Source organism: Halobacteriovorax vibrionivorans (assembly GCF_003346865.1).
In the GTDB taxonomy this organism is placed as follows: domain Bacteria; phylum Bdellovibrionota; class Bacteriovoracia; order Bacteriovoracales; family Bacteriovoracaceae; genus Halobacteriovorax_A; species Halobacteriovorax_A vibrionivorans.
Map to the genome: position 1 here is coordinate 980,413 of NZ_QDKL01000001.1, position 57,671 is coordinate 1,038,083.

The 57,671-nt window shown below is 34.8% G+C and carries 52 protein-coding genes, 3 tRNA genes, 1 other RNA gene and 1 pseudogene (2 of these 57 only partly in view); 45 read left to right on the forward strand and 12 right to left on the reverse strand.

Going from position 1 to position 57,671, the window contains the following annotated elements; genetic code table 11:
- On the reverse strand, window positions 1-67 hold the start of the coding sequence (locus DAY19_RS04795; RefSeq protein ID WP_114706032.1) for a hypothetical protein. It extends 1,121 nt beyond the left edge of the window; only the first 67 of its 1,188 coding nucleotides appear in the window; the start codon lies at window positions 65-67; its stop codon lies beyond the left edge, outside the window.
- A 350-nt stretch (window positions 68-417) separates the two neighbouring features.
- Here DAY19_RS04795 and ribD point away from each other — a divergent pair, with 350 nt between their 5' ends.
- The 4 genes and pseudogenes from ribD to ribH all read left to right on the forward strand — a co-directional run bounded on the left by ribD (window position 418) and on the right by ribH (window position 3,307).
- Entirely contained in the window at window positions 418-1,551 is a 1,134-nt protein-coding gene (ribD, locus tag DAY19_RS04800) for a bifunctional diaminohydroxyphosphoribosylaminopyrimidine deaminase/5-amino-6-(5-phosphoribosylamino)uracil reductase RibD (RefSeq protein ID WP_114706033.1), read from the forward strand.
- Complete coding sequence (locus tag DAY19_RS04805; RefSeq protein ID WP_158536790.1) at window positions 1,551-2,201, forward strand: riboflavin synthase; 651 nt, start codon at window positions 1,551-1,553, stop codon at window positions 2,199-2,201. Before ribD ends, DAY19_RS04805 begins: the two co-directional genes overlap by 1 nt.
- Window positions 2,194-2,802 (forward strand): annotated as a pseudogene (gene ribB, locus DAY19_RS04810) (3,4-dihydroxy-2-butanone-4-phosphate synthase); the annotation flags it as partial. The gene DAY19_RS04805 and the pseudogene ribB, both read left to right, overlap by 8 nt.
- Before the next feature lie 37 nt (window positions 2,803-2,839).
- Window positions 2,840-3,307, forward strand: a complete 468-nt coding sequence (ribH, locus tag DAY19_RS04815; RefSeq protein ID WP_114706036.1) for a 6,7-dimethyl-8-ribityllumazine synthase — start codon at window positions 2,840-2,842, stop codon at window positions 3,305-3,307.
- A gap of 156 nt (window positions 3,308-3,463) precedes the next feature.
- On the opposite strand, the gene DAY19_RS04820 is transcribed toward ribH, so the two are convergent.
- From DAY19_RS04820 to mfd, 6 genes are all read right to left on the reverse strand, one after another.
- Window positions 3,464-4,198 carry a TrmH family RNA methyltransferase gene (locus DAY19_RS04820; protein ID WP_114706037.1) on the reverse strand — a complete coding sequence of 245 codons (735 nt, stop codon included), beginning with the start codon at window positions 4,196-4,198 and terminating at the stop codon, window positions 3,464-3,466.
- Window positions 4,195-7,002 (reverse strand): excinuclease ABC subunit UvrA, encoded by a 2,808-nt coding sequence (gene uvrA, locus DAY19_RS04825; protein ID WP_114706038.1) that lies wholly within the window; start codon window positions 7,000-7,002, stop codon window positions 4,195-4,197. Before uvrA ends, DAY19_RS04820 begins: the two co-directional genes overlap by 4 nt.
- A 3-nt stretch (window positions 7,003-7,005) precedes the next feature.
- Window positions 7,006-7,848 (reverse strand): PdxA family dehydrogenase, encoded by an 843-nt coding sequence (locus tag DAY19_RS04830; protein WP_114706039.1) that lies wholly within the window; start codon window positions 7,846-7,848, stop codon window positions 7,006-7,008.
- On the reverse strand, window positions 7,848-8,756 hold the full coding sequence (locus DAY19_RS04835; RefSeq protein WP_114706040.1) for a peptidylprolyl isomerase: 909 nt from the start codon (window positions 8,754-8,756) through the stop codon (window positions 7,848-7,850). The genes DAY19_RS04830 and DAY19_RS04835 overlap by 1 nt, the downstream gene beginning before the upstream one ends.
- Window positions 8,757-8,846: 90 nt before the next feature.
- Window positions 8,847-9,653 carry a peptidylprolyl isomerase gene (locus DAY19_RS04840; RefSeq protein ID WP_114706041.1) on the reverse strand — a complete coding sequence of 269 codons (807 nt, stop codon included), beginning with the start codon at window positions 9,651-9,653 and terminating at the stop codon, window positions 8,847-8,849.
- 83 nt (window positions 9,654-9,736) lie between these two features.
- Window positions 9,737-13,231 carry a transcription-repair coupling factor gene (gene mfd / locus DAY19_RS04845; protein WP_114706042.1) on the reverse strand — a complete coding sequence of 1,165 codons (3,495 nt, stop codon included), beginning with the start codon at window positions 13,229-13,231 and terminating at the stop codon, window positions 9,737-9,739.
- Between the two features lie 152 nt (window positions 13,232-13,383).
- Between mfd and DAY19_RS04850 the strand changes: the two genes are divergently transcribed.
- From DAY19_RS04850 to DAY19_RS04905, 11 genes are all read left to right on the forward strand, one after another.
- Window positions 13,384-13,800 (forward strand): NADH-quinone oxidoreductase subunit A, encoded by a 417-nt coding sequence (locus DAY19_RS04850; RefSeq protein WP_114706043.1) that lies wholly within the window; start codon window positions 13,384-13,386, stop codon window positions 13,798-13,800.
- On the forward strand, window positions 13,800-15,008 hold the full coding sequence (nuoH, locus tag DAY19_RS04855; protein ID WP_114706044.1) for an NADH-quinone oxidoreductase subunit NuoH: 1,209 nt from the start codon (window positions 13,800-13,802) through the stop codon (window positions 15,006-15,008). The genes DAY19_RS04850 and nuoH overlap by 1 nt, the downstream gene beginning before the upstream one ends.
- Window positions 15,009-15,026: 18 nt before the next feature.
- Entirely contained in the window at window positions 15,027-15,560 is a 534-nt protein-coding gene (locus DAY19_RS04860) for an NADH-quinone oxidoreductase subunit J family protein (protein WP_114706045.1), read from the forward strand.
- The gene (nuoK, locus tag DAY19_RS04865; RefSeq protein WP_114706046.1) at window positions 15,557-15,862 is read left to right on the forward strand and encodes an NADH-quinone oxidoreductase subunit NuoK; all 306 of its coding nucleotides are present in this window, start codon (window positions 15,557-15,559) and stop codon (window positions 15,860-15,862) included. Before DAY19_RS04860 ends, nuoK begins: the two co-directional genes overlap by 4 nt.
- Before the next feature lie 22 nt (window positions 15,863-15,884).
- Window positions 15,885-18,068 (forward strand): NADH-quinone oxidoreductase subunit 5 family protein, encoded by a 2,184-nt coding sequence (locus tag DAY19_RS04870; protein WP_114706047.1) that lies wholly within the window; start codon window positions 15,885-15,887, stop codon window positions 18,066-18,068.
- Window positions 18,069-18,086: 18 nt separating this feature from the next.
- Window positions 18,087-19,619: a complex I subunit 4 family protein gene (locus tag DAY19_RS04875; protein WP_233500237.1), complete on the forward strand. Its 1,533-nt coding sequence runs from the start codon at window positions 18,087-18,089 to the stop codon at window positions 19,617-19,619.
- Between the two features lie 18 nt (window positions 19,620-19,637).
- Window positions 19,638-21,113, forward strand: coding sequence for an NADH-quinone oxidoreductase subunit N (locus DAY19_RS04880; RefSeq protein WP_114706049.1), 1,476 nt, complete (start codon window positions 19,638-19,640; stop codon window positions 21,111-21,113).
- A 1-nt stretch (window position 21,114) separates the two neighbouring features.
- A complete protein-coding gene (locus tag DAY19_RS04885; RefSeq protein ID WP_114706050.1) occupies window positions 21,115-21,414 on the forward strand; it encodes a hypothetical protein in 300 nt (99 codons plus the stop codon).
- 33 nt (window positions 21,415-21,447) lie between these two features.
- Window positions 21,448-22,263: a hypothetical protein gene (locus DAY19_RS04890; protein ID WP_114706051.1), complete on the forward strand. Its 816-nt coding sequence runs from the start codon at window positions 21,448-21,450 to the stop codon at window positions 22,261-22,263.
- Window positions 22,253-22,702 (forward strand): hypothetical protein, encoded by a 450-nt coding sequence (locus DAY19_RS04895; protein ID WP_114706052.1) that lies wholly within the window; start codon window positions 22,253-22,255, stop codon window positions 22,700-22,702. Before DAY19_RS04890 ends, DAY19_RS04895 begins: the two co-directional genes overlap by 11 nt.
- A gap of 249 nt (window positions 22,703-22,951) precedes the next feature.
- The gene (locus tag DAY19_RS04905; protein WP_114706054.1) at window positions 22,952-24,238 is read left to right on the forward strand and encodes a hypothetical protein; all 1,287 of its coding nucleotides are present in this window, start codon (window positions 22,952-22,954) and stop codon (window positions 24,236-24,238) included.
- A 70-nt stretch (window positions 24,239-24,308) separates the two neighbouring features.
- Here DAY19_RS04905 and DAY19_RS04910 read toward each other — a convergent pair whose 3' ends face one another.
- Window positions 24,309-25,034, reverse strand: coding sequence for a hypothetical protein (locus DAY19_RS04910; protein WP_114706055.1), 726 nt, complete (start codon window positions 25,032-25,034; stop codon window positions 24,309-24,311).
- An 8-nt stretch (window positions 25,035-25,042) separates the two neighbouring features.
- Between DAY19_RS04910 and DAY19_RS04915 the strand changes: the two genes are divergently transcribed.
- The 6 genes from DAY19_RS04915 (at window position 25,043) to DAY19_RS04940 (ending at window position 31,256) form a co-directional block, all read left to right on the forward strand.
- Entirely contained in the window at window positions 25,043-26,047 is a 1,005-nt protein-coding gene (locus tag DAY19_RS04915; protein WP_133296885.1) for a hypothetical protein, read from the forward strand.
- Window positions 26,048-26,078: 31 nt separating this feature from the next.
- Window positions 26,079-29,234 carry a tetratricopeptide repeat protein gene (locus tag DAY19_RS04920; RefSeq protein ID WP_114706057.1) on the forward strand — a complete coding sequence of 1,052 codons (3,156 nt, stop codon included), beginning with the start codon at window positions 26,079-26,081 and terminating at the stop codon, window positions 29,232-29,234.
- Window positions 29,235-29,291: 57 nt separating this feature from the next.
- Window positions 29,292-29,377, forward strand: a tRNA-Ser gene (locus DAY19_RS04925).
- Between the two features lie 14 nt (window positions 29,378-29,391).
- A tRNA-Ser gene (locus DAY19_RS04930) sits at window positions 29,392-29,481 on the forward strand.
- A 45-nt stretch (window positions 29,482-29,526) separates the two neighbouring features.
- A complete protein-coding gene (locus tag DAY19_RS04935) occupies window positions 29,527-30,189 on the forward strand; it encodes a M24 family metallopeptidase (RefSeq protein ID WP_114706058.1) in 663 nt (220 codons plus the stop codon).
- Between the two features lie 86 nt (window positions 30,190-30,275).
- Window positions 30,276-31,256 (forward strand): alpha/beta fold hydrolase, encoded by a 981-nt coding sequence (locus DAY19_RS04940; protein ID WP_114706059.1) that lies wholly within the window; start codon window positions 30,276-30,278, stop codon window positions 31,254-31,256.
- A 10-nt stretch (window positions 31,257-31,266) separates the two neighbouring features.
- Here the strand turns inward: DAY19_RS04940 and DAY19_RS04945 are convergent, their stop codons facing one another.
- The 3 genes from DAY19_RS04945 to DAY19_RS04955 all read right to left on the reverse strand — a co-directional run bounded on the left by DAY19_RS04945 (window position 31,267) and on the right by DAY19_RS04955 (window position 35,068).
- Window positions 31,267-32,760, reverse strand: a complete 1,494-nt coding sequence (locus DAY19_RS04945; protein WP_133296886.1) for a bacteriohemerythrin — start codon at window positions 32,758-32,760, stop codon at window positions 31,267-31,269.
- A 127-nt stretch (window positions 32,761-32,887) separates the two neighbouring features.
- Window positions 32,888-34,177, reverse strand: coding sequence for a MipA/OmpV family protein (locus DAY19_RS04950; RefSeq protein WP_114706061.1), 1,290 nt, complete (start codon window positions 34,175-34,177; stop codon window positions 32,888-32,890).
- 9 nt (window positions 34,178-34,186) lie between these two features.
- Window positions 34,187-35,068, reverse strand: a complete 882-nt coding sequence (locus DAY19_RS04955) for a phospholipase A (RefSeq protein WP_114706062.1) — start codon at window positions 35,066-35,068, stop codon at window positions 34,187-34,189.
- Window positions 35,069-35,202: 134 nt separating this feature from the next.
- On the opposite strand from DAY19_RS04955, the gene DAY19_RS04960 reads away from it, so the two are divergent.
- The 15 genes from DAY19_RS04960 to DAY19_RS05030 all read left to right on the forward strand — a co-directional run bounded on the left by DAY19_RS04960 (window position 35,203) and on the right by DAY19_RS05030 (window position 46,242).
- Window positions 35,203-35,279 (forward strand) — tRNA-Arg (locus tag DAY19_RS04960).
- A gap of 28 nt (window positions 35,280-35,307) precedes the next feature.
- Window positions 35,308-36,063: a tRNA threonylcarbamoyladenosine dehydratase gene (locus DAY19_RS04965; protein WP_114706063.1), complete on the forward strand. Its 756-nt coding sequence runs from the start codon at window positions 35,308-35,310 to the stop codon at window positions 36,061-36,063.
- A gap of 71 nt (window positions 36,064-36,134) precedes the next feature.
- The gene (locus DAY19_RS04970; RefSeq protein WP_114706064.1) at window positions 36,135-36,713 is read left to right on the forward strand and encodes a hypothetical protein; all 579 of its coding nucleotides are present in this window, start codon (window positions 36,135-36,137) and stop codon (window positions 36,711-36,713) included.
- A complete protein-coding gene (locus DAY19_RS04975) occupies window positions 36,703-37,551 on the forward strand; it encodes an LPP20 family lipoprotein (RefSeq protein ID WP_114706065.1) in 849 nt (282 codons plus the stop codon). Before DAY19_RS04970 ends, DAY19_RS04975 begins: the two co-directional genes overlap by 11 nt.
- Window positions 37,552-37,564: 13 nt before the next feature.
- On the forward strand, window positions 37,565-38,170 hold the full coding sequence (locus DAY19_RS04980) for a hypothetical protein (RefSeq protein WP_114706066.1): 606 nt from the start codon (window positions 37,565-37,567) through the stop codon (window positions 38,168-38,170).
- Window position 38,171: 1 nt separating this feature from the next.
- A complete protein-coding gene (locus DAY19_RS04985) occupies window positions 38,172-39,647 on the forward strand; it encodes a tetratricopeptide repeat protein (RefSeq protein ID WP_114706067.1) in 1,476 nt (491 codons plus the stop codon).
- 35 nt (window positions 39,648-39,682) lie between these two features.
- On the forward strand, window positions 39,683-40,411 hold the full coding sequence (locus DAY19_RS04990) for a PilZ domain-containing protein (protein WP_114706068.1): 729 nt from the start codon (window positions 39,683-39,685) through the stop codon (window positions 40,409-40,411).
- 2 nt (window positions 40,412-40,413) lie between these two features.
- The gene (locus tag DAY19_RS04995) at window positions 40,414-40,890 is read left to right on the forward strand and encodes a nucleoside deaminase (RefSeq protein WP_114706249.1); all 477 of its coding nucleotides are present in this window, start codon (window positions 40,414-40,416) and stop codon (window positions 40,888-40,890) included.
- Window positions 40,891-40,935: 45 nt separating this feature from the next.
- Complete coding sequence (locus tag DAY19_RS05000) at window positions 40,936-42,204, forward strand: hypothetical protein (RefSeq protein ID WP_133296887.1); 1,269 nt, start codon at window positions 40,936-40,938, stop codon at window positions 42,202-42,204.
- Between the two features lie 40 nt (window positions 42,205-42,244).
- An RNA gene (gene ffs / locus DAY19_RS05005) (signal recognition particle sRNA small type) lies at window positions 42,245-42,343 on the forward strand.
- 69 nt (window positions 42,344-42,412) lie between these two features.
- Window positions 42,413-44,209: a DNA polymerase III subunit gamma/tau gene (gene dnaX / locus DAY19_RS05010; RefSeq protein WP_114706070.1), complete on the forward strand. Its 1,797-nt coding sequence runs from the start codon at window positions 42,413-42,415 to the stop codon at window positions 44,207-44,209.
- Window positions 44,210-44,220: 11 nt separating this feature from the next.
- Window positions 44,221-44,535, forward strand: a complete 315-nt coding sequence (locus DAY19_RS05015) for a YbaB/EbfC family nucleoid-associated protein (protein ID WP_114706071.1) — start codon at window positions 44,221-44,223, stop codon at window positions 44,533-44,535.
- A gap of 9 nt (window positions 44,536-44,544) precedes the next feature.
- Window positions 44,545-45,138, forward strand: a complete 594-nt coding sequence (gene recR / locus DAY19_RS05020; protein ID WP_114706072.1) for a recombination mediator RecR — start codon at window positions 44,545-44,547, stop codon at window positions 45,136-45,138.
- A gap of 8 nt (window positions 45,139-45,146) precedes the next feature.
- Entirely contained in the window at window positions 45,147-45,638 is a 492-nt protein-coding gene (locus tag DAY19_RS05025; RefSeq protein ID WP_114706073.1) for a hypothetical protein, read from the forward strand.
- 10 nt (window positions 45,639-45,648) lie between these two features.
- Complete coding sequence (locus tag DAY19_RS05030) at window positions 45,649-46,242, forward strand: GTP-binding protein (protein ID WP_114706074.1); 594 nt, start codon at window positions 45,649-45,651, stop codon at window positions 46,240-46,242.
- On the opposite strand, the gene DAY19_RS05035 is transcribed toward DAY19_RS05030, so the two are convergent.
- Entirely contained in the window at window positions 46,231-47,457 is a 1,227-nt protein-coding gene (locus tag DAY19_RS05035; RefSeq protein ID WP_114706075.1) for an esterase/lipase family protein, read from the reverse strand. The genes DAY19_RS05030 and DAY19_RS05035 overlap by 12 nt on opposite strands.
- A gap of 148 nt (window positions 47,458-47,605) precedes the next feature.
- Here DAY19_RS05035 and rsmH point away from each other — a divergent pair, with 148 nt between their 5' ends.
- The 9 genes from rsmH to ftsW all read left to right on the forward strand — a co-directional run.
- Window positions 47,606-48,607, forward strand: a complete 1,002-nt coding sequence (gene rsmH, locus DAY19_RS05040) for a 16S rRNA (cytosine(1402)-N(4))-methyltransferase RsmH (protein ID WP_114706076.1) — start codon at window positions 47,606-47,608, stop codon at window positions 48,605-48,607.
- 20 nt (window positions 48,608-48,627) lie between these two features.
- On the forward strand, window positions 48,628-48,960 hold the full coding sequence (locus DAY19_RS05045) for a hypothetical protein (RefSeq protein WP_114706077.1): 333 nt from the start codon (window positions 48,628-48,630) through the stop codon (window positions 48,958-48,960).
- Between the two features lie 5 nt (window positions 48,961-48,965).
- Window positions 48,966-50,888 carry a penicillin-binding protein gene (locus DAY19_RS05050; RefSeq protein WP_114706078.1) on the forward strand — a complete coding sequence of 641 codons (1,923 nt, stop codon included), beginning with the start codon at window positions 48,966-48,968 and terminating at the stop codon, window positions 50,886-50,888.
- The gene (locus DAY19_RS05055; RefSeq protein WP_158536791.1) at window positions 50,881-52,194 is read left to right on the forward strand and encodes a Mur ligase family protein; all 1,314 of its coding nucleotides are present in this window, start codon (window positions 50,881-50,883) and stop codon (window positions 52,192-52,194) included. The genes DAY19_RS05050 and DAY19_RS05055 overlap by 8 nt, the downstream gene beginning before the upstream one ends.
- Window positions 52,191-53,501, forward strand: a complete 1,311-nt coding sequence (locus tag DAY19_RS05060; RefSeq protein ID WP_114706080.1) for a UDP-N-acetylmuramoyl-tripeptide--D-alanyl-D-alanine ligase — start codon at window positions 52,191-52,193, stop codon at window positions 53,499-53,501. The genes DAY19_RS05055 and DAY19_RS05060 overlap by 4 nt, the downstream gene beginning before the upstream one ends.
- A gap of 25 nt (window positions 53,502-53,526) precedes the next feature.
- Window positions 53,527-54,603: a phospho-N-acetylmuramoyl-pentapeptide-transferase gene (mraY, locus tag DAY19_RS05065; RefSeq protein ID WP_114706081.1), complete on the forward strand. Its 1,077-nt coding sequence runs from the start codon at window positions 53,527-53,529 to the stop codon at window positions 54,601-54,603.
- Between the two features lie 3 nt (window positions 54,604-54,606).
- Entirely contained in the window at window positions 54,607-55,989 is a 1,383-nt protein-coding gene (murD, locus tag DAY19_RS05070) for a UDP-N-acetylmuramoyl-L-alanine--D-glutamate ligase (RefSeq protein WP_114706082.1), read from the forward strand.
- A 78-nt stretch (window positions 55,990-56,067) separates the two neighbouring features.
- Window positions 56,068-56,532, forward strand: coding sequence for a hypothetical protein (locus tag DAY19_RS05075; RefSeq protein WP_114706083.1), 465 nt, complete (start codon window positions 56,068-56,070; stop codon window positions 56,530-56,532).
- Window positions 56,533-56,597: 65 nt separating this feature from the next.
- On the forward strand, window positions 56,598-57,671 hold the 5' portion of the coding sequence (gene ftsW, locus DAY19_RS05080) for a putative lipid II flippase FtsW (protein WP_114706084.1). The gene runs 57 nt beyond the window's last position; only the first 1,074 of its 1,131 coding nucleotides appear in the window; the start codon lies at window positions 56,598-56,600; its stop codon lies beyond the right edge, outside the window.

Genomic DNA, 57,671 nt, shown 5'->3' on the forward strand with positions numbered 1-57,671 from the left:
CGTCATCAGAACATGAAGTTACTGTAAAAGCTAAAATGAGAATGATTGGTGCAATTAACTTATTCATATTGGTAATTTATCGAAAAAATGAACGCTTATGGGCTTTAGTGAAATTTATTTATAGGGTGTACAATTTTGGTACGTCGATACTTTTCAAATTAATCGTAAGTTATGCTGGATCCTGAGTAATATATAGTCATTGTAGCCATGTTTTTTATGTAGAACTTTTCTACTCTTGGCTAGTAAATAGCTAATTATCTGGAATCACATAGAGGCAATCTTTAAGATCATAAACTAAAGGTGCTAAGTTGCTAAATGTTCGAAAAGTATCGACGTACCCCCTAGAAAAAGTTCTCGATATGCTACGTACGAAAAAGTCTGCTGGAACCCTATGGCCAAGTATGGTAAATCAGGAACATGGAAAAGCAGGATTCTCGAGATATTGCATATATGCGTATGGCACTTGATTTGGCCAAGAAGGGTGAGGGGCAAACGTCACCAAACCCAATGGTTGGAGCAATTATTGTAAAAGATGGAATTATCTTAGGTAAGGGTTGGCATAAAAAAGCAGGCCTACCTCATGCTGAGCCAGAAGCAATCTCAGATGTCCGCGACTATCATAAGGCAGAGCTAAAAGGAGCAACGATCTATGTTACCTTAGAGCCATGTTGTCATACAAAGAAAAGAACACCTCCTTGCACAAACGCAATTTTAAAACACGGCTTTTCAAGAGTCGTTGTGGCCTGCCTTGATCCTAATCCTGAAGTCGCAGGAAATGGAATTAAGATTCTCGAGTCAGCAGGTATTGAGTGTAAAGTTGGAGTACTTGAAAAAGAGGCCCGTGAACTTAATGAAGTTTTCTTTAAGTCTATGACTAAAAGGCTACCTTATATTCACCTTAAACTTGCTCAAACATTAGATGGAAAGTTATCAACAATTACAGGTGATTCGAAGTGGATAACAGATGAAAATGCACGCAAGATGGTTCACGCTTATCGTAAGAAATATGATGCAGTCATGGTTGGCCGAAAAACTCTAAATAATGATGACCCGAGTTTAAATATTCGTTTTGGCCTAGATGAAAGCGGTAAAATCCCTTTTCGAATTGTGATGGGCTCAATTTCTAAAATGGATCCATTATCCAAGATCTTCAATGACGAATATACACATAAGACAATAATTATAACTACGGGAGCCGATTACCAAGGCGCGGCGGATGATGTAGTTAAATTCTTTACTGATAAAAAGATTAGAATAGTCTTTGCTAAAAGTGATGAGAATGAAGTTGTCATTGAAGATGCCTTTGCCCAGTTAAAAGCAATTGGTGTTCATTCAATTTTAGTCGAAGGTGGAGGGATGCTTGCTTCCTCAATCTTAAAGAAAAAGCTTGCAGATAAGATGACAATCTTTGTTGCACCAAAAATTCTTGGAGATGGAATCGGTTATTATGATGAAAAATTAGATTCAATGGCCGACGCTTTAAACTTTAATAATGTAGCAGTTAAAAATATTGGTTCTCAAGCAATGTTTGAGATCGACCCGAGGTCATAGTGTTTACAGGACTAGTAAAAGAAATAGGAAAAGTCGTAAGTGTCCGCTCAAATGCGGAAGGCAAACTTATTGAAGTAAGTTCAAAAGAACTTCTTCCAGAGATTGCTATTGATGATTCAGTATCTATCAATGGAGCATGCCAAACAGCTGTGAAGCTAACGGATTCAACATTTGTCGTGCAAACAGTTCATACGAGTCTGGAAAAGACCACTCTAGGAAGTCTTCGTACTGGTGATGAAGTTAATCTTGAATTAGCACTTCGTGCTAGTGATCGCTTGGGTGGTCACATTGTACAAGGCCATGTTAACGACGTTGGGCAGATTATCCAAATTCAAAGTCGTGGGAATAATTATTTAGTGACTATTAAAGTAAGTCCAAAGCAAATGAAATATATTGTGAAAGAAGGATCTATTACGATTGATGGAATCTCTCTAACTGTTGCTGAAGTTTTTAAAGCCGATTGTTCATTCCAACTTTCAATTATTCCACATACTTGGCAGAACACTGTCTTACGAAATCGTAGAGTGCAAAGTCTTGTAAATATTGAAGTTGATATCCTTGGAAAATATATTGAAAACTTGCTTTTTAATGGTGCTAGACGTAGTAATGGTGCAAGCACACATAATTTGGAGTCCTTTTTAAATGATTGAATTTGATACTATTGAAGAAGCCATTGAAGATATTCGTCTCGGTAAGATGGTTATTGTTATCGATGATGAAAACCGTGAGAATGAAGGAGACTTCATCATGGCGGCAGACCGTATTACGCCGGAAGCAATTAACTTCATGGCAACAATTGGACGCGGTTTAATATGTACACCGATTACAAAATCTCGTGCACAGGAATTAGAGCTACCACTTATGGTTGCGCAAAACGATTCTGTTCATCATACAGCATTTACCGTTTCAATTGATGCAGCAAATGGTGGTACGGGTATTTCTTGTCAGGATCGTGCTTTAACAACAAATCTTTTAACAAATAAGAATACAAAAGCTTCAGACTTTATGAAGCCGGGACATATTTTTCCATTAATTGCAAAAGATGGTGGAGTGCTAGAAAGAGATGGCCACACAGAAGCAGCTGTAGATTTAGCACGACTTGCTGGTTGTTATCCTGCAGGAGTTATATGTGAAATCATGAGTGCAGATGGAACGATGGCCATGGCACCAGAGTTGGCCAAAATTGCTAAAGAGCACGATTTAAAATTTATAACTATTAAAGACTTAATAAAATATAGACGTGAACATGAGGCGCCTTCAAAAGGTGTCACAGATTTAGGAGAAACACATGCCTAGAAATTTAGAAGGTAACTTAAATGCATCAGGGAAAAAATTTGCTATTGTTGCTGGCCGTTTTAACGAGCTAATTACAAGTAAGTTATTAGGTGGTGCAATTGATTGTATTAAAAGACACGACGGAGATGTTGAAGATATGGATATTGCTTGGGTTCCAGGCGCATTCGAAATCCCACTTGTAGCACAAAAGTTAGCGGCTTCTAAAAAGTATGACGCTGTTATTACTCTTGGTGCTGTTATTCGTGGATCAACTCCACACTTTGATTTTGTTTCAAATGAAGTTGCAAAAGGTATCTCAAAAGTTTCACTTGATACTAATGTACCAGTAACTTTTGGTGTTCTTACTGTCGATACAATTGAGCAAGCAATTGAAAGAGCAGGAACGAAGGCCGGTAATAAGGGTTGGGAAGCAGCGATGTCTGCAATTGAGATGGCCACTTTACTTGGATCAATTGAATAAGAAAAATTACATTCAGATAAAAAATAAGGCCACTAATAATAGTGGCCTTTTTTATGGAAAAACGAAAAATGATTAAAAACTCTATCGGTGTGTGGTTAGAGCTTCGAGGTCTAAATTATAGTTAAACATGATTCTTGTCAGGTTAAAAATCCTGAATTAAAAGATAGAATGATAAAGAAAAATTGAAGCAGCACTTGCTGCATTTAAATGTGCAACATAGTTTGTGATAGGAATAAAAAGTTTTTTATCGCAAGCATCAATAACTTCACGATCCATTCCATTTCCCTCATTACCAATAATTAGACATGTTTTTTGCGGATATTTAAAATCTTGAATTGAAATTGCACCTTCTTCATTCGCCGTGGCAATAACTGTATACCCTAGTTCTTGAAGCAGTGAGATATCGTTAACAAGATTAAGTGATTTCGCAACACGCGCTTCAAAAGCATTACCCATTGATACTCTTATGCAACGTCTTAAATAAGGCGATGCGCTTTTAGCATCATAAATAATACTATCAAAGCCAAAGGCCATCGCTGCACGAGTCATTGTGCCGACATTTTCTGGTGATGTAACACCGTTAAATATAATGATACGATCACCAAGCTCTTTTATATTTTGAAGTCCAGTTGTTCTAACTTTTGCAAGAATTCCGTGATGTAATTTAATACCCGTTATATTTTGAAGTTCTTCTTTTGTTCTTATAAAGACTTGATCGCACTTATCATCAATAAGCTCTTTATTACGATCATAAAATTCTTTAGTTGCAATAATTTTTTCAACTTTGTGTTTTGATCTAAGTGCTTTGCAAACAACTTTTTCAGTTTCTGCAATACAGTAGTTATCTTTAATTAAATTCTTATCTTTAAGATTATAGAATTCATCAATCATTTTAAGATCCCCTTAAGAAAGCTTCCGGTATGTGACTCTTTACACTTTGCAACTTCCTCTGGAGTACCTGTGGCGACAATTGATCCACCTCTGTGGCCACCTTCTGGGCCAAGGTCTATAAGTTCATCTGCAACCTTAAGTACGTCAAGATTGTGTTCAATAATAATAACGGAGTTATTGCTATCAACAAGATTGTTAATGGCCTTTAAAAGAACATTAATATCTTCGAAATGTAGTCCTGTGGTTGGTTCATCTAATACATATAATGTATGACCTTTTGTTGACTTTGCTAATTCTCTTGCAAGCTTTAGTCTTTGGGCCTCACCACCGGAAAGGGTAGTTGCGGGCTGTCCAAGAGTCATATAACCTAGGCCTACATCATTCATTGTTTTTAGGATTCGTCCCAGTCGTCTATGGTTTTTAAAAAACTCATATCCTTCTTCAATTGTCATTTCTAAGATGTCAGCTACTGATTTACCTTTATATAAAACTGAAAGTGTTTCGTTATTATAACGTCGTCCATTACATTCATTACAAGTTACATAGACATCTGGTAGGAAGTGCATTTCAATTTTTTGCACACCATTACCTTCACATTCTTCACAGCGTCCACCTTTAACATTAAAGCTAAAGCGCCCTGGTTTATATCCTCTAATTTGTGACTCATTAGTTGCCGCAAATAACTTTCTTACATCATCAAATAGTCCAGAGTAAGTTGCTGGGTTAGAATGTGGAGTTCTTCCGATTGGCGACTGATCTAATTCAATAACAGTTTTAATTTCATCAAGGCCTGTGATTGATTTGTAATTTGCCTTTTCATAGATTGAACGATTTGCTCTTGATAGGTGGCTTTTTACTGCTGGTATTAAAACTTCGTGAATTAGAGTTGATTTACCTGAGCCTGAAACACCGCTAACACAAACTAGCCCTCCTAGTGGGAAGTTCACATCAATCTTTTTAAGATTATTATGTTGAGCACCTTTCAATTTGATATGTTTTGTTAATTTTCTTCTTTCTTGTGGGATCGGTATCGTTTGCTTGTGATTTAAATAATCAGCAGTAAGTGATTTCTTTTTTAGAAATGCTTTTGATGTGGCATGGGCAACAACTTCTCCACCATGTAAACCGGCACCTGGACCCATATCAATTATATAATCACTTGCCTTCATTGTGTCTTCATCGTGTTCTACAACAAGTACTGTATTTCCGAGATCTCTTAATTCTTTTAAGGTCTGTATTAAACGAACGTTATCTCTTTGATGGAGTCCGATACTTGGCTCGTCGAGAACATAGAGAACACCTGATAGTGCCGAACCAATTTGTGTGGCAAGACGAATACGTTGTGATTCCCCACCGCTTAGGGTTCTAGCTGAACGGTTAAGGGTTAGATAATCAAGTCCAACGTCATTTAAGAACTTTAGTCGAGAAGTGATTTCAGTTAATAACTTTGCCCCAATCTTTTCTTTGATACCTTCAAGCTTAAGTTTTTTAAAGAAGTCGTATGTTTCACTGAGGGGAATATCACATAATTCTATAATGTTTTTTTCAGCAATTTTCGTACTAAGGGCTATTGTATTAAGACGCTTTCCTTCACACTCTGAACATTTTTGAACTTTCATACTCTTTTCGAGCTCAACGCGTACTCTTTCAGATGTGGATTCTTTGTATTTCTTATTGAGCCAATTTATTAGTCCAGGAAATGGCTTTGAAAATTCAAAGTTTGAATTCTCAGACTTAAACTTGTAAGTATAAACCTTATCTGTTCCCTCTGATAATATCTTAAATATCTTCTTTGGCATTTTTGAAAGAGGCTGTTTAATATCGAAGCCTTCTTCTTTTAGCATGCACTCGACCATTTTATAGAGAAAGTTATTCTTCTTTGTCAGTAGGGGAATGGCCCCTTTTAGAACAGGTAGGGAGTCATCAAAGATTAACTCGCTTAAGACAAACTCTTTTGATTCTCCTAGTCCATTACACTTTGGACATGCTCCTACTGGGGAATTAAATGAAAAGAGTCTTGGTTCTAAATCAGGAAAGACTTCACCTGTAACATGAGACATATTGATTTCTGAGTATGTGTGAAATTCATCATCAATCATAACGTGGATGATCCCCATCCCTAATTTTAGGCCAAGTTCAACAGAGTCTGTTAGACGCTTTTCGATGTCGGGTTTAACAAGGATTCGATCAATTACAACAAGAATTTCATCGGTGGCCTTGAGTGACTTTATTTCGCTACTATCAAGTAGCATGATTTCATCATTTACTATAAATCGTGAAAATCCCATCGAAAGATATTTGGCCATTTGTTGCTCTAATTCTTTCTTTGTTTCATCAGTTATTTCTACCGTAATATGAAGTTTGGTTTTTTCAGGTAACTCCATTAAATCTCGAGTGATTTGACCTGGAGTATAGCTTATAACTTTTTCTCCATTATTTGGGTCGTAGAGATCTCCAACTCTTGCATAGAGAACTCTCATATAGTCATAGACTTCAGTTATTGTTCCAACAGTTGAGCGCGGATTCTTATTAGTTGTTTTTTGATCAATTGCAATTGCTGGAGATAGCCCTGTTATTGACTCTACATCTGGAGCTTGTTGCTGACCTAAGAATTGCCTTGCATAAGATGAGAGAGATTCGATATATCGACGTTGTCCTTCAGCATAGACAGTGTCAAAAGCAAGTGAGCTTTTACCAGATCCAGATGGCCCAGTGATAACTGTTAATTTGTTCTTTGGAATATCAATCGTTACGTCTTTCAAATTATGAACACGTGCTTTTACAATTTTAATTTCATCTTTCATTTTCTATACCTTTAGGGCAAGTTTTAATACGTAGTAACAGCCCATATAGTTAGCACAATCTTTTCCATAAAGATCGAAGGCCGTGCCATGGTCAACACTAAGTCTTAGAAATGGTAAGCCTAGTGTGATATTTGCACCTTTTGATTTGAACATTGTTTTAAATGGTGCAAGTCCTTGGTCGTGATACATATACACAAATAATTTATCATGAGCAAAGCAGTCATTAATAAAAAGTCCATCAGCAGGTAGTGGACCACTGACTTTCTGTTTAACTGTTAAGCCTTTGATGGCATTTGTGACTTCTTTTTCCTCATCACCGAGTATACCACCTTCACCGGCATGTGGGTTGATACCACTTATGATAATTTCATTTAAATTGCCGAAGTATTTTGTGTAGTTATCAACGCAGATATTGATTTTTTTGTGAATAAGATCAGAATTTATTTTGGTAGGAACTTCTTTAAGAGGTATATGATCTGTAATAAGTAAGACGTTTGCCTCATATGATTTAAAGAACATAACGATATTCTCGTTATTATATCTCTTTCTAAAGTACTCTGTATGGCCTGATACATTTTTACCATTAAAGAATAATTCATCCTTTGTGGTTGGCATTGTCACTAATATATCGTTTGGCCCACATTTATTACATGCAAGTTCTAAAGCATTGTGAGAATAGGGAGCCTTTACAGCTGTATAGCTAAGAGATGAAGGGAGCTCTTTTGTAAATTCTTCACCAACAAAGAGATGAAATTGTTCTTGTTGTGCCGATGATAGAAGAGAGTAGGCTTTTAAGAAAACCTCAAGGCCAATTCCCTTCTCATGTCCAGCTGTTACATAGATCATTAGTATGTTTTAACGTAGTGATTCGATTTTTCTCTTTCAAACCACATTTTTGTAACTTCCTTTGCTTTTCTCTCATAGATTTTGGCACGGATTTGTGGCTTTGATTGTTGATAAAGTGATGATTCAACAACATCACGTGTTTTTACGTAGAAGATATGTGTAGCACCCATCATTTCAATTGGCTGAGTGAATTCACCTTCTTGTGTTTTATTTAAAAGACGTTGCAGCTTCTCTGTTAGGCCATCAGCTGTAATGTCTCCAAGAGTTGATGTTTCGATCGAACCATACTCATTTGGAAGTGGTCCACCTTTTTGGAATGATTGCATCGACTTTCTAAAATGCGCATACTTACTCTTTGGTACAATTGAAGGGTCAATTGAGAAGTCCACAAGTGTATAACGATATGAAACAGTCTTATTATTTACATTTTGCTTAAAGAATTCATTCTTTATCTCTTGTTCACTTACAGAGATGAGAGGAATAATAACAACTGAATTAAAATGATTAAATTCAATCGCTTCTTTGTTAAGTTCAAAGAATTCGTCAAAATTTGTATTATTCTTTTTTAAGAATGCAATTAGATCTGCACGACTAAGGCCAAGGCGTTGTTCTTTTCTTTTAATTTCTTTCTCAACTGTAGCGTCTGAAATTACATATCCTTGCTCAGCAAGTGTAGAGCGGATGATGAATTTTCTTATAAATAACTCAGCAATTTCTTTATCTGTGAAATTTTCTTGTTTGTAGATAAAAGGAGAAATGTTTTGACGAATAGGGAGTGATTTTTTAACTCGATCGATCATTGATTTTGTAATGATATGATCATCAACAACGGCCGCTATTTTATCAAGAAGTTTTGCATTGATATTTAATGTTGAAAAAGTAAGGGCCAGTAATAAAAAAAGCCTCATGAACACCTCTATTTATCGTTCTTAGTATCATTATTTACTAGAACAATAATTTATCGTGCCCATGAGGCTTGTGCAAATTATTTGCGCTATTTACTTTAGTTTTTCGTCTAAAATTTTAATTTTTGCTTTTTTACGTAAGTTCTCGAAATAATTAGCAATGATTTTATCTCTCTTTCTATCGTAAACAAACTTTTTATAAACACCCATATTGATCTCATCAAATTTCTTAACTCCTAGAACCTTTACAACATGGTAACCAAGTTGAGTTCTAACAGGGCGTGTAATGTATCCATCTTTTTGGCCTTTAATTGCTGCAAAGTATTCAGGTGCCATAAAGAATGCTGGTTGGTACCCAAGGTCACCACCTGTATGAGCATTTGGCGCTTGAGAATACTTATTAGCTAATTCAGCAAATTTAGTTGGCTCTTTTGTAACCTCTGAATGAATTTCAAAAATTTTCTTTTGTGCTGCTTCAATCTCATTTTGAGATGGGGCAACGCGAACTCTTAGAAGAATATGAGCAGTACGATATTCAGGATATTCTTCATAGAATTTTTTAACATCCTTATCTGTCACTTTAATTTTCTTAAATTCATCTTCAAGATCTTTAGAAACTTGTGCGTTAAATAAAACTTCATTCATTTTTCTTTTAACGTCTGGATCATTTTGAAGCTTTGCTTTTTTTGCTTTTTCTAAACCTAGTTTCTTATTGATAAGATCAGTTAGTACACGCTTCATTGTTACTGGGTCTTCAGAGACAACATATTTATTAAGAAGATACGCTTGATCAAGCTCTTCTTTTGTTATCTTTTCGCCATTAACTTCTGCAACGATCTTTTTAGGGGCAGCTTGAGCTCCTAAAGTGATTAGTAAACCAAGAATGATTTTACCGAACATATTGATATCCTTTTCAAATTATTGAAATTTAGTTCCTTCTTTATCTTAATTGTACCAAATTTATTAAAAACTTATAAATTTCACTAAGATGGAACTATTTTTTCCGCAATTTCCTGACAGAACTCGACTAAAGAGCTCGGAGATATCGTCGTTTTATTGGTAAAAATCAACTTAAAGTCTGGTGTAAAACGATATTTACGTGGCATACCAAGAAAGTTGTTTAAAATATTATTTCTAAGCTCTTCATTGGCCTCAACCATGTCGCGATCAAATTGAAAAATGATTGAATTATCCATAAGTTGAGCAGATTTTATTCCACATGGCATCAGATATGAACGTGCTTCAAGAATTGCTATCAATTGATTAAATTCTTCAGGACCTGGCCCGTAGATATCAAAGATTGTTTCTTTTAGAGCTGTGATTTCATCAATTGATGTGGAGTTTGATAGTTGCTTGTAATATTTAAGTCTCTCACTCGACTCACTGATAAAGTGAGCTGGAATGAATGCCGCAAAAGGAGTATTGATTTCAATATCCTTTTTGATGATTTTCTTTTCTCCTCGCAATTCTTGAATGGCCTCAGTTAAAAGTTCCATATATAGTTCGAGACCAATTGCTTCGATATGCCCTGATTGATGAGCACCAAGTATATCTCCGGCCCCGCGAATCTCAAGATCACAATTTGCAATTTGAAAACCACTTCCCATGTCTGCATAAGTTTGCAGAGCTTTTAATCGTTTGGCCGCAACCTCTGTAATATTGCGATTATTTGGAACAACAAAGTAACAATAAGCTTTTTTATCAGAGCGTCCAATGCGTCCACGTAATTGGTGTAATTGAGCAAGGCCATATCGATCGGCACGATCCACAATCATAGTATTTGCATTTGGAATATCAATTCCAGATTCGATGATTGTTGTGGAAATTAGGATCTGGTAAGCACCGTTATAAAAAGCAGAGATGCGTGATTCAAGCTCTTTTTCCGGTAGCTGTCCATGAGCGTAAACGATTTTGGCATCCGGTACTAGCTCTCTAATATATGCAGTATAGTTTTCAATATCTTGAACTCGATTGTGAACAATAAAAACTTGTCCACCTCGTTTAAGTTCTCGATTAATTGCCGACTGTATAGTGTGATCGTCTTCTTTTATAAGATAAGTTTTAATCGACTGCCTTCTTGGTGGGGCGGTCTTAATTAAAGCAAGATCTTTTAAACCTAAGAATGAAAGTTGTAGTGTTCTAGGAATTGGTGTTGCAGTTAGAGTTAAGAAATCAACTGATGATTTTAAAAGTTTTAATTTATTCTTATGGCCAACCCCAAAGCGTTGCTCTTCATCAACAACAACAAGACCTAGGTCTTTAAATTTGATCGTTTTACCCAGGAGCTTATGTGTTCCAACGATAATATCAATTTCACCCTTTTCAAGTTTTTCTTTTGTTTCTTTTTCATCTTTACCAGTTTTAAAACGTGATAAGTAATCGATACGAACAGGGAACTTCTCAAATCTTTTAACAAATGAATTATAATGCTGAAGAGCTAGAACTGTTGTTGGAACTAGTATTGCAACTTGTTTTCCATCAAGTACTGCTTTAAAAGCTGCACGCATAGCAACTTCCGTCTTTCCAAATCCAACATCTCCACAAACAAGAAAGTCCATTGCGGACTTTGCCTGCATTTTATCAATTACTGAATCAATAGCATTTTTCTGATCAGGAGTTTCATTAAATGGAAATGATAACTCAAACTCTTTATAATCATGGTCAGGTGGTGAAAATGAAAAGGCTTGTGTTGACGCCCTTTCAGCTTGTAACTTTAAAAGATCAAAAGCTAGTTTTTTTACAGAGTCTTTAGCACGTGCTTTAAGCGCAGAGAATTTATTTGTCCTTAAACTATCGACATTGACCTTGACCTCACCACCAGCGTGCTTTTGGATAAGGTTCATTTTATAGATAGGAACAAAAACTTTATCGTTACCTTTATAAAGAATGACAAGGTAGTCGGATTTTGAACCGCCAATATCCATGGCCTCAAGGCCTAAGTATTTTCCAATACCATGTTTAGAGTGGATGACATAGTCGCCTTCTTTTAGTGATGCTAATTGTTCAGCAAAGAGATCAATATCTTTAATCTTAGAAACTTTTGCTTTATCTCGACGAATAGCAAAGAGATCACTGTCTGAGATAACTAGTAATTTATCGCTAGGGTAATAGAATCCCTCTGTCAGTTTGAAATTAATAAAATCAATTCTACTTTGTATTTCACCAGACAATTCAAACATTTCAATTAAATGTTTGATCTCATTTTTTGAATTATCATTTTGAATAGTAAAAATAATTTTACCTGAATATTTAAAGTCGTTTTTTAAATGATCAAATAATCCAGATAAGAACTCTTTTTTTGAGTGATAATTAATATCAAACTTAGAGATATAAGACTTAAAAGGTGCAAGACCTAGATCCACTACATTAGTATCATGATCAATTTGAGCATTAATATTTAGATGATTTAAATTAAGAACATTCTCTTTACGTAAACGATCGATAGTTGATAAGTCATAGAAATATTTTGGTGAAGGAAGTAGTTCTTCAGTTTCTTCAAAATCTGTTGATAATTCATCATAATAATTTGTGAGATTGTCTTCTGTATTATCTCGATCAAAAACGATAGTTAACCAGTTCTCATCAATATAATCGAGTAATGATTCTGTTTCATTTGGTTTAAAAAATAATGGTGTGTAGACGGGGTGATTTTCAAAGAGCATTCCGTTTGAAAGTTTTGAAAATAATTCATTTCTAGCTTCAAGAAGTTCTCTTTGATTGGCCCTTGGTCTTGGTAGATTATCGCGAAGATTATTTGAATAATGAGATTCACAAAAAATCGAAGGGCCTGGAGTAATTGTTAAGCTTTGAACTTTTTTGTCTTTAATTGTTTTTAAAGTCTCTTTATCGATTTCAAAAATTTCCTCAATCATTTCATCAAAGTAGTGAATACGTATAGGGTGCATTCCTACTGGATAGATATCAAAGATTTCACCTTTTTTAGAAAATGTACCTTGCTCTTCAACAGTGAATGAAGAAGTGTAGCCAAGTGATACTAATTTTCCTGCCAATTCATCAGGAGAGATAATATCTGATTCTTCAATTTTAAAAGTTGTTTCATTAAAAAATTCTTTTGGAGGTACTTTCAAAGATAATGCTTCTATTGATGTAATGACTGTTAGGTCACTATTTTTTCTTGATATTATTTTTTTTAATGCTGAGTGTCGGGCAAGTTGTGCACTTTCTGATGAATACATTCCAGAATATGGTGATGCGTCAAGCCCAGGATAAAAAACAAGATTTATTTTTAAAAAACTAGATTTTACTAATTCATAATACTGTTCAGCTTCATCTTGATTTTCGAAAATCAATAAATTTGGTGGATGATCATAGCTCTTATTTTGATTAAGTAAAAACTTGAAGAACGCCCAGTACTCCCTGTTTATACCATCAATAGTGAGGTCATGTTGCTTAGTGTCTAACCAAGATAATAGCTTTGTGCGCAGTGGTGTAAATAAATCCATGTCGTTTTTTAACATAATTTCATGTCATGAAAAAGAATTTATGCATTGGCCCATGCGTTACTAAATAGAAGATATTACTCAAAAAAAGAAGGGCCAATTTATTTCCAAAGTGCTAGTAATCGTGTAATATTTGGAAACTTACTTTACTTATACATGGAGAATTATCGATGTCGCAGAACTTTGACGTCTATATGCCGGTGTTAATTTTAGCAGTCGTGGCAGTAGTGGCTTTTGTTGGTACATTGCTTGTTGGTCGTTTAGTAAGACCAAATAATCCAACGGAACTTAAGCAAACACCTTATGAATGTGGTGAGGAGCCAACAGGCGCAGCGTGGTCAAACTTTAATGTTCGTTTCTACGTTATTGCCTTAGTCTTTCTTATCTTTGACGTAGAGGGCGCTTTGATGTTTCCGGTGGCAACAGTTTATAAAAACTTCGTCGACATTGGACAAGGTGGTGCAGTTCTTGGATCACTACTAATGTTCATCATTATTCTAAGTTTAGGTTTAGTTTATTGCTGGAAAAAGGGTGACCTTGATTGGGTTAAGTCTTATGAAGCAAATATAGATGGGAAGGATAAATAATGAATGAAACGATAGTATCGTATTTATCACAAGCTCCTGGCTTTTCTATGGCCGTTGATGGTTTATCAAAGCTACTAGGTTTTGATGCAACTGGAGTCGTAACTTTTTTAATCTTCTTAGTTTTTTCACTTGTGATTGTTGGTGCACTTTCTGCAGTAGGTGGTCTTGGGACTTATGCTGAAAGAAAGATCTCTGCCGATCTACAAATGAGACAAGGTCCAAACAGAGTTGGTCCTTTTGGTATCCTTCAGTTTTTAGCTGATGGTGTGAAGATGCTTTTAAAAGAAGATGTTGTACCACGTGATGCAGATAAATTTATGTTTAATCTGGCACCGATGATGGCACTTGTTGGTGTATTCATGTCACTAGCAGTTGTACCATTTTCAAGTGGCTTTACTCTTACACATTTAAACGTTGGTGTTTTCTACTTAGTAGGTGTTAGTTCACTTGTTGGTGTTGCTATCTTCCTTGGTGGTTACGCTTCAAACTCAAAGTGGTCAATGCTTGGTGGTATGAGAGGTGCTTCACAAATTATTTCTTATGAAGTTCCAGTAACACTTTCGCTTCTTGCAATTGTTGTAATGACAGGTTCTCTTTCATTTAAGGGAATAACGGAAGCTCAAGGTGGTCTACCTCATCAGTGGTTTGTTCTACACAATCCATTTACTTTTATCGGTTTCTTTATTCTTTTCATTGGTGTTTTAGCTGAGACAAACAGAGCACCATTTGACCTTCCGGAAGCTGAGTCAGAACTTGTATCTGGTTACCATACAGAATTCACAGGTATGAAGTTCGCATTCTTCGCACTTGCAGAATATATTGAAGTATTTGTTGTTTGCGGTGTTGTTGCTGCTCTTTTCCTTGGTGGTTATCAAGTACCATTTGGACTTGGGACAGGTGAATTCGTAAACAAACTAGTTCCAGCCGCACATCCTATGATTGGAAAGCAAGTTGGAAACTTCTTACAACTTGGTTCTTTTGTAACTAAGACTTTACTACTTTATTACGTTGTAATCTGGATTAGATGGACACTACCAAGAATGAGAGTTGACTCTCTAATGGTACTTTGTTGGAAATATTTAACTCCAATTGCACTATTTAACTTAATTGGTTGTGCTGTATGGCTTTATCTATTTAATGGTAAGTCAATGTGGGCAATCCTTGGAAAAGTAATCGCATCTGCATCAGCTGGTGCGGGCGGACACTAATATTTAAGGATATTTGAGATGTTTATTAACACAATGTTTTTAATTTCAGCTGCGGCAACTATTATAGGAGCATTCCTAGTCGCCGTTTCTAAAAATTTAATGCATGCATGTATTTTCCTTCTACTTTCTCTTTTTGGAGTAGCTGGGCTTTATGCAACTCTAGGCGCTGACTTCTTAGCAGCAACTCAGTTAGTTGTTTATGCAGGTGGTGTTGTAATTCTTATGCTATTTGCCATCATGTTAACTGGTGGTATTGAACAAGCTTTTAATAAGTTTGGACTTAAGAAAGTTGCAGCCATGGGAACAACAAAAACTTATGCAACAGCAGGCTTTATGATGATTGTTATGAGTTTTGTTCTAATGAAGATACTTGCACCAGTTCTTAAAGTTCAAAAGCATGTTGAGCTTGAAGGTATTAAGCCAACAGTAAATGAGATTGGAACTAAATTAATTACAGACCATGTTTTAGCTTTCGAAATTTCATCGATTCTTCTACTTGGTGCACTTGTTGGTGCAGCTGTAATTTCTAGACCAAGGAGAATTAGAAAATGATTACACTAACATCATACTTGTTAATTTCTTTTTTCTTATTCTTGGCCGGTGTTGCGGTTATGGTTGCAAGAAAGAATATTATTGCAATCATGCTAGGAATTGAATTAATTCTAAACGCTGCAGGTTTAAACTTTGCGGCTTATACAAGATTTGCAAACCAGAATATTGACGGTCATATAATGTCATTATTCATTATTGTTATTGCTGCAGCAGAAGCGGCAGTTGGTTTAGCGATTGTGATTCGTTTCTTCCAAGTTAAGGATACGATTCACATTGATGACGCTACTGAACTACAAAGTTAATTAAGAGATATAAGGGAAGAAAATGGATTATACGATTTCTAGTATTGCTCCAATTGTTTTACTACCGTTCTTTGCTTTCGTAATTAATGCATTTATTGCATCACGCTTTACGAGAACGGCCGTTGCAATCAGTTGTGCAGCAATCGCAGGTTCGACAATTTATGCGTGGAGAATTTTTAGCGATTTCGTTTTTGGAACGTATTCAGCTAACTACCACATTCACAAAGTATTCACTTGGTTTGACCTAAATGGTGGTGGTCAAGAGTTCGCAGTTAAGATGGGATTCTACATCGATAATATGACTGCTGTTCTAGTTATGATGGTTACGGCCGTTGCAACACTGATCCACATTTTCTCAACTTGGTATATGAAAGATGACATGAACTACGGTAGAAACGGACGTTTCTTCACTTATATGTCACTCTTTACTTCAGCAATGCTTGGTCTATCACTTTCAGATAACTTACTTTCAGTATTTATCTTTTGGGAGATCATGGGATTCTGTTCATACTCACTAATTGGTCACTACTATGAAAAAGAAGTTGCTGGTGCAGCTAACGTAAAAGCTTTCATGACAACAAGAGTAGGGGATGTTTTCTTCCTTCTAGGTATTGTTGCTCTTTGGACTGTTGTTGGTTCAGTAAGTTTCGTAGATCTTTATAATGCAATCGATGCTGGTGGATTAGTTGGCAAGGCCGTTATTGGAATTCCTTTAGCAACTTTTGCTGGTATGTGTATCTTCATGGGGACAATCGGTAAGTCAGCTCAATTCCCTTTAAACGTTTGGCTACCGGATGCGATGAATGGTCCTACTCCATGTTCAGCACTAATTCACGCTGCAACAATGGTTGCTGCTGGTGTTTATCTATCTTTAAGAATCTATCCACTTCTTGATGCTGGTGGACTATTAACTTTTGTTGCTTATATTGGTGGTATCACTGCTTTCGGTGCAGCGACTATCGCTCTTGTTCAAACAGACTTTAAAGCGGTTCTTGCTTTCTCAACAATCTCACAACTTGGTTACATGGTACTAGGTATTGGTGTTGGGTCTTATAATGCTGCTTTCATGCACCTAATTACTCACGCTGTTTTCAAGGCTTGTTTATTCTTAAGTGCAGGTTCTGTTATTCACTCACTTCATGATCACCACACACATGCTCACGTACAAGAAATGCCGAGAATGGGTGGTCTAAGACATAAAATGAAATTCACTTGGTTTGCAATGTGGTGTTGTACTCTTGCAATCGCAGGTATTCCTTTCTTCTCAGGTTTCGTATCTAAAGATAGAATCCTAGGAGATGCATTAATTGAAGCACTTCATTCACCAGTTATGATTGCTCCAGCAGTACTTGGTTTCATGGGTGCACTTCTTACTGCATTCTATATGTGTCGTATGATGTTCCTTGCTTTCCACGGTAAGCCAAGAGACAAAGAAGTTTACGATCACTGCCATGAAGAAAAGTTTTCATGGAATAGAAACCTTCCACTATTACTACTTGCTGTATTTACACTAGGTGTATGGTTCTCAGGTTCTTTAACAGGTCAAGGATTTGTTAAGGTTGCTGATAAGGCAAACGGTAAATATGAGTGGTTCCAAACTTTAATTCAAAAGCCTAAGAAAGGTCAGTTTGAAAATTATAAGAGAGAAGCTCTAGGCTCAATTGATGTTCGTGAAAAAGGAACATTTACTAAGTCTAAGTATGACTCTACTTACGGACTTTCTGAAGAAGAAGCACATCACATTCACCAGGTTCACTATATTGGTGCTGGTATGTCGATTGTAATTGCTTTTACTGGTGTATTCATCGCTATGATGATGTATCTGTGGGGTAAATGGAATCCAGGATTCTGGGTTAATACATTCAACCGTTACTACAGAACACTTCAGGGTAAATACTTTATGGATGAGTTCTATATTGATGGATTAATCAAGAAAGGACTTCTTCCATTTAATAACATATTAGCTAAATTTGACATGGGATTCTATGACAGATTTGCAATTGATGGTTGGGCCGTAGTAACTCGTTTTACAATGAGAATTTCGGCTTGGTTCGATAATTTATTTGTCGACACAATTATGGTTGATGGAACAGGTGCAAGTGTACGTCTTTTTAACGTTATCTTGAGAACTATTCAGAACGGAAAGATCCAGTTCTACATCGCAATTATATTTTTAGTACTATTTGGTTATATTTTAGCTTTATAAGAGAATTAAGGAGTTACAGTGAACGCACATTCTAATCTATTAAGTTGGATTCTGTGGATGCCTATGATCGGTGTTCTTGGGGTACTTTTATTACCTAAGGCAAAAGAGACGGCAATCAGAGTATGGTCATTGATAAATACTGTGATCACACTTGTTTTATCAGGTTGTCTATATTTAAAATTCGACAATACTGTTCCAGGTATGCAGGAAATGTTTACCATTAAGAAAGCATGGATCCCGCAGTTTAATATTTTCTATCACCTTGGAGTTGATGGTATTTCACTTCCAATGGTTCTACTGACAGCGCTTTTATTTGCGATCTGTATCCTTTCTTCTTGGACTGTTAAGAAGCAAATTAAAGGTTACTTTGCATTACTACTAATGCTTCAGTCGACTGTCTTTGGTGTTTTCTTCGCATTAGACTTCTTCCTATTCTATGTTTACTGGGAAGTAATGCTTATTCCAATGTTCTTCTTAATCGGAATTTGGGGTGGAGAAAATAGAGAATACGCAGCTGTTAAATTCTTCTTATATACATTCTTTGGTTCAATCCTAATGCTTGTTGGTATGGTTGCTCTATACTTCGTAACAGGTCAAGGTGTTGACTCATTCAATATTCTAGCTCTTTCTGGTGGTAAGTTTGTAAACGAAACTGTTGAACTATTCGGAATGGCCCTGCCATTTGCAAAAGTATTCTTCGTAGCACTTTTCATTGGTTTTGCTATTAAAGTTCCAGTATTTCCTTTCCATACTTGGCTACCACACGCTCACGTACAGGCACCAACAGCGATCTCAGTTATCCTTGCCGGTGTACTACTTAAGATGGGTACTTATGGTTTCTTAAGAATTGCGTTCCCAATTTTCCCATCAGCTTCTGTTTACTTTGCAGATGCTATTGCGTGGCTAGGTCTTATTAATGTTATTTACGGTGCATTCTGTGCCATGGCACAAAACGATGTTAAGAAACTTGTTGCATACTCTTCAGTTTCTCACATGGGATTTGTAATGCTAGGTCTTGCAGCAATGACTGTTCAAGGTATGAATGGTGCTGTTCTACAGATGTTCAACCACGGTACTTCAACTGCAATGATGTTCCTTCTTATTGGTATTCTTTATGAAAGATCACACCACAGATGGATCGTTAGACCAGATGGAACAAAAGGTTTTGGTGGTCTTTATACACAACTTCCAAAATACTCAATTGTTTTCATCATCGCGATGTTTGCATCAATGGGTCTACCAGGACTTTCAGGTTTCATCTCTGAAGCTTTAATTTTCCTAGGGATCTACGATAGATTTACAACAATCACTGTAATTGCAGTTCTTGGTCTACTATTAGGTGCAGCTTACTTACTATGGATGTTCAAGAGAATGTTCTTTGGTGAAGTTATTGAAGAAAATAAATCTTACACAGATATGAATGCTAGAGAAATCTTCTACATGCTTCCACTTTGTGTGGCAGTAATTGTATTCGGTATTTATCCGTCTCCACTACTGAACATGATGAAGGCTTCTGTAGGTAAACTAGTTTCATTATTAGCGACTTTTTAATAGTCAATAGGTGAAGTGATGGCTTTAAATTATTTAGCGAGTATCTCACATTATATTCCGGAGCTTTTAGTATGCTTCACGATGGGGGCCTTAATCCTCATCGAAGCTACTTACGGAAATGATGATAAGGGTAGCTCGAAAAAAATGTTTTACTGGAGTTCGATGATTGGACTTTTATGTGCTCTGATTTATCAAGTTAAAGGTCTTGGTACTGATGCAACACATATTTTTACAAAGTCTGTTGTCATGGACCATTTCTCTGGTTTTGCTAAGATCGTTATGATCTTAAGTACGGCAGGGGCAATTTATCTTTCTAAAGTTTCTAAAGATCTTTATGAAGGTACGAAAGCTGAGTTTGGTATCTTAGCAATGGGAATCTTAGTTGGTGGTATGCTTCTAGCATCTGCAAACAATATGCTAATTTTCTTTATTGGTATTGAAACACTTTCAATCCTTTCTTATGCAATGGCAGCTCTTAAGAAAAATGATGAGCGCTCTACTGAAGCAGGTCTTAAGTATGTACTATATGGTGGTGCAACTTCAGGGATGATGTTATTTGGTATGAGTCACATCTTTGGAACTCTTGGAACAATTAATTTCTCTGAGATGATCCCAATGATGTCTGCATTAACTGAAGATCAAATACTTATTCTGATTCCTTCGTTCTTATTATTCTTTGTTGGTATCGGATATAAAATTGCTTGTGTACCATTCCATATGTGGTCACCAGATGTTTATGAAGGTTCACCTCTTCCAGTAACTGCTTTCTTCTCATTAGTTCCGAAGTTTGCAGGTATCGCAGCATTTACTAGATTAACTCAAATCTTCTTTGCAGGGGATGTTGGGATGCTTAAACATTCTTGGATCTTCCTATTGATGATGGTTGCAGCGCTGACGATGACAGTAGGTAATGTCTCTGCAATTGGACAAAGATCAATTAAGAGAATGCTAGCTTTCTCTTCTATCTCACACGCTGGTGTAATGATGTTAGGGGCCATTGTTCTTGGTGAAATGGGTGCAACAGCTATCCTTTTTTACGCGGTAACATACCTTTTCATGACTCTTGTAGCATTCTATATTGCTTCATTTATCCAAGATCACTATGGTAATGATCATATCGATCGTTTTGCTGGTCTTATTAAAAAGCATCCATTTGCTGCAATCGCTATGACAATTACAATGTTCTCATTAGCAGGTCTTCCACCTCTAGCGGGATTCGTTGCAAAATTTAATATCTTAGCTGCAGTTGTTCAGCAAAAGTACTATGTACTAGCTGTTATCACTGCTGTTAACTCAGTTATCTCGCTTTACTACTACATGAAAGTTGTAAGAGTGATGGTACTGAAAGATGCTGAATCAGATGAGAAGGTTGCAGGTCTTGGATTTGTTAATCAACTTATTATTGGTGTTTACACTGCACCAGTACTGATTATTGGTATCTTCTGGCAAAAGTTACTTTCTCTTGCCAATGGAGCCCTGCTTCTAATTAAGTAGTATGGAATTAGTACTACTGACAACTACAATCTTATTTTTATTACTTGGGGTAGTCTTAGGCTACCCTTTGTTTTTCAAGCCAAAGAAGTCTGGCGGCCCATTTCGTAAAGTTCATAACGAAACTAATATTGCGAATTCAAATATTGTCCCTTTAAAATCTGTGTTTAAATACGCGATTGTATTTCTAGTTCTTGCAATGATTACAGTTATTATTACAGGTGCAGGAAACTTAGAATTTTATAAAGAAGCGTATTCAATATTGGCCGGCCTTGCTACAATTTTAATATTATTAATTTTATAGTCTTTTAAGAAATAGGGATGGTTCTTGGAGTTAATGATAACTTTGCCACTATGGCTGATCTTAATTCAATTTGTTGGTGCACTTGTAAACTCACAAGACTTTGCACCTACATACAGTCTCAAGAAGTATCTTATTGCATCTCATAAAGCAGAAGAAGTAGATGCTCTAAGTTTTAATTCTTTTTTTGTAATACTTTTATCTGTTTTATTTTTTCAAACATTATCAATTTTCTTTATATTAACAAATCAGCTCTCTTATATTCTTCCGTTCTATTTCATGATGATAATTTCAACGATTTTCTTAGGGATTTATCGTTTTAGATTATCATTGATAAGAAGAGAGGTTATAGAGATTACACAGATCACTTTGTCGCAGTTAATTTTGATTAGTATCATTGTGTTAACTTGGTTCTTAGTTCAGTCTGATTCAATTATTTTAAGGTCTATTTTCCTACTGCCATTGTGTATCCTCTTTTATTCAACTGAGCTGCAAATGATAAAGTCAGGCTCAATTTATTCAGATAAGAAATACTTAGAAATAAAATCCTCATATATAAGATTGTTATATCAATGTGGATTCATCCTTTTTGTCATAAGTTTGATACTTACGGGAAGCGACTTTTCAAAACTAATTATTTCAAAGTTTAGTCCAGGCTATATCCATTATGGAGCTTTAACTGTTTTGGTAATCGTATTACAGGTTATATCAATTATTTTGAGTAATATATATATTAAGTTTCAACCTCTAAGGGATTATCAAAGTTTGATAACTTCTTCTAAAAAGAGAGTGTTAACTTCATTTTTTATTTTTGTAATCTTTTGTAGTTTAAAGGCTTTTAATGTTTTCTAATATTATCATTATATTGCTTTTCATATTTGCGGCTTTTTCAAAAGGTCGCTACACAATGATGCTCTACTCCGTTGCCCTTTCATCTTTGTTGGTAAGTTTGATGGGAGTGTCTTCAACTGTACTTATTTACTTTTTAGGTCTATTTCTTGTTATTTTTATTCTTCTTATAACATTAATAGAATATTGTTTTCCCACAACTCAAGTAAAGTTTAAAAAGTTTTCTTATACGCCTTATATACTATTTACCATTATCTTACTGGGTGTTTTCTCAGTTAATATTTATCATTTAAATAATGATAATAATCTTATTAGCATAATCAATAACTACAATGTTGATACCCATATTAATTGGCCAATCCTATTAAAGTTTTGTGTTTTATTAGTATTTACTGCATTTCTGTCACTAGTGAACCTAAATGGAGATGAAGAGAATGCATAATATCGATACATTTACACTCCTAACAATTGTTTTTGTTATTAATATCGGAGTTTATTTATTTACACAGAGATTTACAAAGAAGCTTTTTTCTTTGTTTTCAAATATTGCAATCTTTCTTTTACTAATCGACCTTAGAGTTCAGGAGTCTATATCTTTAAGCGATGGTGTTATGCTTTTTATTTATGTAGCCCCAATCTTTCTTCTAATAAATTCTCTGTTTAAGGAATTTCGTGTAAGACAGGGGGCAAATTGATTTATTTTAATGTCTCTTTATTCTTACTTACTCTATTGGCGGTTCACTTCTCATCAAAGATTAATAACTGGGGACGCTCATTTATTTCCTTGATACCTATACTTTCGATTGTTGTCGTATATTTTTCTGGTATGGAGATAAATTACCTTAATTCTATTTTCCCGTTCATTTTATCTTTTTTAGTTATTGATGAAAAAAAACGAAATGTTTACGAAATTTTGCCATTTGGAATCTTACTCTTTCCAATTGATATTAATATAAAGATTATAGCTTTTGCTTCTTGTGTATATCTGAATTTAGGTAGCTATAAGAAACAGTCGCTTAATATTCTTAAACTTGCGATTATCGCATTTATTACGCTCGTTGATAAAACTTTGGCTTTTAAATACTTATTCTCTGTTTATTTATTATTATCTTTTTTAGACACTGATAATAAGGACTTTGCGATTACAGATGGAGTGATTCTTTCTTACCTACTCACTAGTGATATTCAGTATGTAACACAAAACTTAAACCAATTCTTAATTGGACTCTCTTTTTTAATCTTTTTGAGCTTATTAAATAAAGAAAATATTTTTAAGATCATATTTGTATTAACTGCAATCGTGAGTGTTTTCTTAAATTCTGAATCTCAATTAATGGGTCTTATCGTTTTTTATTATATGATTAGATCTTTTCAAACATGTATAAAGATTTCTGCTAGGGAAATTGCGGTTTTTGATAAGTATGTTCTAGTTAATGCTTTATCTCATCTTGGGTTGATTGGAATTCTAGCAATGTCATTTTCAACTCAAAATCCATTCTTTATTGCTCTGTCAATTATACTTACTTTCTTTGTTTATATTTTAGGTAGCGATGAATTGACCTCATTTGAGATGAGTGGCAAATGGTATGAAAGCTTTTATTCACTTGTTTTCTTTAGCGTTTTTGGCTCTCTTTTGTTCCTACTTTCAAGTAAGGCGTTTTCTATTAATGACCAATTCTATCTACATGCAATTTCATCTTACTTAGTGATAGGTATTACGTTTATCGTGATTTGTTATAAGTTTAGAGCAATGATTGAGCCTATTTCGACACAATTACATTTATCTAATAAAAAACGACTCATTTATATGAATAATATTTTTTATAATGAGAGAAGATTTCTTGCTCAAAATGATCAAGTAGTTAAAGGAAAGAGTATACTGTCACATATTTCAGTACCATATAAGACAGTAAGAACGATTAGTTTAATTGTTACGGCCATTTATTTCTTAGTTTTAATTGTGCAGGTGGCAGGATGAAGTATAAGAATCTTATTATATATTTAGCTGTTTTAATTGGCTCAATTCTTATTTCATTTTTCTTAAATGGCTATACTGTGGAAACGCCGTTTCCGTATTTTAGTATGTCTTTTAAGTTTGGACTTCCAACAATTGTTGGAACATTAATAGCCGCAGTACTTATACGAGAAGAAAGTTTTTTAGATAGAGTTATTAGTCTGCCTCTTTCAGTGTTTGCATTCTCTTCAGCAACTATTTTGCCTTTTGTTATTTTTACAGGTGCATTTTTTGCAATTTTAAAAATTGAAAATGTAAAATTCTTATTATTTGCAATTTTGAATTTATTAGCTCTTTTAATTTTTAAGAATGACATTGTTATTAGTAATCTAACTTTTGTTGTATCTGCTTTCTTAATACTTTCATTTACAAAAAAGATATCATTATTAAATTTATTTCTATTCCAATATTTTGTCTTGTTGGATATTAATTCAACGATTAGCTCAGTGCATGTATTCTTGATTCCATTTTGTGTTCTTTTACTTCTTTTCTTATATATAAGAGGAAAGGTTAGAAACTCTATCAATGTTATGGCCTTGGCCTTAATTATTCTATCGGGAGATGTAACGTTATCGGTGATATTAACATCATATAGCTTACTAGGTATTTCTATATTATTTGATAAATATCGTTCAAAAGAAGAGAAGATAATAACTTCTAATGTAACAATTGCTACAATTATAATTTCAATGTCATTTTTATCAGCGCAATCCTTGTTAATACCACTAATTGTGGTACTTACTGTGTTTGTTGAATACAATAAGAATAATGTGGAGGTTAATCATGCAGTCTAACTTCTATTTTCTTCTTCTGCTTTATCCAGTTATATATTTCTTAAATAACTTCCTTATTAAGGTTACTTCAATTAATTCTAAACAGAGAACATCTGTATTAGCTTTCGTATTCTTATCATCATTTTACTTTCTATTTAGAGATTTCATCTTTTCTTCTGTCGATAGAAGTTATTTTGCTATATGTTCAGTTTCATTTTCACTATTCTTTTTAAATAGTCGTGGAAATTCGCGAGTATTATTTAAGGCCATTACATTATTATGGTTTTCTCTTTTTAATATATGGAACTTCACGGGTGTAACAGATATCGTTCTTTTACTTGGGATGTTTTGTTTTTTTGATACTGATAAGAAAAGTGAGCATAGCTTATTTTATAACCTATCGTGGATTATAATTGCTGTAGTTTATTTCTTTGTTAAAGAGTTTCAAGGTGGAGAACTTGGAAGTCTCTTTTATGAAATACTTTTAGTGGTTTCTACTCTTTTATTGGTTCCAAAAGAGAAGGATTCACCTTTTCTTTCTATTCTCCAGTATATTTTCTGCTTATCTGTTTTAAATCGATTTATAGCTTTAAATATAGAATTAAGTCCTTATTTCTATCTATTATTTCTCTTTCTACAAGTAGCATTTTCATTTATTAAAATTGATGAGAAATACCAGGCCATTCAATTGATGTCGATTTGTATGGCCAGTGCAATTATCTTATTACCAGTATTTGGAATTGATAGTTTTTATCAACTATTTTTAATAGTTTATCTTCTTGTTTTTTCTTATAAGTCAAAGCAGTCAGAGATCGTTGCCAAGTTATTGAGTATTGTCCATGTCCTTTATTTATTTTTAATTGGCTATGTCGCATACTTACACAATACTTACTTAACGAATTTACAGCTACTTTCAGTGATATTCTTGATTGTTACACTCGCTTATCGTCAAAACCTATTTGGTATTGTGCAAAATAGTCCACGCAAAGCGATTGTTTGATTTAATTTCAATTACTTAAGATAATAGTCATATGATTAAGTTTCGTGTCAAAACCAAGTCGAACAAGGTTTTGGGCCCTTTTATATTCTCTGAACTAGTTGAATTAGGCGAAAAAGATGCTATCGATCAAAACTGCCTTTTTCAGAAGTTTCCTACAGGAGACTGGGCACCGGTGGGTGCAATTCCAGAGCTTTCAAATCTCTTTGAAAAAATAAATTCAGATGAACCTTTAAAATTAAGTGAGAATACTGACAAAGATGAACCTCAAGAAGAGGTTAGATATGCGCAAACTGATAGTGAGCAAAAGCATCACACATTAATTGGTGAAGATAAAACAGAGTTCAATGAATTCAAGTTCTCTAAGGATAAGAAGCTCGATATTAACTACGATGAAATCGAAGAGAAGTTTAAGGCCAAGAAAGAACAGGAAGAAATTGAAGCACAAAATGCAGGTGTTGAGAAAACAGTAGTTGTTAAAATGCCAGCTTTTAAGTCACCAGAGAAAGAAAGTGATGAAATAGAAAAAACAGTTGTTGTTAATAATCTTCAAGATGTACTTGATGAATCTGATGATGAAGAAGATGAGAAAAAAGAGAAAGCTGAAGAGGTTGTAGAGGAGCCAGAAGAGGTTGTCGAGGATGATGCAGCTACAGCTATGTTCAATCTAGAAGAGCTTAAAAAAGAGCAATTGCCAACTAAGACTGAAGATTACAGTGACTTAGAATTAAAGATTAAACAAGAAGAGAGAAACCTTAAAAAGAAGGGGAAGCCAAAAGAGCAGCCTAAGCTTGAGTCTAAAAAGACAAAGAAAGAAGCCAGTAATAAGAGAAGAAATCTTACGATGGCCCTTTTCTTAGTTGTTACCCTCATTTTTTTAATGCCTGATGAGAAGAAAGATATCGAGACAGTTGTTGTTCCAAAGATTGTCTTTCCTGTCGCAACAGAGGTAGCAGCTCCAAAGAAGGCCCAAGAAAGCTATATTGCGGGGCTTAAACTATTTCAAAAAGATGATTATATCTCACGCGTAGCTGCGGCCCAAAAGTTCTATGAGTCTCTACGTTACAAGTTTAACAAGAACCCAGCATCAGGAAAACTTATTCATGTTTATAGTGATTTGTTGATAGACACTCAAAAAACAAAGAAAGCTGGGCAAGTTATTTCTAAGCTTTTGCGTATTGAGGAAAGTAAATTATTAAATGATATTGATGTTGTAATAGGTGCAGCACAGTTTTATGCCTTTTTTAAAAAGTATGAAACAGCAATCTTTACAATCGAGAGATATAATTACTTAAAGTCTAATAAACCCTCTGTAAAACTATTTTCAATATATCTAAATTACCTATTAAAAGCAGGGGAGTTAGACAAAGCAAAAATCGTTTACGAAAAACTAAGTGGCGCTAAGGTGAAAACAGTAGAGTCAATCGATGCAATGGTTAATTACTTACTACTTAATGAAAATAGTACCGATGCTCTTAAGCTTATTCAAAAACATGAAAATAAGTTTAAAAATAATTATCGATTCTTAATAGTATATGGAGAGCTTCTCTTAGAGCTTGAAAAAATGGATACCTTAAAGAAAGTTGGTGCTATTTTAACAGCAAAATATGGTGGGGGATCTCCTTATAATTTTGCACAAGGTCTCAAGTTTATGGGATTTGTAAAAGCATATGATAAGGATATCCAGGGAGCAACGAAGCTTTTTCAACAATCATTAAAAATTTATGATGATGAATCTCTTAGAGACACCCTCGCTACTTTAGACGTTGCCGGAAGTGATCTAACACAAAAGGTTATTTCAACAAGTAAGATTAAAGTTCTGATTAGACAGTCTAAAGATGAAGCTATGCTTCTAAATTGGGATCGAGCATTTGAATTGGCCCTAAGAGCAGTATCTTTAGATGAAACAAGTATAGATGCAAAATTATATTTAGCTGAGTTACAAGTTAAGCGTGGATACTTTGATTTTGCTATAAAGACACTTACAAAGCTAAGAGCACTTCACCCTGTTAATCCTAGAATCAATTATGCTCTAATTATGGCAAATCTGAAGTCTTATAAGAAAGATGAGGCCAAGAGATTATTATCTGCACTTTCAACTAGTGAGGAATTTAGAGAAACATTTGAATTTCAAATGCTACTTGCTCATTATTATAACCTAATTGCTAATGATAAAATGGCATTTGATAAATTTAAAGCAGCTTCTCAAATTAACCCGTTAAGTGATGAAGCATTCTTTGAAATGGCAAAGATTGCATTTAAGAATAAAAAGTTTAAACAAACAAAATTATTCTTAAATGAGGCCATGAGTTTAAACCCTTCAAATATTGATTATAAAATTCTTAATAGTAAGGTTTTATATGAAACAGATGGTGTAAGAACTGCCATTGGTTACTTAAGACAGGAGCTTCTCGAGCATAGAGATAACCCTAAGTTATATGGTCAGATTGCAGTTTATTATTACCGTGATCAGGACTTTGAAGCATTTAAAGAAATGAAAGAAGTTCTTGATCGTCTTAATAAAAAAGATGGTGCACTATATGCATACCTAGTCGAGGTTTCTGAAATAGAAAGAGATTATAATGACTTGGTTGAAAATGCTTTAAAGTTACTTGTGTATGAGCCAGGAAATTTATTAATACGTGAAAAACTTATCATTACTTATATTCATTTAAAGCAATATGCGAATGCAACTAAGCATATCAATATCTTAGAAAAGAGACTTCCTACTTATCCTCGTATTAATTACTACCGATCAAAAATATTCTTTGAGCAAAATAATTATAAGCAGGCCGAGGCATTTGCTAAGAAAGAGATAGAAATGCATCCAAACTCTGAATATGGGTACTATATTCTAGGCGAAATTTATTTAAGGGCCAAAAAAGTTCAAGAGGCCAAGGCAAATCTTTCTAAAGCTATTCAGATTAATAAACGCTATTTTGATGCGATATTTTCAATGGGGAAGCTTACATTTCAAACACGTGAGTTTGTGCCTTCTCTGCAGTTCTTTCAGCGCGCATACCGCTTAAATCCGACTGATGCAGACTTGAATAAGATGATGGGTTTCCTATATAAAGAGCTTGGACAACCTAATCTTGCTATCGATAAATTTAATCGTTATTTAACATTAAGTCCTAACGCGCTTGATCGTAGAAATATTATGAGCTTAATAAATCAATTAAAGCGTTGACAAATGTATGCAAGAATCTTAATAATATATCTCACGAATGCAAAATTTGTATTTTGCGGAGGATTGGCTGAGTGGTCGAAAGCGGCGGTTTTGAAAACCGTTGAGCGCGAGCTCCGCAGGTTCGAATCCTGTGTCCTCCGCCACTTTTTTTCTATGTGGAGAAGTGGGAGAGTGGCCGAATCCAGCACCTTGCTAAGGTGTCGTACCCTTACGGGTACCGCGAGTTCAAATCTCGCCTTCTCCGCCATTTTTAAATCTTTTCCATTTCTAATAAACAATCAAAAACAATTATATGAAAGATCAATCTAAAACCATTCAAGATGTTGGTTGTTCATTTGATATTGATAAATATTTAAATGCAAGAAAGCTAACGATTGAGGCCGTTAAAGAAGTCTCTGCTTTGGTTTGTGTCGGTATGACAGAAGATGATGGTCAAAAGCTAATAGATGAAGTTTTGGCCAGGAAGGGTGTAGAGAAGAAATGGCATCCAACGAAATTTCGTATTGGAAAGAACACAGTAAAGTCTTTTCGAGAGAAGTCTGATGAAGGTGTAACTCTAAAAGAAGATGATCTCTTCTTTATTGATATCGGTCCCGTCTTTGATGGCCACGAAGGTGATTACGGTGAAACCTTCGTAACATCTAATAATCCAGAATATTTGAAAATTAAAAAAGCTAGTGAAGATGTTTTTCATACTACTGCCAATAAATGTCGCGATGAGGGCCTTACTGGAGTTGAGTTATATGAGTTTGCGCAATCATACGCTAGAGATTTAGGTTATGAACTTAACTTAAAAATGAGTGGTCATCGTTTAGCGGACTTTCCACATGCTGTCTATTTCCGTGGAAGCCTTGGTTCAAGTGATATAAAGCCAAAGAAGAATCTTTGGATTTTAGAAATTCATATTCGCCATCCTGAGAATGAATACGGTGCCTTCTTTGAAGATCTAATTTAAACAACTGTTTCGTCATATTTGTGTAGGCCAGCTTTACACAAATACATGTTTCCTTTTAAAATTTTAAAATAACAAAAGGACAGAACATGAAAATATTCAATCTTCTAATCATATTAATTTTTGTATCTTCTTGTGCTTCTTCATCTAAGAACGAACTCTCATTTGATGCAGAATTATCTCAATTTAAATATCCATTTCCAGTTAAAACATATGAATTCTCAACTCAAACGCAAAAGTTAAAAATGAGATATATGGATATTGGTAAGTCAAAGTCAAAAGTTGCTGTCCTACTTCACGGCAAAAACTTTGCAGGATTTTATTGGGAGAGAATTGCAAATGATCTTGTGAAAAAAGGTTATCGAGTTATTATTCCAGATCAAATAGGATTTGGAAAAAGCTCGAAACCAGACAACTATCATTATAGTTTTCCTCAGCTAGCAAAGAATACTCATGGATTAATAAAATCACTAGGAGTGCGTAAGTATATCGTTGTTGGTCATTCAATGGGGGGAATGCTTGCTGTGAATATGGGGGCCATGTATCGAGACATTAGAAAGGTTGTACTCGTAAATCCAATTGGCTTAGAAGCATATCTTGATTATGTCGAATATAAAGACCCTGAATTTTTCTTTAAAAGTGAAATGAATAAAACAGTCGATAAGGCCCGCGCCTATCAGCGAAAAAATTATTATGATGGAGCTTGGTCAAATTCATATGAAGCATTATTAACTCCATTTAAAGGTCAGTTAAATGGACCAGATTATGAAGTTGTTGCTTGGAATGCGGCCTTAACTTATGGACCTATATTTGAAGATAATATCGTTGTTAAATTTCCTAAAATTAAAGCCAAGACGGTTTTAATATTAGGTACTCGCGATCGAACAGGTCCTGGACGAGGTTGGAAAAGAAAAGGTGTTAAGAGAAAGTTAGGACAGTATCAAAATTTAGGTCGAGAAATAAAAAAAGAAAACCCTAAGCTTAAGCTCATTGAGCTAAAAGGCTTAGGGCATATGCCTCAGTTTGAAGACTATAATCGTTTCTCTAAAGTGTTCTTTAGAGAGTTTTAATTTCTCTTAGTTAGGCAACGAGTTTAACACCTTGTTGCCTAGCATGATCTGCATACTTCGTATCAATTCCCATAATATGTGTGAATAGCCAGTTTTTAAGGAAGCTTGCAAGCTTATCTTTTTCAACTTGTCCAGTCTTGAGCTGCGCTTCAAACTTTGCAACATTTGAAAGAAGCTTCTCGTGTACTCTCTTATGAGATTCATAAGATGGATAGTTTATTGAACGCATATATTCTTCTTCTTCATCAAAGTGAAATACTACGTATCCTTTTAAATCCTCAAAAGCTTTAGCGATACCTTGTTGAGTGTTCATCGCACGGATAAGAGTATTGATTCTTTTTAATAATTCCTCGTGCTCGCTATCTACCTTCGGTATACCAATTGCATATTTTTTATCCCAAGGAATCTCTTCGATTGCTGATGAAGTTACAATATGCTTTTCAGTCTTAGTTTTATGAATTGAGTGTCTTAAATCTTTTAGGTAATCATTAATAGTACTTGCTAGTTTCAGTGTTTGCGAAACGACAAGTGTACTTCTTTGAGTTGAGTTATTGATTAAGTGAATAGCATCTCTTAGTTCAATAACACCATTTTCTTGCTCTCTAGCAGCGACTGTAATTTCTTCGATCTGCTGATTCATTTTTAAAGTTTCTTCATTTGTTTGATTGAAGCTATTTTTAAACTCTAAAAGAGTATGATCGCAAGAATTGGCCGTTTCATCTAATCTTGTTCCAAGTGATTTACTGCTTTCTTCGATCTTTTCAATAAGTGTATTTAGTTTTGTTTGTGCTTCAGAAAGAGTGTAGTTAATCGCATCCGCACTATCACCACTTGTTGTTGCAAGCTTTCCAATCTCCTCGGCTACAACAGAGAATCCTTTTCCATGCTCTCCTGCTCTGGCCGCCTCTACTGAAGCGTTAAATGATAAGAGCTTAGTCTGGAAAACAATGTCGTTGATAAGTTGTGCCTTACTTTCGACTTCGCTAAAAGTATGTAGAAAACCATTTAAATTTGTTGCTATGTCACTTAGTGACGCATTAATATCACGACTTGTGTCTAGGCTGGCTTCAATATTTTCTTCAAGCCTTTCAAGGGACTTATCACTATTTCCAATAAGCTGGTTAATCTCTTTAATATTGCTTTCAAATGATGAAATTGATTCAGTTGTTCTTGTGATCATTGCACTAATTTCGTCACTGGTAGCACTTGTTTCTACGACAGCGCTTGCTTGTTCATTAGTACTATCTTCAAGCTGCTCACATGAATCAAAGAACTGAGAGTTTGTCCCAATGATGTTTCTTTGAAGATAATCAAGTTTCCCCATTAATTCGGTAAGTGAATCCCGATGCTTTTTTTGCATAATATAGAACATGACCAATGTTGGTATTGTTGCGAGCACAAATGGTAGTGATGCAATGACACCTGAATTAGTTAAGTAACCAATTAAACAAGTAATAGTTAGTGATAAGGTAAATGTAGTGGCGATAATATTGTTAGTTTTCATATTAACAATATCGGGCAAGAATCAGTTTTTTGTTAGAAAAAATTTAATGACCTTCGTCACTTTTCGCTAAGAATTATTGTTTAATTTCAACAACTTCGATGAAAAATATTGAAAATTTTCGACTGTTCTATAGTTCTTGTTGAATATATAGCCCAAGATAATTGCTGCCGCCTTTAATTCTTCCAAATACAGATGAAGATTCGAAGATTGAAGAGCGATGGTGAATCAATAACCCGGCCCAAGAATGCTTGAGGCCAAACTTTTCAAGATTGAAGTCGATAGAGAAGTCGAGGTAGTTCATAAACTTGCTATCACGGTATCCCTTTCCAGCTATATCAATTTCTTCAATATAGGTAATTTCATCAACGTATGAAATACCTTCTGCTAATCCAAGTCGCCATTTTGTTGGCCAATTAAATGGAATGAATATTTTCACAGCGATCACGTATTCATTACTATAACCTTGTACTTCACTCTTTAGATGTCTTACATAATTTGGGAGTAAGTATACTGGAATATCCCCACCCATAAATGTGTCTGAAAGAGGGATCCCGTAAGCTAGTGATACCATGTCATTGTTGTATTCATCAGTGGCAGTATGAAATGATAATATGTCGCTTAAGTTTGAAGGTGTTGCTTTGGTGTATGCGGCCCTAATGAACTCTTTGCTTTTAAGCTTTTTTCTTTTTGGAAATTCAATTGCATTACTCTTATGTAGTCTATCTGAAAGAAAAGCGATTCCAAGAAATGTTTCAGTGTTGACTTGGCTGCTTATAGCATCGGTACTAGCAGTGTGATTATCAAGAGTACTTACTTTTGCGTGGGCCAGGAGGTTAAAGTCTCTATGGATATGTATTGTCGTTTCAACACCAGCTCCGACTTCATAACCAGAGCCAGGCTTAGCAGTTCCATTATAGCCATAGTAACGGTTATTAAATTCTGTACTTCTAATTTGGGCATAGGCAAATGGTTCAAAGAAAAGACTCTTCCAACTGAAGCCTGCTTTTGTTTCGAAATTTATATAGGGCCTAGTAGAGCTATCAACTAGGATCTGAGCATTCGATTGCCAAAATGTGTTGTGAATAAATTGAAATTCAAGGCCGTAATCAAAGGCAGAGCCACGAACTTCATTTTGAAACTCTTTGGGAATATCAAAGAAACGATAGGTTGTATAAAGGTTGGCGCGCCATTTTTCATGTTTTATTAGTTTCCCTCTAGCGCTTAATCCATCTAGTTCGAAGTCTCCTCTTTTATAGTAAAATAGAGGAATGATATCTGAGACATATTTGTCATCTGAAGTGTATGGAATTCTAGCATTTCTATACCCAAACCCAATTCCCCAGTAATGAGGCTCCTTGCTTTTTGAAAGTACTTGGGAAGAGAGTATACATATAAATACAATTAGAATATTTTTCATCTAAAAAGCCTATAACCAATCTGTAAATGCGACACCTAATCCAATACGTGTCATCTTATAATTATAATCAATTAACGATTCACCATATCCATCAAAATATTGAACATATCCTTTAAGTCTGGTTTCAGGCAGAGGAAATGACCAAGATAACTCGACAGCACCTTTATTATCGCTTCTAAGATTATTTCTTAACATTAGAGAAAGTGTGTGACCATTAACTTTATGAATCGTAGTTAATTCAAAATTACCCATATACTCATTAATATCTGGATTATCGTCACCAGTGTAGTCTGTAGGACTTGTCTTTTTTTCCTCTGGAATTCGATACCACACTTTCAACATGAAAAGTGTTTCACGGTAGTCAAAGAATGTTGTGAAGAAGACTCGATTCCAACTTCTTGATTGTGGGATATCTTTCCCATTAGATTGATGTGCAAAACCAAGGTGATAATAATTTCTAAAGATCGTCCAATTATCTTCAAATGGCATCATGGATAAAAATATCTCTGGTTCGTAATTAGTATCCCTGAATGCTGCTGAGTTTTTCTTGTTAAATAGTTGCCATACGGACTTTTGTGTATAGGCAAAGTTTAAGTCTGTATTTGAATTAAATAATTTTGAAAATACAGTAAATTTAAAGCTTAATTGAAACTTTGTTTCCTCGTTCTTTAATTCGTCGTCATCGTTTATCGAAGACTCATTAGGATCATGCATATAAGTCACAGGCAGGACATAATTTGGTCGATGGGCAGTTACAAGTGAAATGGTATTATTAGAGGCCTCATCTTCTTTTTGTCTCTTTTGTATCGTTTTCTCAAGTGAGTCCTGGGCAAAGATTGAGATCGTGAAATTGAGTAATAAGGCGCAATAAATGCTTCTTTGAAAAGTCATAGTCGTTGTATATTAAAGGGTTTTTAGTTGAACGTATTGTCTAATGAATAGGGCCTCTCTGACAAATAATTTCCATAGACGAAATACTAGATTGACAATATACGACGTTAGGGGCTATAAATACCCCTACATGCGCACTCGTAGCTCAGCTGGATAGAGTGTCTGACTACGGATCAGAAGGTCGCAGGTTCGACTCCTGCCGAGTGCGCCATGTCTTAAGTATTTGTAATCACAAGCCTATGTCAAATCACGAACAAAGATTTAATGGAATTGCTGCTTTATTAGGGGAGCGAGAATTCTCTATTGTTAAAGACTCTCACATTATGGTCATTGGACTAGGTGGAGTTGGTACGTGGTGTGTCGAGTCCATTGCACGATTAGGTGTGAATAAGATCACTCTCGTTGATCTTGATGATATCTGTGTTTCAAATACAAACCGACAACTTCATGCCCTTGAAGGAAATTACGGTAAAATGAAGGCCGACGCTTTGGCCGAACGAATTGCAAAGATTAATCCAGACTGTAAGGTTACATGTCATTATTGCTTCTTTAATGAAAAGAATATGGAAAAGATTTTTGCAGAGAAGCCTTCGATTATAATTGATACGATTGATGCCCCTCGTGAAAAAGCGATTCTTATTAATGAATGCTATAAGCGAGAAGTCAAAGTGGTGAGCTCTGGTGCGATCGGTGGGAAAGTTGATCCTACAATGATCACTGTTGCTGAGCTCTCAAAAACTAAGCAAGATATGCTGTATCGAAAAGTAAGGCAGGAGCTAAAGAAAAAACATCTCTATCCTCTAGGCAGATCAAAAGCAAAGGTTCAGTGTGTTTACTCGCCTGAGCCATCAAAGAAGATTAAAAAGTGCGATCTTGAGCAAACATCTAAGGCTTTAAAGTTAGATTGCAATGGTGGACTAGGAACGGCCACTTATATGACAGGAACAGTAGGTTTCTTGCTTTCTCATTTAGCTATCAAAGAGCTTTTAAAGTAATTTTTCATTGATTTAATCTCGTCGTAAAGTAAAATTAGTTGACTTTAAACAATCAAAAAATGGAGATATCTATGATCAGGCTCGCTTGTCTTTTGGCATTATTACTAACAATTACTTCGTGTTCATCTGGCCCTAAAGAGCGTGAATTTGAATTAGATTATAAAGTCATAAATGCTTCACAAAAAGTTGAACCAGTATGGTTAGAAGATATTAAAAAATATGAAGGAGATAGTGGTTATCATTATTTCTTATCTCAATCTGAAAATAGAAATAGAAGACTTTGTATTAAATCAGCTACCGCAAGGTCTACAGCAGTTATCGCAGCTGAAGTCTCTCAAGAAATATCAAATGACTATACTGAAGTAACAAGTCTAGATAATGACTCAGAAGAAGTTAAAACTTTTTATGAGAAGCTTACACAAACTGTTCGCACCAAAGTTTCTGGAGTACGTGTAAAAGAGCAATATTGGGAAAAGCGTCAGAAAAAATCAGGTGAGGAATTAACTGGTTCACCATACTATGCTTGTTTCTCAGTTGTGGGAATAAAAGAGGAGACTTTAGACCGCGCTAAAAAAGCAGCACAGGAAAGTGCAATAGTCTTAGCGCCATCAGATAAGAAAGAAGAGTTGAGAGAGAAGTTTGAAGACTAAAGTATTCATTCTCTTATTTTTTGCCTTTTCTGGTTTCGCTCAAGTGAAATCATGTCCAGCTGACTTTTTGTGTGCAAAAGCTTGCAGTTTAAGTGAGGCGGAGGCAGTGGAAGATGCTCGAGTTGAAATCGCAAAAAACTTTCAAGTAAAGGTTAAGGCAAAGTTTCTCTCAATTGAGTCTTCTGATGGAAAGTTGGATGAATCTCAGTACTCTGATTATGTCAGTGAAGAAGTAAGTGAAACTCTCTTCGGTGTAGAAACAATTGAAAGTTTTGTTGATGAAGAAGATTATCATTGTGTTCTACTTGGATTGAATAAAAGTCGTTTTCGTCAAAAACTTAAAAGTGACATCACTAATCTTAAGGCCGAGAACGAAAGTATCTATAAACAAGGTCATAATCTATCGATATTAAAAATCAATGCAAATAATAATATTATTAAAAAGCTTGATGTTTACTTAGCTGTATTGTCAGACAAGTATAAATCTAATGTTGTTCAATATAAGAAGAGAGCGAAAAAAGAAATTAATATCGCTATTTATTCACAGCCTAAGTTTGAATCAATTGATAAAATGTTGATAAGTGAACTTAATAAGGCAAATGTTTACGATAATAATGACATTGAGAAGAAACTAAACATCGCAATTGCGCTAAAGAACGAATATCTAAATGTTGAAGGTTTCGTAAAAAGAACTTTGGAAGTTAACTTCATTTATGGAAAGATAAATATAACCAAGAGATATACACAAACGGGTCGTACAGAGCAGGATATAATACTAGATTTACAAAAAGAGTTATCTGACGATTTACCAGATGTATTTTTAGAACTTAAAATTTAATAATGGAGGATATATGAAGAACTTACTTCTAATAACGCTTATGCTTTCACTGTTTTCATGTGGAGGGTTTCAGGCACAGAGAGTATCTGGAGATGAATCTGATGAGAAGTCTCTTGAGATTACAGATGCATGGGTAACTCGTGATACAGAAAATGCTGTTGAAGATATCTTAAAGAAAATGAATGATCACCGTGGCTTTAAAAATTATCGACTTAAACTAGGTAGAAGACCAAAAGTTTTTATTGCAGATTTTGGTAACCAAACGGCTGAGCCATATTTTCCAGTTGATGATATTTCAGACGAGTTCCTAACTCAGATCAGTGAAACAGGTGAGTTCATTCTGATTGATGCCGCTGCTAGAGAGTCTCTTTTAAAGGAAATTCAGTATCAAAATGACGGAATGGTAAGTCCTGCAGAAGCGAAGAAGATTGGTAATGCTGCTGGAGCGGATATCATGATCTTTGGAAATGTAAGAATGAACCCACGTAAGAGAAATGGGAAAACATTAAAGGAATATACCGTGAACCTTCGCATGACAGATATCTCAAGAGGGGTTGAGGTTATGAGAACAAGGACTCGTGTAAATAAATATTCGGAGCAATCTAAAGTAGGTTGGTAGATTGCATAAAATATCAAAAAATAAATTCCTAAGTTACACCTTCATCTTAATTAGTCTTGTTAGTATCTTAAGTTGTGCTGCAAGAAGAGTTCGAGATGAAGGTGATATCATTGCTTCTTTATATAAAGAAAAAAAGTATCAGACTGTCATTGATCGAATCACTAAAAAAGAAGTTTACGAAAGGCAAGAGGATCGCTTTTTAAAGCAGGCCGAACTTGGAATAGCATATTTTAATCTTAAAGATTATAAGAAGGCCCTCTTTCATCTTAATAAGGCAAAAGAAATAGCTAATAGTTTATATAAGGTGAGCATTTCAAATAAGGTTGAGTCCTTATTTATTGGAGAGGCTACCGATATTTATTATCCAAATCAATTTGAACAAATAAGTATTCGCTTTTATGAAATCTTATCTCACTACATGTTAATTCAATCCTCAGAGTCTTCAAAAGATAAAAGATTTCATCAACAGGCAATGGTCTCGACTCTTAGAGATTGGAGCTCATATATTGATAATTTCAAGGAGCAAAATCGCGGAAGGGCAATATATAAAGGATCGACATTTATCGATTTAATGGGAGTTATTGTTCATGATGTTTATGATCGTTCTAAGGACCGATCTGTAATTAAAAGTTTTAAAAAATTAGGACAAAAAAACTTAGTGGAGCAGATGGGGATTTATCCAAGTTATAATGAATTACATGAGAAATATAAAGATGATTACAACGAGCTTCATCTTCTTTCTCAAAAGAAATTAGCAAACTATATCAGTGAAACACAAACCTCAAATAACATTAAAAAGTTCTTTCAAAATAAAAAGCGCTATAATACCTACATCATAATTTTAGATGGCCATGTTATAAAAAAGACGGCCAATGTATACGAGTTTCCTCTAGGTCTTCCTGTCGGTGTTTATATATATAATGATGAGGGTATGGACGACTTTGTAACCTTCTCTCTTAAAATGCTTTCAATCACAAGAGGAGCAGAGCCAAAGATTAGTTTTGAATTACCAAAAATAGATTCTGTACCGATTACGAATACTGAAAAAGTTACTCTCACAAATGCAGATGGAAATGAAGTTCTATCGGATAATCTAATTCTTATGGCCAATACATCAGAAGTATTAAGTGAATCATTAAAAACAGATGTTAAAACTTTAGAAGCAAAAGTAGGTGCTCGTCTAGCAGCCAAGCATATTGCTTTATTAACCTCTGCATACCAAACTTATCGATCTCTTTATAATAATGGTGCATTTATCGCCTACCTGTCGGCCAGTGCCGCCTACGCTGCCGGCAATAAAGCAATTGCTGAGTCTGAGTTAGCTGACCTACGTTCTTGGTATGGTATTTATGATCATGTGTATATGCTTCCAGTTGATCTTGAGCCAGGTGAATATGAAATAACTTATAAAGGAAAAAAATATAAGTTAACTCGATCAGATTCGCCTAAGCAAATACTGCCACTTGTACTCAATTAATTGTTCTTTATTCCGAATTTGCTTAAAATAAATATATGCTTATAGGAATTAACAAATTATCAATTAAAACAGATTTTAATAAGGCCCAGGCTTTATTTACTCTTCATTTCTTTTTGTTCTTTTTAGCGAAAGGATATGAATTCTTTAAATATCAGTTTAATTTCATAGCGTTATTTGGAATTATCTTCTTCATTTTTTTCTATCGCTTATATTATCGTACACAGAGAAATCTTAAGTATTCATTTTGGTCGCTAACGGCCTTATCTTTTTTTATTATCATTTTTCATATTTTAAGATCTCTTTATCATTATAATGATTTCTCAATTTTCTTTTTATATACAATGTCCTTTTTTATCTTAGGGGTTCTTTGTTTTTCTCTATACTCACCTGTTTTTTTCCCGATTATTAATTGGTGGGAATATGACTTCCGTTATCGCAATGACTTAAAAGCAAGCGTGTATCTTGATGATGACAAGAAAGCAGACGCAAGGATTGTTGATCTTAGAAGACGCGCTGGTGGATTAAGTATGTTTGAAGAAGTTGAAATCGGTCAGCGTATTGATATTGAAATAGAATCTTCAGGACTTGATGGACGTTTACAGGTTGAGGTGCTATCAAAAAGACAATACTCAATTGGTCGCCCTTATACTTATGGAGTGCGATTCGTCATTACAGATGATGTTGTAAAAAGAAAGTATAACGACTTAGAAAAATATTGGAACTTTGAGCGCAAGGCCAAGAAGAATAAAAAGTTTAAATCATGAAAATGAAGTCACATATATGGAATATGAAACTAGCTTTAGATGAAGCAGAACTGGCATTTAAGGCCGGAGAGGTTCCCGTTGGAGCAATTGTTGTCGATGAAAATGATAATGTTATTGCTAAGGCACATAATTTAAAAGAACAAAATAAAGATACGACAGCTCATGCAGAAATCCTTGCTATTAAAGAAGCAAGTGAGAAGTTAGGTGATTGGCGACTTATTAATTGTACTATTTATATTACGCTTGAGCCTTGTCCAATGTGTTTATATGCAATTTTACAAGCTCGTTTTAAAAATGTTGTTTTTGGTGCTTACGATCATAAAGCAGGAAGTATCTCTCTAGGGTATTCATTTCAAAAGGATAAGCGCTTCAATCATAAATTTTCTGTCATTGGTGGAATTGAACATTTCAAGTGCTCGAAAGTATTATCAGATTTCTTTAAATTGCGTCGAAAAACCTATCGAAAAGTTAAATCCTAACTATCCTATATTTACATTGTTTAAAATATTCTAGATCATTAATATATGATCAAATTACTAATACTATCACTTATCTCAACGATATGTGCCGCTAATTCTATGCTATTTGAAGTAGACTCTTTTGATTTGAAAAGAGAGGTGGGGCAAGAGTTTTTAGCGGGAAGTGCATACGCTCGCGATATTTATATAAAGTATGATGCTGTCGAGTTTGATTTAGCACAAGACGGTGAGCTATTTTTAGTTGATGCAGCTTTATATAATAATAAATTCAACTTCAGAAAAGATAATCTAAATTTAACAACGTATATCCCGCAAATAGATGAGATCGACTTTCTCGATTTTATTTATGCAAATCAAGCTTTAATTGAGTTTACAGAAACAGGATTCAATGCGAATGGACCTCAATTAAGTATCGGTGCTGCAAGCTTCTTGTTTGATATAAGAAATGTCCAAATTAATTGTGCTAGCAATGGCTTTACATTTAGGCTTGATCAAATTTGTTTAAAGAATATGCTCATTAATCCTAGTAAAGGAAGTGAGTTTGCTAAAGTTGAAATAAAGCAAGAAAGCCAAGATACATCTTTTATAAGTATACTTGGTAAGAAAGTTTTATTCACGAATGATCGAATTAATATTGATGCTCAAAGTATTAGTGGAAATATTCTTAATAGTGAAATTGGTCTTAAGGCCATAAATGTTGATTGTTTTAAAGATAGTGAACTTAAAAGTTTTAATCTAGATCTTATTTTTGCTGGTTGTTTAGAAGAGTCTTTAATTGCAGGAAGCGAGATAAGGCTGTTACGTGAAGGTCGCCCTTTCGAAATCTATGATGGTGTTGTTTATTTTAACGAAAATCATGTTGGGGTTGAAGCGGATAAATTATTAGCAGAAACACAAAAAGGTCTTTTTACATTTTTTGATATAGAAGCAAAGTGTTTAAAAACAATCAATGATAAGCGAATAATTTCAGCAGATGCTTTCTATCTTGGTTGTTTAAAGAGCTCATACTTTAAAATAAATAAAATTAATGAAGATCAAATTGAAAAAGATAGCAATCGTATTAGTGACTTAAATATTCACGTTACTGATGGTGAATTTAAGTTGAATGCAAAGCTTCGTGCGCTATTTACACTGCATTTCAGAGCTAGTGGTACGTTAAATATCAATGAGACTCAAAGAGAAGTTAGGGTACAAGTGGCCAAGGCAAAGGTTGCGGGTATGACTGCTACAAAAATGGTTCTTAAATTTGTGATGAAGTTCATAAACTCTGACTCGGTGAGTCTGGAAAATGATACAATTATCATAAAATACTAGCTTTAATTGACATCATGCTTTGAAAAAAATATATTCATTTCGGTGGCCGGCCAGACAAGCGTAACGAGGTGAACTCCGCCAGGTCGGGAACGAAGCAACGGTAGCTTTTGCTGCGTTGTGTTTGTGTCGGCTGCCCCTTTCCAATGCCTATTATTTTGCCTATAGTTAATAAGTAAAAATTTAAAATCATATAAAGTGATGGTGCTCAATGTCATATCAGGTTCTGGCCAGAAAGTATCGTCCTACAAAGTTTCAAGACTTTGTTGGGCAAGAACATATTGTAAAAACAATAGTTAATTCTTTAAGAGAAGACCGTTTTGGTCATGCTTATATTTTTTCTGGTACACGTGGAATTGGAAAAACAACTATTGCAAGAATTTTTGCAAAGGCACTACGTTGCGAAAACCGTGATGAACAACAGAATCCATGTGGAGAATGTGGTGCTTGTCATGACTTTGATTCAGCTGCTTCAATGAATGTCGTTGAAATTGACGGGGCATCTAATAATAGTGTTGATGATATTAGAGAATTAATTAGTAATATTTCTTATCTTCCATCAAATGGAAAATATAAAGTCTATATTATTGATGAAGTACATATGCTTTCTAACAGCGCTTTCAATGCTCTTTTGAAAACACTAGAAGAGCCGCCTGAGCATGCAATCTTTTTAATGGCCACGACTGAGCCTGAAAAATTATTGGGAACTGTTCTTTCGCGATGTCAGCGATTTGATTTCATCAACGCAACAGTTGAAGAGCTAAAGTCACATATTATTAATATCGCTCAATTAGAGAATATTACTTTCAGTCAAGATGAGCTTATTGAAACACTTGCAAAACTTGGTAATGGATCGTTTAGAGATACTCTTTCTCTTTTTGATCAGGTTTTAAGTTTCTCTTATGGCCAAGATATAACAGAGGATATTTTTGCAAGAGCGTTAGGTATTGCAAAATTGAGTTCGATTAAATCTTTAATTGATAATATCATTGCAGGTCAAACTCAAGAGTTAACAAATACTTTTAATATGCTTATTTCACAAAACATCGGTTTAAATAATATTGTTAAATCGATGTTAGAGAATCTTTTTTCTATTATTATCGCAAAAGACTTCAACGATAAAAATCGTATTCAATCTAAAGTAGATGGCGATCTTTTTGATAAGACAACTAGAGCAGAGCTTTATTGGATTTATGAAACTCTTGCTAAAGACTTTGCTTGGACAATGGAATCGATTATACCAGCAGATGCTACTCTACTTGCCATGAGAAAGGTAAGCTTAAGACATCAGTTAATAGCTGATACTGCTGAAGTAGCTGCAAATACCTCTACTGTGGAGGATGCTGCGGGAAAGCCTGAGGCCCCAAGGGCCGCTGAAGTTGAAGAAGTGGCCCAAGAAGAAATCATACCAGAGGAAAAACCAGCTCCAACTAAGATTATCTTTGATGAACAAGAGGTTGAGCAGGATGCAAATTTCTCTGCTAGTGAAAATACACCTGAAGAAGTTGCTATTGAGCCAGCTTCAGAGCCTGAAGAAGTAGTTCCACAAGAAATCACACCAACAATTATTCCTGAAGGGAATAAGACGTGGGATGGCTTCTTAGAGTTCTTATCGAGCTCATCTCCTGTAATGAGTGCGAATATGGAGCAGGGGAATCTCTTAGGGGAACTCGTTGTGGTAGGGAATAAGGCTACCATAGCGATTGGTTATCCCGTTAGTGCAAAAGTTTTCTTTGATCATATGAATAATCAAGAAACAATTGAAAAGGTTAAAGCAGAACTTAGAAATTACTTTTCTGTTGAAGAAATTGATTTAAAACTTGAGTTAGTTGAAAGAGAAAAAGCGCAAGAGACTCAATTTAAATCAAAATTTGACATCAATATTGAAAATGAAAATATTGAAAAGGCAAATATGAGAAAACAAATTGAAGAAGATGAGATGCTCAAAGTTGCAGGATCTCTTTTTAATACAAAAATAGATAAGATCGTTTTAAATAACGACGAATAAACGGAGTATATATGGCAAAAGGTATGCAAGGGCTAATGAAGCAAGCTCAACAAATGCAGCAAAAAATTAGCACTCTTCAAAAAGAATTAGAAAAAAGAGAACTAGAAGTTTCTTCAGGTGGTGGTGCCATTAAAATTACAATCACTGGAAAACAAGAAATACAATCAATTAAAATTGATCCTGAAGCTGTCGATCCATCTGATGTTGAAACATTAGAGGACCTTGTATTAACGGCCGTTAATCAAGCAGTTAAAGAATCACAAGATATGGTTTCAAATGCTATGGGGAAAGTAACTGGTGGATTAAATATACCAGGCCTTTTCTAGGAAAGATGAATGAAACTACCTGAAAGAATCACAAATTTAATGGACTCGTTTTCAAAAGTTCCAGGAATTGGAGAAAAGAGTGCATTAAGACATGTCTTAAGTCTTACGAAATGGACAGCTGAAGAATTAGGTGATTTTTCAAATGCTCTAAATGATTTGGCAGAACTTAAAAAATGTAAGCAGTGTGGCGTTTTCGCAGATGAGGACATTTGTGATGTTTGTAGTGACATTCATCGTAAAGAATCTACTGAAATCTGTGTTGTGGAATCAATAACAGATTACATGGCAATTGAAAGAAGTGGCCAGTATCGAGGTCTTTATCATGTTTTGGGTGGTGTCCTAAATCCTTTATTAGGAGTTGGGCCAGCAGAACTGAATATCGACAAGTTAAAGAAGAGAGTTACTGAACTTGGAGTTACTTCGATAATTTTAGCGATAGGGCCATCAGTTGAAGGTGATGCAACTTGTAGTTATATCAAATCGACACTTCCTGAAAATGTAATGGTTGATAGAATCGGATTTGGGATTCCTATGGGTGGGAATCTTGATTATTTAGACACAATGACAATCTCTAAAGCTTTAGAGAATAAAACAAAAATGTAAGGAAGCATATGGATAACATCGAATACGTTATTCAAGAATTTTTTAAAGAGTATAGCGGTCTCGATTCTCTTGTGAATAGTGGCCTTGTTGTTTGTAGACAAGATGGTATACCTTTATATTCTTTTAAAAGTACTCAAACTGAATTTGATAGTGATACTGCAGGAGCCTTAATCGCTGGTGTATGGCAAGCTAGCTCTGTTCTATCTCAGTTCATTCCTGATGAAACAGAGGATGATTTCCGATTCAATTATGCGACTTCTTCTAAGGGAATTTATATAACAAAATTATCGGGGCCGTTTGAAGATATTTATCTCAGTCTGATTTATTTTGATGTAGATAACCCTGCTAAGCTTAAATCTCGTGTTAGGCTTATAGAAACAAAGCTAGCTGAGTTCATAGAGGCACATTTAAGTGATGACTTAAACCCAAATGATGTTTTCCTCTTTGATGATATTAGTGACAATGAAGTAGATGATCTATTTTCAGGTGTAATGGGATAGTGGGGGACTTATGTCTTTTGTAAATTATAATACGAAGGAAATTAACTGTAAGATCGTCTACTATGGGCCGGGCCTTGGTGGAAAGACGACTAACATTCAATATATTTATCAAAAAACTGCCGGTGGGAATAAAGGAGAGATGGTAAGTCTCGACTCTGAGAATGAGAGAACAATTTTCTTTGATTTTCTTCCGCTTGATCTTGGAGAAATACGTGGCTACCGTACACGTTTTCACTTATATACCGTGCCAGGTCAGGTCTTCTATGAATCTTCACGTAAGCTAATTCTTCGTGGTGTTGATGGTGTTATTTTTGTTGCAGATTCTCAACTTGAGAGAATGGAAGCAAATATTGAATCTTTAAAAAGTCTTGAGGAAAACCTTAAGGAGCAGGGATATGATATTGATCAAATTCCAATAGTGTTTCAATGGAATAAAAGAGATTTACCAAATGTTACACCAGTCGAAGACTTACAGCAGACATTAAATGCAGATGAGCGACCAGCTTTCGACTCTGTTGCTGTAAAAGGTGTTGGTGTTTTTGAAACACTAAAGGCGATGTCTAAATTAGTTCTTATGAATCTTAAGGGGGGACTAAAAGAGTAGTCCTTTGTATTTTAAGAAATGTATATGAGCTTCAATTAGTGCTTCCTGACAATAGAAGGATGATCTTCTTCCAACAAGATGATGTCCTTCTAGAATTCCTAAACTAATTCCTTTTTGAAAGTAATATGGAAAAAGGGTGCTTTCAGTATCAACGACGCCATCATTTTCATTCTTACTTCTGATGATGAGCTTCATAAGCATCATCCATAAGTGGCTGTCATACCATTTTGATGAAAACCCAATCGATGTATAAAAAAGATTTGGGTTTAGTTTCTCATGATTATTTCTAAGCCATGGCCTACGATAAGTAGATGAGAGTGATTTTTGCATTTCTTTAGCAAGTATATCTCTTCTACTATCAATTAGTTTATATAGTTTTGAATCAGAGAAGTTATGAATGAGATTAAGAGTTTTAATTAATTTCTTATTAAAAGAATCTGAACCAAGAATTGGACTAGCAATTGTTGAGAGACCTAATATTGAATCTTGTTCTTCGCTATACTCACTTAAGTAGTGAAGAGTATCAAGACCACCTTTTGAAAATGCTACGAGCCATAATTTTTCATTAGGATGCTCTTTCATGTAGTCATTGATTTGAATTTTTAAAGACTCTGCATTCTTATTGCAATTATCAAAACCATTAATGCTTGGAGTGAAGTATTTAATACCATAATTCTTTTTTAAATGAAGGCATGCCCTTTCAAAAGAAGGGGTAGAAAATAGTTCGTTAAATACTCCTGGAATTAATATGATCGTTGCATTTGTTGTTGGAGCTTCTAAATTTGAAATATAATTTGGATGATATTTTGCATATTCAACTTCGTTGTAAATGATTTTAAATATTTCATCATCTTCTAAATTAATTTCTTTTTTATTTTTTAGATCATTAAAAAAGCGGTAGTTGATAAAGTTGTAATCAAATTTGTTATCAAAGCTTTTAAAATTAGTTAGAGAGTGTAGGTAGCGTGCCGTTGAAAAACTGATCCACGCTGAAGAATTTAAAAGATTTCTCATTAACTTAAGAGTGTCATTTGGTGAGAGATTTTCTTTTGCCTGTAAAAAACGTTGTCTTATATCAGACTTTGTAAGTTCTTTAGCTGAATCAAGAAAAGTTTTAGAATAATTTTTACGTGCATTATAAGCATTAAAGCGACTTTTTAAGTTTAATACTTTTGATTCTATATATTTGTTTAAAAATAAATCAGTATCTCTCATAGTTCTTTCAAATTCCTTGTGCTAGATGTAAAATTTTGTCATTAGGTGCATGTCCAAGTCAAATAAATGAAAGACAATAAAAGATCGTTCATAAATAAATTAGCATCTTTTAAGTAAACAACTGATTAATGCATAAATTGGATATAGATTGGAAGATTATAAAGAACACTATTCAGTATTAAAGAATGAATGCCTCGATTATCTTTATTTAAATAATGAAGATAAAGAAAGTTTAGTATTTGCTGACTGTACTTTTGGAGCAGGTGGTCACTCTATGGCCATCGTAGAGAGGAATCCAAATGCAAAATTGATCTCTTTTGATCAAGATCCAGATGCTCTTGCAAATGGCCGAAAGCTTATCGAAAAAAATGGTGTTCAAGATCGACTTTTTCTACATGACTCAAACTTTGTTCACTTTCATGATGTCGTTACTGGAAACCATCAAGAGCTACTTGATGAGAACGAAGGCCTTGACGGAGTACTTTTAGATTTGGGTGTTTCTTCCCATCATTTTGATGAAGGTTCTCGTGGGTTTTCATTTCGTGTTGATGCACCGCTTGATATGCGAATGGACTATGATAACGATGAGATAGAAACGGCAAAAGATATTATCAATAAGTATTCTAAGCAAGAATTAGCTGATCTATTTAGAGAATATGGTGAAGAGAAATTTGCATGGCGCATTGCGGAAAAGATTGAGGCCAAAAGAGAAAAAGAAGGCCCGATTGAAACAACTTTTCAATTAGCTGAGCTCATCAAAGATTGCTATCCAAAAAAACTGCAATTTGGTCGAATTCATCCTGCAACAAAATGCTTCCAAGCACTGCGTATACAAGTAAATAAAGAGCTTGATGTAGTATCAGATGTAATTGCTCAGGTGCTACCATTATTAAAGATTAATGGTAGAATATTAATTATAAGTTTTCATTCTCTTGAAGATAGAATTGTTAAGAGATTGTTTAAAGAGTTTGAAAAAAATGGGCTTGGTGAAATGCTTTTTGAAAATGAAGTTAAAAAGCCAATTATACCAAGTGAAGAAGAGATTTCGGAAAACCCACGTTCAAGAAGTGCTAAGCTTCGAATTTTAAAACGAGTGAGTGAGAAGAAATCAAAGAATAAATACGAAAAGTTTTCGAAAATACAGAATTAAAAACAATAGGAGATTGTTTTATGGCCTCTAGGATGAGTCGATCAAAGTCTAAGAAGGAAAGTATTGGGAATAAAATTAAAGGGGCTCTATTAAGCTCTCAAGGTTTACCAATTGTTCTTAGCTTAGTTGTGATTACAGTTTTATTTGTACTTTTTAGAATGAAAGGTATTGAGTTAAACTATGAGATTGCAACTGTAAAAAAAGAAGTTGAGAGAGTAAAAATTGAAGGAAAGGAATTAAAGGCCAAAAAGGCACGCCTTCTTTCAGTTTCAAATTTAAGGAAAATGGCCCGTCGTTATAATTTAGCACAGCCAAAACAACATCAAATTATTGTTGTTCCAGCTAAGAAGTAAATAAAGTGAATGAGAGTAACTTAAAGAATAGATTAAAAATAGTTTATGTCGTCTTTGCATTTGCTTTTGTAGCAATTCTTGTGAAGGCATTCCGCATTCAAGTTGTTGATCGCGGTCATTTATTGTCACAATCAAAAAAACAATTCTTCCGTGAACGCAAGGTTTTCCCAAGACGTGGTCATATCTATGATCGCAATGGGAATCCACTCGCAATTAACATAAGAACATACTCTCTTTTTACCATTCCAAAAAATATTAGAGATAAGAATGTCTTTAAGAAGTTAACGCAAATTATGCCAGAGGCCGAGATTGAAAATATTGGCTCTAAGGCAATGAAGCGAAATCGCTTTACTTGGATTGCAAGAAAGATCAACTTAACAGAAGAACAAGTTCATGCAATTAAAAAGCTCAAGGGTGTCTATATTGAAGAAATCCCAAAGCGTATTTATCCAAATCATGAATTAGCTGCGCAAACACTTGGCTTTGTTGGCCTTGACAATAATGGCCTTGCAGGAATAGAACACCGCTTTGATGATGAGCTTAGAGGTGAGCCACAAATTATAAAATACTTCAAAGACAATAAAGGAAGACCTGTTCGCTATGTGAGTCAAAATATTCCGACGGAAAGATCAAAAGATATCTACCTTTCTATTGATAAAGAAGTTCAAGCCGTTGCTGAGAAGGCCATAAAAGAGGCCGTCGAAAAAGTCGAAGCGAAACGTGGTGGCGTTGGCGTTATGGACGCAGAAACTGGAGAAATCATTGCTGTTGCAAATTATCCTACTTTTGATCCAAACGATTTAGATGGATCTAGAAGTATTGACCGTAAGCTCTCTTTCATTTCAGATCCATTTGAGCCAGGTTCAACAATGAAAGTTATTACAGTGGCCTCGGCCCTTGAAAATAATGTTGTACGTCCGGATACAAATTACTACTGTGAACAAGGGCGCCTGAAAGTTGAAGATCATATAATTAAAGAAGCAGAGTCGAGAAAGAAATTTGAATGGTTATCTGTTGAAGAAATACTAATGCACTCTTCAAATATTGGAACGACAAAAATTGCATTTGACCTAACTTTTCCAAAACTAAAGTCAACTCTAACTAAGTTTAGAATTGGTGAGAAAACCGGAATTGAATTGCCTGCTGAGTCCCGTGGTATCTTTACCGACGATAAAAATGTTTCTCCTCTATCCTTAAGTAATATTAGTTTTGGTCAGGGAGTTGCAACGACAGGAATACAGATGCTTGCGGCATTTGCGGCCATCTCAAATGGTGGGAAATATGTTAAGCCTACAATTTTAAAAGTTGATGAATCTAATAAAACTGAAGCTGAACAGATTATCCCAGAAAAAGTTGCAAAATCACTTACGGATATGATGATTAAAACGGTTGAAGACGGAACAGCTCGTAATGGAAAAATTCCATATTTTAAAATTGCGGCCAAAACATCCACGGCACAAAGAGCTGATAATATGGGACGATATACTGGCTACATTCCTGGTTTCTTAGGCTTTCCAGTTGGCGTTAAGAAGAAGTTTGTCGTTTATGCCTATGTGGATAAGCCAGCAAAGGGAAAATCATATTATGGTAACTCTGTCGCTGGACCAGTGTTCAAGAAAGTCACAGAGTATTTATTGTATAAGAATAAAGAGTTTGAAGGTCTTGCAGAGAACGATCTATTTGAAAATGACATGGCCTTTGATTCTGTAAAAAGAGTTCATTCTGCTAAAAGGTATACTGGTCGTGGACTAGTTCCTAATTTCGTAGGCCTTGATAAGAAATCTGCTATGAAGCTTGCTCGTAAATTAGATATTGACCTTACTCATAGTGGTGTCGGGGTTGTTGATGAGCAGCTACCGGAACCTGGAAGTGCATATACAAAAAACACTATCATTAAATTAAGATATGCCCCACCAACATATGAATAGCCTAATTTCAAAATACAACATTGTCACAGATCAATTTATTGATTTAACAGTCAATCTAGATCAAGCCAAAAAAGGTGATATTGCATTTTATCGTCTTTATGAAAACGAAAAATCAATTTCTCTGTTCAAGCAAAGAAACGAAAAGGGAAATGCAGGTTTAGTAATAACAAATTTAGAAGTTGAAGGCCTTGATTGTCTTGTTGTTGAACTAGAAGACTTTTATCAATTACAAGAAGAGTTGGTAGAAGTTTTATACCCTTTAGACCGAGAAGTCTCATTAATTGGTGTTACTGGAACAAATGGCAAGTCTTCTGTAACTCACTTATGTCAATTAATCTTAAATCGAAATAATTTTAAAGCGTGTTGTATTGGCACTGTTGGTATCATTCGTGAAGATAAAGAGATTATGCCTTCATTATCAGCGACAACACCATCATATCTTGATTTGAGACGAGTAATATATCGATTAAACGATATTGATTATTTTTGTATTGAAGTTAGTTCTCACGCTCTAGAGCAAGGACGAGTTAAAGGAATGGACTTTAGCTCAATAGGTTGGACTAACCTGACACAAGACCATCTAGACTATCATGGGACAATGGAAGCTTATTTCAATGCTAAGGCAAAGCTTCTTAATTATTGTGAAAATGAAGTAATTATTCCAAGTTCACAGGCGGAATATTTTAAAGATAAAATTAAATATAAAGTTGCTCCCCATGTTGATAATAAATACGGTGAAGAATTTAACCTCAGTTATAATAAAGATAATCTTGATTTAGCTTTTGCCCTTTGTGATGAAGCTGTTGGTGAAGAATTAAATCGAGAAATAAAACTAGAGCTACCTAAAGGTCGTTTTAATTTAATAAGAGACCAGGAAAATATTTATATCATTGATTACGCTCATACTCCTGATGCATTAATAAATATTTGTCGTGAGACTAAGTCATTATTTAAGAACCATCATTTAATCACAATTTTTGGATGTGGTGGTGATCGTGATAGAACTAAAAGGCCTTTGATGTTACAAGCGGCTCTCGAGTATAGTGACAGCGTCGTGGTCACTAGTGATAATCCTAGATTTGAAGACCCTGAAAGAATTATTGAAGATATTCTTAAAGATAATAGTAATGATGTTGATGTTATTGTTAGCCGAGAAGATGCAATTAAAAATTATGTAAAAAGATATAAAAATCCTACTGTCGTTATTATTGCAGGTAAAGGTCATGAAGAGTACCAGGATGTAAATGGAGTGAAGTCTTTCTTTAGTGATATTGAAATAGTGAAAAAGGCAATTGAAGTATTATGAAGATAACAGATTTAAAAAACATTAATGGTTTAATAAAAATAATCGGTACGGTAAGTGAAGATGAAATTTCTTTATCGACAAATTCTAAGATGCCAAATGATGAAAACTTATTTGTCGCGCTAAAGGGCGACAGGTTTGATGCTTATAACTTTATTGAGGATGCTATCTCCAATAAGGCAAGGGCTTTTGTCGTTACCAATGAAGAAGGGCGAGAGGAAAAGCTTAAGTCTTTATATGAAAGAGATAATGAGCTTATCTTCTTTCTTGTAAATGATAGCCTTAAATTTCTCCAAGAAGCCGCAAAGTTTCGTATTCAAGAATGGAAAAATAAAGATGGTATCGTCTTTGGTCTTACTGGTTCTAATGGTAAGACTACAACAAAAGAGATCCTTTTTTCTTTGGCCAAGAGTTTCTTAAACGATGCTGTTGTTTGTACTCAAGGTAATTTAAATAATCATATTGGAGTACCACTTACAATATTCTCGCTAAAAGATGAACATAAGTTTGCCATTATTGAGATGGGGACAAATCACTTTGGTGAAATTGAAGCGCTCTGTGAAATTGCACAGCCTGACTTTGGTTATATAACTAATATTGGTCATGCCCATACCGAATTTTTAGAAAACCTTGATGGCGTTTTAAAAGAGAAGTCTGCTTTATATCGTTGGGTTTTAAAAAATGGTGTTAAATTTTATCTGAATTGTGAAGATGCTAAACTAGCAACTCTTGCGCAAGATGATAAAGTTGTGCTCGTAAATAAAGAGGTCGTACATCCTTTTGAAAGTGATATTATTAAAGAGTCATACAATCAATGGAATATTCAGGCTTCAGCTTTCATCCTAGAAAATATCTTTTCAGTGTCTTTGGCCCATGAATTGAAATCAGTACGTCTACCTAAGAATAAAAGAGCACAGTGGATTGATGTTGATAAGACAAAGATATATTTAGATGCCTACAATGCAAATCCTACCTCAATGAATCTTGCGATAAGAGAATTTGCAAAAAATGTACCTAGCGATAAGAAGGTTCTTTTTGTTTTGGGTGATATGAATGAATTAGGTAGTGAAACACAAAAGCATCACGAAGATATTTCAAATGTATTAAATTCTGTTAACGCAAAGCACGCTTTTTTTATTGGTCAATACTCTCAATATTATAAGAATACCTTTAAAGGTGAGGCTGAAATATATAAAAATCTTGATGATCTTTGCACAAAGTGGTTATCGGTATTAAATTCGTACGATTATATCTTTTTAAAAGCTTCTCGTTCTTTACAACTAGAGAGGCTAATAGATATAACTATGTAATATAATTTAAAACACGGATAATTACATGTTGTATCATTTCCTATATCCCTTAAGGGATGAATTCTTTGCATTTAATATTTTTAAATACATCACATTTAGAACAGTTGTGGCGTTTTTGTTGGCGACGGTGATCTCAATTATTTGGGGGAAGTATTTCATCGGCTTCATGCAGCGAAAACAATTCGGACAAGTTATTCGTGATGATGGGCCAGAATCTCATTTAAAAAAGGCCGGTACTCCAACAATGGGTGGAGTATTTATTTTAGGAACAATTCTTCTAACCCTACTGATAACAGGGAATTTCAATTCAATTCCTGTTCTAATCACTTGCGGAGTTACAGCATCATATTTTGTTTTAGGCTTCATCGATGATTACGCAAAAATTTCTAAAGGAAATACAAAGGGTGTGTCCGCTAAAGGTAAATTACTTTGGCAATTTGTGACAGGCTTAATTGCTGTCTATGCCATGGTTCACTTCGGTGTGATTGATACTCAACTTTTTGTACCATTTGTAAAAGGGCCAGTATTTAACTTAGGCATGTTATTTGTCTTATTTGGTGCAATTGTTATCGTTGGATCTAGTAATGCTGTTAATTTAACAGATGGACTAGATGGATTGGCAATTGGTCCAATTATTACTTCTGCTGCAACTCTAGGATTTATTGGTTATGCCACGGGGCACAGTGAAATCGCTTCATATCTTTTTGTGCCATATGTTGAAAATGTTGGTGAATTGGCCGTAATTGGTGCTGCAATCGTCGGTGCAGGCGTTGGTTTTTTATGGTATAACACATATCCAGCTCAGATATTTATGGGTGACGTGGGGTCCCTTGCCTTAGGTGGTACACTAGGGACGATGGCCGTTTTAACGAGAAGTGAATTACTTTTTGTCATTATTGGTGGTGTTTTTGTTGCTGAAGCTGTTTCAGTAATATTACAAGTTGGTTCTTATAAAACTCGTAAAAAGAGAATTTTTAAGATGGCACCGATCCATCATCATTTTGAGTTGATGGGATGGGCCGAACCGAAAGTTATTGTTAGATTTTGGATTATAAGTATATTTTTAGCGATTCTTGCTATCGCTACTTTAAAAATGAGGTAATAAATGGAGAGATTTAGAAACAAGAATATCCTAATCGTTGGTATTGGAAAAACTGGTTTCAAGCTCATCAATTTCTTTAATCGTCTTGAGTGTAATATTAGAGTGACTGATATCAAGCCGATTTTTGATTTAAATAAGGCCGTAAAAAAGCTACGTAAAATTAAGCCAGCAGTTGAAATGACTTTTGGTGAACATTTAGATGATGACTTTTTAAATGCTGACGTTGTTGTTTATTCAAGTGCAGTAGATCCAAACCTACCTCAGCTTGAATTAGCAAGAAGAGAAGGTAAGCAGGTTTATTCTGAATTTGCACTTGGTAATACTCTTTGTCGCAAGCCTATTATTGCTGTTTGTGGATCACATGGTCGTACAACTGTAGCACATATGATTGGTTTCACACTGAGACAAGATGGTAAAAATGTATTCGTAGGTGGTACAAGTGATAGTCCATTTATTGAATACTCAATGCTACCTAATAAAGATGAAATCGATTACGTTGTTGTTGAGGTTTCTGCCGTTCAAATGAGAAAACTTGATGACTTCCACCCTAAGATGGTTGTCTTTACTGATATTGCTGACACTTATCCACAGAATCATTTCACTTCTATGGGTGAGTATATGGAGACTAAGCTTAGTATTATTAAGACTCTTTCTCCAGATGATACTCTTATTGTTAACTTTGATAAGCTTGCAAATAATAGCTTCTTTAGAAATGCTAATTGCCAAACTTATTGGTACTCAAGAAGATCATTCGTTAAGCTTGGTGTAATGGAAGAGATTCAAGGAACGCATTTCCACGATCGTCGAATCCACTCAAATATTTCATACCATTCAGAATTTACAGTGAAGAAGATGAGAATCATTGGTCAAAACAATCGTGAAAACTTACTTGCTGCAATTACGGCATGTAAGGCCCTTGATCTTTCAGATGAAGCAATTCAAACATGTGTAACAAAGTTCCCAGGAATTCCACATCGAATTGAATTCTTAATGGAAAAGAATGGCGTTAACTTCTATAACGATTCAAAAGCAACTGATATGAAGACTCTTTGTGAAACAACAAAGTCTTTCAAAACTCCTGTGATTCTAATTGCAGGTGGTAAAGACATGGAAGAACTTGAGTACGAGCAATTCAGTGATGAGTTATGTTCAACTACACGTATTATCGTTCTAGTAGGTGAAGCAAAAGAGCGTATGAATCGTGCTCTTGGTGAGCATCCACAAACTTTCATTGTTGGTTCATTTGAAGAGTCAGTTCTCTTTGCTTATCAAAAATCGAGAACAGGTGATACGATTATTCTTTCACCGGGGAATCCTGCAACAGACTTCTTTAGAGATTATGAGGAAAGAGGAAACTACTTCAAAAAACTAGTATATCAATTATAATTGTTTCAAATGCCTGCTTTATGCAGGCATTTTTTTTAGCACTAATACAGAACAAGTACACAGGCATATGATGACTGCATGAAAGTTGTCTTATTCTTTATCTTCGTCAGTATTATTACCTCTCACATTAAGGCCAATGAGTTCACGCATGATTGTCGTGAAGTCGTTGAGAAACGTTTATCTAAAATGAATCAATACCGCTTTAGAAAGCAGTGTGAACAGATTACTTCTTCTTATCAGCTAAATTGTATTACCGATGTCTTGAATACGAGAAGGGCCATTAGTCTTGTTGAATTTAATGCGTGCACTTATGTGAAATCCTCTGTGGGACTTGAGGCCGTACGAGAGATTACAAGTTATTATAATTCACAGGTAAATAGCTTACATGTGACTCTTGCTGCGCTCGTTAAGAACAGAGGAGAGAAAGCATGTCTTTCACATATCGTACATCATGAAGGGATTACGCCACTTAATGTATATAATTGTTTTGAAAATCGAAAAATCGACTCTCTTCGTACTTTTGCTCAAATGTATATAAAGTAGGGTAACGCTGCACAGCTTCTTTATTTTCTAATGCATCGAATAGCAAATTCATATATGATAAATATATGAACTCATTGGAAAACACGGATCGTTTTGGCAAATTCTTCTTAATCATTACTTCAATTATTGTCGCATTTGGCGTGGTAATGGTTTATTCGTCATCGTATATGTTTTCAAAAGAAGTGTATGGAACAAGTTTACACTTTTTCTCAAGGCAAATTTTCTTCGCTCTTTTTGGAATAGGATTGGCCTTTATCGTCTCTAAGACTAAATATCAATTTTGGTATAAATTTTCATTTCATCTCAATATTGTAATCGGTTTTCTACTTATATTAACTTTTATCCCTGGACTTGGTGTTATCGCTAAAGGTGCAAATCGCTGGATCAATATTGGAGTGGGATCACTTCAGCCCGGAGAATTTGCTAAATACTCAACTCTTATGCTTTCTCTCTTTTTCTTTGAAAGTTATGAAAAGCTAGATCTTAAAAACCGTTTAAAGTTTGCTGCCAATATTTTCTTCGTTTTATTGCTTCTTATTTTACAACCAGACTTTGGAACATTCTTTATCTGCGCCTTAGGAATCGGTTTTACATGTTTCATTTCAAATTTTAATCGTAAATACTTTTATATCTTGGCCTCAGTCGGAACAGTTCTTTCTGGTCTTATTCTTATTGCGCAACCTTATCGAGTAAAAAGGTTAATGGCCTTTCTTGATCCTTGGGCAAACCCTAGGGGAAGTGGATTTCAGGTTATTCAGTCATGGATTGGTTTTGCCAATGGTGGCTTTTTCGGTAAAGGGATTGGAAATAGTTTAGAAAAATTATTCTTCTTACCAGAGGCGCATAACGATTTTATCTTTTCTGTCATTGGAGAAGAATTTGGTTTTCTAGGTGTTATCGCATTTGTTGGCCTTTTTATGGCCTTTACTCATTTCGGTTTCCGACTTGCTCTTTCATTAAAAGATGTCATTGCAAGAAAGATGGTAACTTCAATTGTTTTCATTATCTGTGTTCAAGCATGTCTAAATATGGGAGTTGTTCTTGGACTACTTCCAACAAAAGGTCTTAACCTTCCGTTTGTAAGTTATGGTGGATCATCACTTCTATCAAACTTAATTGCCATAGGTGTTATTTTCTCT

Bases quoted from the DNA above. Each gene is read 5' to 3' on its own strand.
- ribD (WP_114706033.1), top strand. From the start codon at position 418: ATGGAAAAGCAGGATTCTCGAGATATTGCATATATGCGTATGGCACTT.
- ribH (WP_114706036.1), top strand. From the start codon at position 2,840: ATGCCTAGAAATTTAGAAGGTAACTTAAATGCATCAGGGAAAAAATTT.
- DAY19_RS04820 (WP_114706037.1), bottom strand. From the start codon at position 4,198: ATGATTGATGAATTCTATAATCTTAAAGATAAGAATTTAATTAAAGAT.
- uvrA (WP_114706038.1), bottom strand. From the start codon at position 7,002: ATGAAAGATGAAATTAAAATTGTAAAAGCACGTGTTCATAATTTGAAA.
- DAY19_RS04830 (WP_114706039.1), bottom strand. From the start codon at position 7,848: ATGATCTATGTAACAGCTGGACATGAGAAGGGAATTGGCCTTGAGGTT.
- DAY19_RS04835 (WP_114706040.1), bottom strand. From the start codon at position 8,756: ATGAGGCTTTTTTTATTACTGGCCCTTACTTTTTCAACATTAAATATC.
- DAY19_RS04840 (WP_114706041.1), bottom strand. From the start codon at position 9,653: ATGTTCGGTAAAATCATTCTTGGTTTACTAATCACTTTAGGAGCTCAA.
- mfd (WP_114706042.1), bottom strand. From the start codon at position 13,231: ATGTTAAAAAACGACATGGATTTATTTACACCACTGCGCACAAAGCTA.
- DAY19_RS04850 (WP_114706043.1), top strand. From the start codon at position 13,384: ATGTCGCAGAACTTTGACGTCTATATGCCGGTGTTAATTTTAGCAGTC.
- nuoH (WP_114706044.1), top strand. From the start codon at position 13,800: ATGAATGAAACGATAGTATCGTATTTATCACAAGCTCCTGGCTTTTCT.
- DAY19_RS04860 (WP_114706045.1), top strand. From the start codon at position 15,027: ATGTTTATTAACACAATGTTTTTAATTTCAGCTGCGGCAACTATTATA.
- nuoK (WP_114706046.1), top strand. From the start codon at position 15,557: ATGATTACACTAACATCATACTTGTTAATTTCTTTTTTCTTATTCTTG.
- DAY19_RS04870 (WP_114706047.1), top strand. From the start codon at position 15,885: ATGGATTATACGATTTCTAGTATTGCTCCAATTGTTTTACTACCGTTC.
- DAY19_RS04880 (WP_114706049.1), top strand. From the start codon at position 19,638: ATGGCTTTAAATTATTTAGCGAGTATCTCACATTATATTCCGGAGCTT.
- DAY19_RS04885 (WP_114706050.1), top strand. From the start codon at position 21,115: ATGGAATTAGTACTACTGACAACTACAATCTTATTTTTATTACTTGGG.
- DAY19_RS04890 (WP_114706051.1), top strand. From the start codon at position 21,448: ATGATAACTTTGCCACTATGGCTGATCTTAATTCAATTTGTTGGTGCA.
- DAY19_RS04895 (WP_114706052.1), top strand. From the start codon at position 22,253: ATGTTTTCTAATATTATCATTATATTGCTTTTCATATTTGCGGCTTTT.
- DAY19_RS04915 (WP_133296885.1), top strand. From the start codon at position 25,043: ATGTGGAGGTTAATCATGCAGTCTAACTTCTATTTTCTTCTTCTGCTT.
- DAY19_RS04920 (WP_114706057.1), top strand. From the start codon at position 26,079: ATGATTAAGTTTCGTGTCAAAACCAAGTCGAACAAGGTTTTGGGCCCT.
- DAY19_RS04935 (WP_114706058.1), top strand. From the start codon at position 29,527: ATGAAAGATCAATCTAAAACCATTCAAGATGTTGGTTGTTCATTTGAT.
- DAY19_RS04940 (WP_114706059.1), top strand. From the start codon at position 30,276: ATGAAAATATTCAATCTTCTAATCATATTAATTTTTGTATCTTCTTGT.
- DAY19_RS04945 (WP_133296886.1), bottom strand. From the start codon at position 32,760: ATGAAAACTAACAATATTATCGCCACTACATTTACCTTATCACTAACT.
- DAY19_RS04950 (WP_114706061.1), bottom strand. From the start codon at position 34,177: ATGAAAAATATTCTAATTGTATTTATATGTATACTCTCTTCCCAAGTA.
- DAY19_RS04955 (WP_114706062.1), bottom strand. From the start codon at position 35,068: ATGACTTTTCAAAGAAGCATTTATTGCGCCTTATTACTCAATTTCACG.
- DAY19_RS04965 (WP_114706063.1), top strand. From the start codon at position 35,308: ATGTCAAATCACGAACAAAGATTTAATGGAATTGCTGCTTTATTAGGG.
- DAY19_RS04970 (WP_114706064.1), top strand. From the start codon at position 36,135: ATGATCAGGCTCGCTTGTCTTTTGGCATTATTACTAACAATTACTTCG.
- DAY19_RS04980 (WP_114706066.1), top strand. From the start codon at position 37,565: ATGAAGAACTTACTTCTAATAACGCTTATGCTTTCACTGTTTTCATGT.
- DAY19_RS04990 (WP_114706068.1), top strand. From the start codon at position 39,683: ATGCTTATAGGAATTAACAAATTATCAATTAAAACAGATTTTAATAAG.
- DAY19_RS04995 (WP_114706249.1), top strand. From the start codon at position 40,414: ATGAAGTCACATATATGGAATATGAAACTAGCTTTAGATGAAGCAGAA.
- DAY19_RS05000 (WP_133296887.1), top strand. From the start codon at position 40,936: ATGATCAAATTACTAATACTATCACTTATCTCAACGATATGTGCCGCT.
- dnaX (WP_114706070.1), top strand. From the start codon at position 42,413: ATGTCATATCAGGTTCTGGCCAGAAAGTATCGTCCTACAAAGTTTCAA.
- DAY19_RS05015 (WP_114706071.1), top strand. From the start codon at position 44,221: ATGGCAAAAGGTATGCAAGGGCTAATGAAGCAAGCTCAACAAATGCAG.
- recR (WP_114706072.1), top strand. From the start codon at position 44,545: ATGAAACTACCTGAAAGAATCACAAATTTAATGGACTCGTTTTCAAAA.
- DAY19_RS05025 (WP_114706073.1), top strand. From the start codon at position 45,147: ATGGATAACATCGAATACGTTATTCAAGAATTTTTTAAAGAGTATAGC.
- DAY19_RS05030 (WP_114706074.1), top strand. From the start codon at position 45,649: ATGTCTTTTGTAAATTATAATACGAAGGAAATTAACTGTAAGATCGTC.
- DAY19_RS05035 (WP_114706075.1), bottom strand. From the start codon at position 47,457: ATGAGAGATACTGATTTATTTTTAAACAAATATATAGAATCAAAAGTA.
- DAY19_RS05045 (WP_114706077.1), top strand. From the start codon at position 48,628: ATGGCCTCTAGGATGAGTCGATCAAAGTCTAAGAAGGAAAGTATTGGG.
- DAY19_RS05055 (WP_158536791.1), top strand. From the start codon at position 50,881: ATGAATAGCCTAATTTCAAAATACAACATTGTCACAGATCAATTTATT.
- DAY19_RS05060 (WP_114706080.1), top strand. From the start codon at position 52,191: ATGAAGATAACAGATTTAAAAAACATTAATGGTTTAATAAAAATAATC.
- mraY (WP_114706081.1), top strand. From the start codon at position 53,527: ATGTTGTATCATTTCCTATATCCCTTAAGGGATGAATTCTTTGCATTT.
- murD (WP_114706082.1), top strand. From the start codon at position 54,607: ATGGAGAGATTTAGAAACAAGAATATCCTAATCGTTGGTATTGGAAAA.
- DAY19_RS05075 (WP_114706083.1), top strand. From the start codon at position 56,068: ATGAAAGTTGTCTTATTCTTTATCTTCGTCAGTATTATTACCTCTCAC.